Genomic DNA, 55,985 nt, shown 5'->3' with positions numbered 1-55,985 from the left:
GCGTGTTATGAAAATTCCAGGTGGCTTGATTCTTCGGTTGATCGATGATCGTCTGTTGACCGGCTAAAGTCATGAATTGCTCCAGGTAGCGCTTTGCCATCTCGAGCTTGCGCGAATGCGCATAACTTTGCGCGATCCCTACATGCGCCAGCAGGTAGTCGCGATCCAGTGTCAGGATTTTTTCATACAATTCGATCGATTCTGGGTATTGGCCGAGCTTGCGGAGAGTTCCGGCCAGATTATTCAAATAGCGCTGATTCCACGGCGAGCGTTCGACTGCTTTCTGATAGTGCACCAATGCTTGCGTCAAATTTGACTGGATTTCATGCCAATAACCCATGCCGAAATACGCCGCTGCCGGTTGGCGGCCGGATTGCATTGCCGCCTCGTAATGTTGCTTGGCTGCGGCAAAATCTTCCCGCTGCACCGCAAGGTCGCCGAACAGTATGTGCACGTACGGATTATCCGGCTGCTGCCGCTGCAGAAAATCGAGCTGCCGTTCAACCGCTTGCGGCCGGAAATCCTGCTTAATTTGACGCGCGGCTTCGACGATGAAGCGGCCGATTTGCGCGCCGACGTGCAATTTGTCGATCGCCAATGCTTTGCCGAATTCGTCACCGGCTTGATCGTAAAGCTGGTCGTCTAAAAACGCCTGCCCGATCGCCACATGATTGGCCACCACTTGCTGCTGGAATCGCCGCTGCTGCTCGGCGTAATCGAAGCCTTGCTGTTCGGCGACGATGCGTTTGAGCAGGTGCAGCGGTTGAATGTCGTGCAGCACCCATGCCGCCAACGCTATCACAATGGTAAAAATGACCCCGAGCGCCGGTAAGAGCTTGTTGAATTGCTCCAGCGATTGCTGCAATCGTTCAAACGTCATGGCCGGGGCGCTTATGGCTTACAACCCGGCTTGTCGAAACCGGCTTTGCACGCGATCGGGAACGAGTCGCCCTGGATCAGGCGCATCGGGATCTGCTCGAAGCCCCATTTCTGCTGCGTGATTCTCGGCACTTCCGCGCGCACGTAGTCGGCCAGTTCGTCGAGCGAAATGCTGCCGTCGTTCGAGCCTGCGCGGCTGGCATGACCTTTCAAGCCTTCGAGCAATGCCCAGGTAAACACGCCGTGCTGATCGTGCCCTTCCAGCGCGAAATCCTTTTCGGTGGTGGCGGCCAGCACATAACGACCGGTGGCGCGCATCAAGCGGTCGATCGCCGATTTGTCGCCGATATTACCGCGTGTCAGCATGGCAAACTGCTTGCCTTCGGCAAAGTCGGCAGCGAGTTGTCCGGCGGAGCAGGAATCGAGAATGATCAAGCTCTTCGACGTCGGGATGCGTTTTAGCAGCGCCGCCAGTTTTTCCTGCGATAGACTGGCTTTGACCAGCGTTTCGGTGTTCTCGTACAGCGCTTCCCACGGGATAAAATGGTAGTCGCCTTGCCACGCCATGCCGTGTCCCGCCATGAACAGCACGAACACGTCGTTCGGCTCGATGCGTTTGGCGATGCCGTCGAACGCTTGTTCGATTTTATCGGCCGTGGCGTCTTGGTCGAGCAGTACCACCGGCGTGTGCACGGTGCGGTATAAGCCCTGCGCTTGCTGTTGCAAGCGTGTGCTCAGCGCTTTGGCGTCGTTTCCGGCAAATTTGAGATGCAAGTCGCGGTCGCGGTAATTCGAAATGCCGACCGCCAGTATGTGCAAACTTGGTTGCCGGTTGCCGGTTGCGCGGGTCGTGCACGCTGCGCGTCAGCTTGATTTCGCGCGAGCAAATGGTGTTGTTTTTATTGCATGCGATCACCGTGACGGTGTTGTTGCCGTCCGGCAACGTCAGCGGTTTGGTGGTGTAATGCTCATCGTCCTTAATCACGCCGCTGCGGCGCATGCCCAGCGGCGCTTCGCCGCGCGCGGTAGCCGAGGCGATTTCCGCGCCGTTGACGAAATAACGAATGGTGCCGATACCGCCGCTCAACGGCTTGAGCGCGACTTCCAAGGTGAAGTTGCGCTGCTGGCTGGTTTCGCCGCTGGCGCTCAACAAACGCACTTCCGGCGGTAAGCCGTTGGCGATGAGCTGGTCGATCGAACCGATACGCGCCAGTTCGGCGGCGATTTCCCGTTCATGGCCGCCTTGCACGGTTTTCGCCACCAAATCGGGGCGGTAAAAATGCTGGCCGATCTGGTCGAGGCCGACATAATCCGCCGTTTGGCCGACACCGCGGTTGATATGGTAGCCGACGTAGGCGTCGCCCTTCGCCGACGCGGTATAAAATCCGTTCTCGGTCCATGCTACCCATTCACCGTCGTTGCCGTGGAAAATGGTCAACAGCAACTTACCCGATGCGATTTCCCACAATCTCACCGTTTGATCGGTGGAACCGGAAACCAGCAAACGGCCGTCGGGCGACGGCGCCACCGCCCAGACATCGCCGGTATGGCCGGTAAAATCATGAAATTTTTCCCCCGTTGCAGAATCATAACTGGCCATTACGCCATTCATGCCGCCACTGATTACCGTGCGGCCATCCGGCGTCAATGTGATGCTGCGGTGATCGTAACCGGTTGTGCTATCGCGAGTAATCGTGTGGAGGACTTGACCGTCTCTTTTGATCTGTAACGTGGGGTCGATGTGGCCGGATGCGGTACCCACCGAAATCGCACCCGCCGTATCGATTGCACGCAGGAAGCGGGCCGATGCGGGCGAACCGGATTGCGCGGTAGAATCGATAGGTTTGCCGAGCGTCAGACTGAAATTACCGGCGGTGTCCTGAAGCTGGAAGGAGTATTCCAATACTCCACGATTCAGCAAACTGCTTTGAGTCCATGTTTTACCCCACGCAATCGCTTTGCTGTCCTCGGAAAAACCGGCGCTCCAGATCCGTTCGCCTCGTCCAATCAGGCGTTGCTGGATCGTGCCGGTGCGGATATCCCACAGATAAATTTCTTGATTATTGCCGCCACCGGTTGCAGCGATTGTACCGTCCGGGGAAATCGCAGTGGCCAGCACGATGTTTTGATGACCGGAAAACGAGGCTAATCGCTCGCCGGACGGGATAGCGAAGACTTTGTTGATTTTCTGGCCATCACCGGCACCGGTCAACACCTTGGAACCATTCGGAGTTATGGAAAGATGATCGACCGTGGCATCCTGCCGTGCCAGCACTTTGATCGCCGTGCCGGTTTGGCCGTCCCACAAGCGGATGGTTCGATCGTCACTGCCGGACAACAGATAGCGGCCCTCCGGCGTAAACGCAACCGAGCGTACTTTGTCAGTGTGTCCGTGCAAATCGGGTAACGGTTTACCCGTCGCGCTATCCCACAATTTCAGGCTGTTATCGTCACTACCAGTCACCACCAAACGGCCGTTGGGCGAGAAAGCCACGGCGTAAATGGCGTCACGATGCCCACTCAGGGTTTGAAGGCTTGCACCGGTGGTGACGTCCCAAATCCTTGCGGTTTTGTCAAAACTGCCGGACACCAACCGGCGGCTATCCGCTGAAAAAGCCAGTGCACTAATGATACCCCGATGGCCTTTCAACAAACGCACGACTTGGCCGCTGAGAAGATCGATGAACCGGATACTATCGTCAGTAGAATAACCACCGATAGCCAGCCAGCGATTATCCGGCGACAGCGCTGCGGCAAAGATTTTGCCCTCGTGCCCCGGCCCGATCTGACCGCGCAAGATACGGAGCGTTTTACCGCTGGCGATATCCCACACGCGCACGGTTTTGTCGTCCGACGCTGAGATCAGCGTGTTGTCGTCGTGGGTGAAAAAGATATCCCGTATTACTGCCATGTGCCCGCCGCTGTCGATTTGCAGGATCGGCTGGCCGTCAGGCACCGCCTGGAAGGTGTCGGGAGATTGCGCCGGTTCGAGAGCAGGCGGCACGGTGCTGCATGCGCAGACGAGTCCTGCCAGCAGCAACCACACAAGAGATAACCGGTTTTTCATCGGTCGGTCCATATGCAGAATTAAGTGACTGAATCTTAAACCGGATAGCGCTGGTTTGCCAATAGCGGCGAATGCGAGTGTAACGGTCAGCCTCTGCGTTGGCCGCGCTCAATGCGCACGCCGAGTTTTTTGACGCCACGGATGATGCCGAGCTTGGCGACGCTGACCTTGACCCACGGCGCGTGAAATTCGCTCAGGATGGTCTGCGCGATGTGTTCGGCCAGCGCTTCGAGCAGCGAAAAGTGTTTGTTGGTGAGAATGTTGTTGATGCGGTCGACGATCAGCGCGTAATCGAGCGCGTCATGGATGTCGTCGGTTTGGCACGCGCGGCTGCTGGGCAGGGCGATTTCCAGGTCGAGCTGGATGGTTTGCGGCACGATGCGCTCCCACGGGTACACGCCGATCAGCGTTTTGGCTTTGAAGTCGTGCAGAAAAATAATATCCATTGATGATTAAGCGCTAAAATGTGCGGATTGTTCGGGTATGGCCGGAAGCTTTTGAGAGCGGGCGATACCGGATTCTAGTCTATTTTTTCCAGGTGATGCTAATCCGATGACGTTATTGTTGTTTGCCGTGCTGGCTTATTTGCTGGGCTCCGTGTCGTTTGCGCTGATTTCCAGTTGGATTTTTAAACTGCCCGATCCGCGCACTTACGGTTCGAGAAATCCCGGTGCGACCAATGTGTTGCGCAGCGGCAAGAAAGCTGCGGCGGTGCTGACCTTGCTCGGCGACGCCGGGAAAGGTTGGCTGGCGGTGTTTCTAGCGCAAACTTACGCGCCGCAGTGGGGTTTGGGCGAAGAGGCGGCCGCCGTGGCGGCGCTGGCGGTGTTTCTCGGGCATGTGTTCCCGGTATTTTTACGCTTCCAAGGCGGCAAAGGCGTGGCGACGGCGGTCGGCGTGTTGCTCGGTTTGAATGTGTGGCTGGGATTGCTGGCGATGGCGACCTGGTTGGCGGTTGCGTTCACTTGGCGTATTTCTTCGTTGTCGGCGTTGATTGCTGCAGTATTGGCGCCGCTGTATGGCATCGCTCTGCTTGGTTTTGAAGTCAGCACCTTGGCGGTTTCGGCGATGTCATTGCTGCTGATCTGGCGCCATCAATCGAACATCGTTAATCTGCTGGCGGGCAAGGAAGGGCGGATTGGCGAGAAAAAGGAACCCGGGGTTTAATCGGCTTCCGGCGTTTCCAGCATCTCCAAGTTCCAGCGTGCATTAACGGTAAAGCTGTGTGCCGGTTGCCGGGCGGCTTCCGGCATTGCTTGCAGCCGCAGGGCACCGGCAAACGCGATCATCGCGCCATTGTCAGTACAAAATTCCAGTTCCGGATAAAACACCGTGGCGCTTTTGGCTGCGGCTTTGCCGCTGAGATTGCGGCGCAGTTGTTCGTTTGCACCGACACCTCCGGCTACTACCAGTTGCTTCAGCCCGGTTTGCGCCAATGCGGCTAGCGATTTTTCCGTCAGCACATCCACTACGGCTTCCTGAAACGCCAGTGCGATATCGGCGCGGATTTGATCGGTGATTTCCTGTTTGTTGATCACTGTCAGCACCGCGGTTTTCAGTCCGCTGAAACTGAAATTCAGATCGCCGCTGTTAAGCATGGGGCGCGGCAGTTTGAATTTCCCGGGCCGTCCTTGCCGGGCGAGTTGCGATAACGCTGCGCCGCCGGGATAGCCTAATCCCAATAACTTGGCGGTTTTATCGAATGCTTCACCGGCGGCGTCGTCGACGGTTTCACCCAACAATTTGTAATGACCGACAGCGTCGACTTGCATCAACTGCGTATGCCCACCCGAGACCAGCAACGCGATGAATGGGAAGCGTGGCGCTGGGGTGGATAGCAACGGCGACAGCAGGTGGCCTTCCAAATGATGGATGCCGAGCGCCGGAATGTTCAACGCAAAACTCATCGCTGCGCCAATGCTGGCGCCGACCAATAGCGCACCGGCCAAACCGGGGCCTTGTGTGTAGGCGATGGCGTTGATATCGCGCAGTTCGCATCGAGCTGAATGCAATGCTTGCCGGATCAACGGGAGCACGCGCCGGATATGGTCTCGCGACGCCAGTTCCGGGACCACGCCGCCGTATTCGCTGTGCATCGCGATTTGCGAGTAGAGCGTATGACTCAGTAGGCCGCGCTCTGTGTCAAAGAGCGCGATTCCGGTTTCATCGCAGGAAGTTTCAATACCGAGAACAAGCATCAGGAAAAGTGAGGGTTGGTTTAATGTGGGATTGACCGTAGGCCGTTATTTTATCACGATGCACTGCGGCGGTTTGTTTGCGTGCGGACTGGAAGATAGATGCCGGGGCTGTATCGAAAATCAGGTCTGTGCTAAAGTTCGTTTTTTGTAATTTTTAGGGCACGAGGTAAGTCATGGATTATAACTACGAATCTGAACACACCAAATTTATGCGTGAATTTCTGGAAAAGAATCCGCAAGTGGAAGAAAAACGCTTGGCGGCGCGGAGCGTATGGTGGGATAAAAAACAGAACTTGGAAGAGCGTAAGCGTTTTAAGGAAGCCGCAGAACCGATGAAACCCTATGTTTATTTTGGCGGGTAAGATTTTGTAACCATTCAGCTGCTATCAATCGATAGCGAGCTGATCTCCGGAGGTGTTGCTATGCAGCGATGGATTGCCCTTTTAACCGCATTTGTCCTGGCGGCATGCGCGAATCTTAACGGGGCGGCCGATAAAGCACAACGCAACGAGGAGCAATTCGCCGGAGAACATGCCACGCTCGCGGCGTGCGTGGTGGCAAAATTACAATCCGACGGGCGGTCGTTCTTGCGGCCGCTGCAATTCAAAAACCGCCAATATCCGGATATGCATGCATCGGAGATTCATGCCTACGATACCCGGTATCTGCGTAACGCCATTGCGACTTACGCGCCTTCAAATCCCGATGCGATTTTAATTTATGGCAATCCGGCGCTGGAAATTCAGTCCGCCGCGCAACGCGATGACAATGATAAGCCGGTTTATGCTTTCGCTTTGCTGCTGCAGCAAGCGGATGATGCGAAAGTTACCGCATCTTTGCGCGGTGATCCATTCTTCGCCAATATTGCCTGGAAAATCTTGGAATCGTGTGCGGCTGCCACGGCCAAACCTTGATTCCTCAGGCTTGATTTCGCCTGCTAGTTGTTATTCCCGGATTTTGCCAATAAGAAATCCAGCGCGCGCGCGCTGAGAATGCGTTTGAGGATGCCGAACAGGTACGTGGGAACGGTCACATAGTAACGCGCTTGGGGTTTTTCCGCTTCCAGTGCGTGAATCACGCGCTTGAGTACTGCCTCGGGCGGCAGCGTGAAGGGAACGGCCGGTCCCGGTTTGTTCAGACGGCCTAGCACACCTTGGTACTTCTCCCGGTGAAAGCTGTTTTCGATGTCGATGTATTTTTGCAGTGCCTGGACGGCGTTCGTGCGAAACTGGCTGGCGATCGGCCCCGGTTCAATCAGACTGACATATACATTGCTGCCCTTGAGTTCCAGTCGTAGCGTGTCGCTCAGACCTTCGATGGCATATTTGGAAGCATTGTAAGCACCGCGGAAAGGCAGAGCGACGAAGCCGAGCACCGAACTATTCTGAATGATTCGTCCATATCCTTGGCGGCGCATGACCGGTATCACAAGATTGGTTAATTCCTGCCAGCCGAATACATTGGTTTCGAATTGCGCGCGCAGGGCGTCGCGGTTCAAGTCTTCGACCGCACCCGGCAAGCCGTAGGCGCCATTGTTGAATAGCGCATACAATTCACCGCCGGTGCGGCGCATGACTTCTTCAAAAGCAAAATGAATCGAATTGGAATCGTTTAAATCCAAACGGAAGCTCTCCAGTCCTTCGGCCAGCAGTTTTTCTACGCTAGAGCGTTTTCTGGCTGTGGCAAATACGCGGTAACCGCGTTCCTGCAATCCCTTGGCGGCGCAATAGCCGATTCCGCTGGAACATCCTGTGATTAATATGGTTTTTTTCATTTATTCAGATCAACTTGTAATGGGTATTTCTATTTTCTGAAGCTTGACACCGGATTCAGTGCAGCGATAGCATCAATTGCGGATGATAAGCTGTTTCACAACAGAAAATAACATAATCGAAGACTATTCATGGCAAAAATTATATTCAGGTTAAACGATGTTCCCGATGATGAAGCACACGATGTGCGTGAATTATTGGCCAGCCATGCGATTGACTTTTATGAAACTTCAGCGGGAAATTGGGGGGTATCGATGCCGGCGATATGGCTCAAGGACGATGGCCAGTTTGAACAGGCACGCGAGCTGCTGGATGCTTATCAAAAGGAGCGGACAATCAGAATGCGGGCGGAATATGCTCGCCTCAAGCAAGAGGGGAAAAATAAAACCTTCTTTGATGCGGTTAAAGAGAAGCCGGTTAGCTTTACGATCCATTTGGCGGTTGCGTGGCTGGTTATTTATTTGTCTATCCAATTGGTTCTGGATCTTGCTCAATAGAAGACATTTTTCATGCCAGCAATTTTCTTCGCGCAATACGGTATGATAGCGATCCAAACCTTGTTTTATCCAGGAATATTCTAAAAAGGAGAGAGAACATGAAATATACGTTGAAAGCAATGGCTGCTGTATTTGCGATAACCTCGGTGTATGCCTACGCTGGCGGAGATCCTGAGCACGTTAAGTTTCCTGAAGGCTATAGCAAAACTTTCACGCAATACGGCACCATGAATCGTGCGAATCAAACTCAGGTGGCCAAGTTGTATGCCAACGAGGCTGCGATTTCCGGCTATAAGCAAGGAAATAAAAGCGCTCCCGGCGGTGTTGTGGTAATGGAAATCTATACCCCTAAAAAAGGCGCGGATGGTAAGCCTGTTGCTGGTAGCGACGGACTCTTCGAGATCGATTCGCTGGCTGCGGTTGCGGTGATGGAAAACAGGAATAATTGGGATGCCTCCTTTCCAAAGGAAAATCGCACCGGAGATTGGGGGTTCGCTGTTTACAATCCTGATGGCACTGCCAAAAGCAACGACTTGAACTGTGCGCAATGCCATACACCGTTGCAAGCGCAGGATTATTTGTTTACCTATCAGAAGCTGGTTGATTTCGTGAAGAAATAAGCAACCGGATCAACTGAGCGGGTGATTCTGTTTTAACAGATAGTCTGCTCAGTGATTGCCTGACTGTGCATGAAGACTTCTGACTTCATGGTTGATTACAGTGCATTGATAAGCTTAATCTTCTCGCTACTACGGTAAATCATGCCGGAAGTACTGCGTAATTCAATAAGCGGTTTCATTTAGACAGCCCAAAGAATCGATGAGCGATCCAGTTCTCAATTTAGATAAACTCAATGCTTGGCGGCAAATGGATCCCGAGGGTGGAGCCGGGTTTATAAAAAAACTGATTACCATTTATTTGTCGTCTGCGCCTGCATTTCAGATACGGATTGAGCATGCTATTCAAGCTGCGGATAGCGATGCATTGGTCAGAGCGGCACATACTTTCAAGTCCAGCGCATCAAATATCGGCGCCGAATTACTTGCTGATATTTGCCGCCAATTGGAAGAATATGGTGATAAGAATCAGCTCAGTGAAGCTACTGAGTTGCTGGTGGAAATGCAAAATGAATCCCAGCGGGTGATAACCGCGTTAAAAGAGTTATTGGAGGAATGTTGATTTGCAATGCAATTTGCGGGGTTTGTTGCGCATCGGCTTCCCGTCACTATCCGCAGGGGAAAATCCATGCGTGAAGTTGTCATTTTAAGCGGCGTGCGTACGGCGATAGGCGATTACGGTGGCGCGCTCAAACAGGTTGCGCCTGTTGACCTGGCGGCTAAAGTGGTGCGTGAAGCAGTGTCGCGCGCCAGGATTGATCCTAATGAAGCCGGGCACCTGGTTTTTGGCAACGTCATACATGGCGAAACGCGCGATATGTATTTGGCGCGCGTGGCTGGCATCAACGGCGGTTTGCCGCACCATACTGCGGCGCTGACGGTAAACCGGCTGTGCGGAAGCGGCCTGCAGGCCATTATTTCAGCCAGTCAGAATATATTGCTTAATGATACCGATGTGGCCATTGCGGGCGGAGCCGAATCCATGAGCCGTGGCGGTTATTTATTGCCAGCACTGCGTTGGGGGCAACGCATGAACGATGGCGGTACTGTGGACATGATGGTGGGTGCGTTAACCGATCCCTTCGATACTGTGCATATGGGAATTACAGCGGAAAATATTGCTGCCAAGTGGCAGATTAGCCGGGAAGCGCAGGATGGATTTGCCGTGGAAAGTCATCGGCGTGCGCTTCGGGCGATAAAAAATGGTTATTTCAAAGAGCAGATATTGCCTGTGGAAGTGATTGAACATAAAAAAACCGTTATTTTCGATACCGATGAGCATCCGCGTGAGAATACCAGCATTGAAAGCTTGGCTAAATTACGTCCGGTTTTTCAGAAAAACGGCACAGTGACGGCTGGTAACGCTTCCGGCATTAATGATTGCGCAGCGGCATTGGTGTTGATGGAGAGTAAGGTGGCGCAGAAGCGTAACCTCACTCCGATGGCGCGTCTGGTTTCGTATGGTCATGCCGGTGTTGATCCTAAATTTATGGGCATTGGTCCAGTTCCCGCAGTTCAGAATGCGTTGCGGCGTGCCGGGCTGAAGATATCGGATATTGATGTCATTGAATCCAATGAGGCGTTTGCTGTGCAAGCTTGCGCAGTAGCAAAGGAATTGCAGTTTGATTCCGAGAAAACCAATTCAAATGGTGGTGCCGTGGCGTTGGGTCATCCCATCGGCGCAACGGGAAGTGTTTTGGTGATCAAAGCGATTTACGAGCTGCAACGTTGTGGCGGGCGATATGCGCTAGTTACAATGTGCATCGGCGGCGGACAAGGGATTGCTGCTGTTTTTGAAAGACTTTGAAAGATTCGAGAATGTTGGTTAACCGGAATTTCGCATTGACTGGGGTGGGTAATTAAGCTATAGTCACGGCTTTTTTAAGTACGGGTAAAGCTGTCTTTCCAAGGGCAGGTGGTGAACATGTCTTGGATTAAGAATAGGCCGCTCAAGATTGTTTTGCGCGTGCAGTTACTGATAACGCTGGTGGTAGCAGTTGCCGTAGGTGTTTTTCTTGGCATGCAAAGTGCGATTTCAGCGGCGTTGGGAGGGAGCGTAAGTGTGATTTCCTCGGCAGCGTATGCAATCATCGTTTCTCATCACAAAGGTTATACCGCTGGACAAACGGTTAGAACGGCACTAAGAGCAGAATCGGTAAAAATAATATTGACTGTAAGCTTGTTATGGGTAGTGTTTAAATTTTATGAAAATTTAAATGCGTCCGCGTTTATCGGAACATTTATCCTGGCAGTTTTAGCTTATAGCATGGCATTGTTGGTATCAGACGCTACAAAGTAAGATAAATTTTTAAAAGTAAAGTAGGCACGCATGGCATCGGGAACAGAACTTACTCCAACATCATATATTGATCATCATCTAACCTATTTAACAACGCAAGTCAGTGAAGGTTCTTTTTGGGTGTTGCATGTTGATACTTTGATCACATCCATAATCCTCGGTGTTATCAGTTTCGGTTTTATTTGGTTAATTGTGCGTAAAGCTACGCCCGGTGTGCCTTCTAAAAGCCAAGCATTCGTTGAGCTTGCGGTTGAGTTTATTGATAACGAAGTAAAAAATACATTTCATGGTAATCGGCATGTGCTGGTTGCGCCTTTGGCATTGACTGTATTCATATGGGTTCTGATGATGAATGCTATGGATATACTGCCAATCGATATTATGGCGTGGGTTACGGAAAATGTATTCGGATTGCATAATTGGAAGATCGTGCCTACAACGGATGTCAATACGACTTTTGCGATGGCTCTTTCAATATGGTTTTTAATGATTTTCTTTAATCTCAAGGTCAAGGGATTCGGCGGGTGGATGCATGAGCTGTTCTGTACGCCATTTGGTAAAAATCCGTTGCTCTGGATATTGAATTTGTTGTTTAATTTTATCGAGTATGTATCCAAGCCTTTGTCTCATTCGCTACGGCTTTTTGGGAATATTTATGCGGGCGAGATAATTTTTCTGCTGTTAGGTATGTGGGCAGCTACGGGTGTGTCGGGTACAATTTTCGGTTCGATTTTAGGGGCTGGTTGGGCAATATTTCATATATTGATCGTTACCTTGCAAGCATTTATTTTTATGATGCTGACAGTGGTTTATATATCAATGGCGCACGAGTCTCACTAAATTAAATTTTATAAGCTCATCTAGTAACATATTATTAATCTTAAAAAAGGAAATTAAAATGGAGAATTTGCAGTTTTTGGCAATGATTCAGGCGTATACCGGAATAGGTATTGGTTTGATGATCGGACTTGGTGCAGCAGGTGCATGTATTGGTGTGGGTGTTATGTGTAGCCGTTTTCTTGAGGGTGCGGCACGTCAACCGGAAATGATACCGACTCTGCAAGGTAAAGTGTTTCTTCTGCTTGGTTTAACTGACGCGTCTTTCATTATTGCTGTTGGTCTGGCTATGCTGTTTGCATTTGGAAACCCATTGTTGGCAGTGATTCAATAACAATGCTGTTGTTGTTTAGATCGGAAATTACAGGCTTGTCATGAATATTAACTTTACTTTAATTTCTCAGGCGATAGCCTTCTCGGTATTTATTTGGTTCACGGTCAAGTTTGTGTGGCCGCCACTGCTGCGTGCAATAGAAGAGCGTCAAAAAACGATAGCCGATGGTTTGGCTGCCGGAGAGCGTGGCCGTCATGAACTGGAGTTGGCCAGTCAACGCTCATCTGATGTGTTGAGAGAAGCGAAACAACGTGCTTCAGAAATTATTCTGCAAGCTGAAAAACGAGCTACCGAAATCGTCGAGGAAGCTAAGCGAACCGCAAAAGAAGAAGGCGATCGCATTATAACGGGTGCCAAAGCGGATATTTCGCATGAAGTATTCAGCGCAAAAGAGGCGTTGCGTCAGCATGCGGCTCAGTTGGCAATTGCTGGTGCAGAGAAAATATTACGCCGGGAAGTTGATGCTAAAGCGCATGCGGATATATTGATTGCAATTGAGGAAGATTTGAAATAATGGCTGAAGCGATTACAGTTGCGCGACCCTATGCAGAAGCAGTGTATAAGCATGCTGTTGCTAACGAGAGTTTGTCGCAGTGGTCAAAAATATTGCAGCTAGCGGGAATGATTGCTGAAGATAATGATATGAGATCACTGATCGGTAGTCCAATAATTTCAGCAAAACAACTTGGCGAAATATTTCTAGAGATCGGGAAGAGTAAATTTAATTCCGAAGCTCGTAATCTAGTGATGCTGCTGGCAGAGAATAAACGGATATCAATATTACCGCAGATTAGTCAGTTATTTGAGCGGTTGAAAGCGCAACATGAGGGTGTTCTGGAAGCAAAAATTGCCAGCGCTTTTGCGTTGGAAAGCAAGCAACTAAGAAAATTAGTTGAAGATCTGGAACAAAAATTCAAGCGCAAAATAGAGGCTCAAGTAAGTGTTGATCCAGAGTTAATTGGTGGTATTAAAGTTGAGATTGGTGATGAGATTCTAGATGCCTCGGTACGGGGTAAGCTTGAAGCTATGGCCATTGCCCTTAAAAGCTAGGAGTTAAATGAAATGCAGTTAAACCCATCCGAAATCAGTGAGCTGATTAAAAAAAGGATAGAAGGACTTGTTGATACGGCAGAGGTTCGTACGCAAGGAACGATTGTTTCTGTAACAGACGGTATTGTTCGTATACACGGTTTATCCGACGTGATGCAAGGTGAGATGTTGGAATTTCCTGGCAATACTTTCGGTTTGGCGTTGAATCTGGAGCGTGATTCCGTGGGCGCAGTTATTATGGGTTCGTATGAGCACATATGCGAAGGTGATACAGTCAAATGCACCGGCCGTATTTTAGAGGTACCCGTAGGTGAAGGCTTGCTGGGTCGCGTGGTGAATGCACTGGGGCAACCGATTGATGGTAAGGGCCCGATTACAGCGGTGAAATCTGAGCCAATTGAAAAAATTGCACCGGGTGTAATCTGGCGGCAATCGGTAGATCAGCCCGTGCAAACCGGACTGAAGTCTGTTGATTCGATGGTTCCAGTTGGGCGTGGGCAGCGTGAGTTGATTATCGGTGATCGTCAGACAGGTAAAACTGCGGTAGCGATTGATGCGATTCTCAATCAAAAAGGCCAGAACATGCTGTGTATTTATGTGGCAATCGGACAGAAAGCATCATCGATTGCTAACGTGGTGCGCAAGCTGGAAGAACATGGCGCCATGGAATATACCATTGTTGTGGCTGCAACTGCGTCAGAGTCAGCAGCAATGCAATTTATCGCACCTTATTCTGGATGTACGATGGGGGAATATTTCCGTGATAAAGGTCAGGACGCATTAATCGTATACGATGATTTAACTAAACAAGCTTGGGCTTATCGTCAAATATCTTTGCTGCTGCGTCGGCCACCAGGTCGCGAAGCTTATCCGGGTGATGTGTTTTATCTCCATTCGCGTTTGCTGGAAAGAGCAGCGAGGGTGAGCGCAGCCTATGTTGAAAAAGCAACAAATGGTGCGGTAAAAGGTAAAACAGGTTCTTTGACAGCGCTGCCGATTATCGAGACACAAGCTGGTGACGTGACAGCTTTTGTGCCAACGAACGTAATTTCAATTACCGACGGACAGATATTTCTTGAAACAGATTTGTTCAATGCCGGTATACGTCCTGCTATTAATGCAGGGGTATCGGTTTCTCGTGTGGGCGGTGCAGCTCAAACGAAGGTCATCAAAAAATTAGGCGGCGGTATACGGCTAGCATTGGCGCAATATCGTGAATTGGCAGCTTTCGCGCAATTTGCATCGGACTTGGATGAAGCGACTCGTAAACAGCTTGAGCGCGGCAAGATGGCTACAGAATTGATGAAGCAGCCTCAGTATGCAACACTCAGCGTATCGGAGATGGCGCTTACATTATTCGCAATCAATAATGGTTACTTTGATGATGTGGAAGTAAATAGAGCACTTGCATTTGAATCTGCGCTAAAAAACTATATACGCGGTCAGCATGCTGCAATTCTTGACAAAGTTGAGAAGAGTAAAGAACTCAATGCTGAAACAGAAAAAGAATTGACAGCTGCGATTCAAGAATTCAAGCAAAACGGAACCTATTAAGCAAATGGCCGGCAGCAGAGAAATCCGCAATAAGATAAAGAGTGTAAAAAATACACAGAAGATTACGCGCGCCATGGAGATGGTTGCGGCATCGAAAATGCGTAAAGCTCAGGATCGTATGAAGAAAGCCCGCCCTTATGGTGAGAAGATACGTAATGTAGCTGCTCATATGAGTCGAGCAAATACCGAATATCGGCATCCTTTTTTGATTGCACGCGATACCGTAAAACGAATTGGTATCGTTATCGTGACTTCGGATAAAGGTCTTTGCGGAGGGTTGAATACCAACGTCCTACGTAAAGCTCTGAATCAGATGAAGGCCTGGCAAGCAGAAGGAGAACAAATCGAAGTCTGCTGTATCGGTAATAAAGGCTTAGGTTTCATGAGCAGAGTTGGCGCAAGTGTTACTTCGCAAGTAGTAAGCCTGGGTGATACTCCTGATATATCAAGACTCATCGGTGCAGTAAAAGTGGTTCTTGATGGCTATACGCAAGACAAATTTGATCGCGTGTATATTTTCTATAATCGCTTTATCAATACCATGAAGCAAGAACCTGTTATGGAACAATTGCTTCCGTTGACTGATGATCGTATGCAAAGTAGCGAACAAGATAGCGTTAAATCTAAAGCGACTTGGGATTATATTTACGAGCCGGAAGCAAAGCCTGTCATTGACGATATTATGGTGCGCTATGTAGAAGCTTTGATATATCAGGCAGTAGCAGAAAACATGGCTTCGGAGCAATCTGCCAGGATGGTGGCGATGAAAGCTGCATCAGACAACGCGGGCAGTGTCATTGATGAATTGACATTAATTTATAACAAGTCTCGACAAGCGGCAATTACGAAAGAGCTATCCGAAATCGTCGGTGGTGCTGCAGCTGTTTAAAACATTTTTGAATATAGAGTCTAGGGAACAACGATGAGTCAAGGAAAAATTGTTCAGTGTATTGGTGCAGTGATTGATGTGGAGTTTTCGCGCGATTCTCTGCCAAAAGTATATGATGCATTAATTATGGAAGGTTCCGAGCTTACGCTGGAAGTTCAGCAGCAGCTTGGTGATGGCGTAGTGCGCACTATTGCATTGGGATCTTCTGACGGATTGCGCCGTGGCATGATCGTGCAAAATACCGGTAAACAGATTACCGTGCCTGTCGGAACCAAAACTCTGGGAAGAATTATGGATGTTTTGGGCCGCCCCATAGATGAAATGGGCGATATTGGTGCTGATCAACAAATGTCGATTCATCGTGAAGCACCTGCGTTTGATGAACTGTCGGCATCAACGGAATTACTGGAAACCGGTATTAAAGTGATTGACCTGATCTGCCCATTTGCAAAAGGCGGTAAGGTGGGATTATTCGGCGGTGCAGGTGTCGGTAAAACAGTTAACATGATGGAATTAATTCGCAATATTGCGATCGAGCATAGTGGATATTCCGTATTTGCTGGTGTGGGAGAGCGTACGCGCGAAGGAAATGACTTTTATCATGAGATGAAAGAATCGAAGGTTCTGGATAAAGTGGCATTGGTTTATGGACAAATGAATGAGCCGCCCGGAAACCGTCTTCGCGTTGCGCTAACCGGACTGACAATGGCAGAGTCATTCCGTGACGAGGGTAAGGATGTGCTGTTCTTCGTTGATAATATCTACCGTTATACATTGGCAGGAACCGAAGTTTCAGCTTTGCTAGGACGTATGCCATCCGCAGTGGGGTATCAACCGACCCTGGCAGAGGAAATGGGACGATTGCAAGAGCGTATTACATCGACTAAAACAGGTTCAATTACGTCTATTCAGGCGGTTTATGTACCAGCGGATGATTTGACCGATCCATCTCCGGCAACAACATTTGGACACTTGGATGCAACCGTTGTATTGTCGCGTGATATCGCATCATTGGGAATTTATCCGGCTGTGGATCCACTGGATTCCACATCGCGTCAGTTAGATCCGCAAGTTGTTGGTGAGGATCACTACAATACAGCTCGTGCTGTTCAGCAAACATTGCAACGCTATAAAGAGTTACGAGACATTATCGCGATTCTGGGAATGGATGAGCTATCCCCCGAAGATAAGCTTGCAGTTAGCCGGGCACGTAAGATTCAACGGTTCTTATCGCAGCCGTTTAACGTAGCTGAGGTATTTACCGGTTCACCAGGAAAATATGTTTCTCTTAAAGATACGATTAAAGGCTTTAAGGGAATTGTTGAAGGTGAATATGATGATTTGCCAGAACAAGCATTCTATATGGTAGGCAGTATCGAAGAAGCTGTTGAGAAAGCGAAAACACTTCAATAAACCAAGAGGAAATAGCCATGGGTACCATATTTCATCTTGATATCGTTAGTGCTGAAGAATCTATTTATTCCGGACCGGTCGAATTTTTGGTGGCACCGGCCCAAATGGGTGAGGTAGGTATTTATCCGCGCCATACACCGATGTTGACAAGAATCAAATCCGGAATGGTGCGAATCAAGGCACAACTTAAAGAAGAAGAGCTAATCTATGTATCGGGTGGAATGCTGGAAGTTCAACCTGATGTGGTGACGATATTAGCGGATACCGCAGTGCGGAGTCACGATCTTGATGAAGTTAAAGCGATCGAAGCGAAGCGAGCTGCTGAGGAAGCAATGAAAAATCGAGAATCCGAACTGGATTACGCTAAAGCGCAGGCCGAGTTGATAGAAGCCATGGCGCAATTAGCGGCGATTGATAAGCTGAGAAAACGCGGTCATTGATTGTGATTCATAAGTTCTAATGATGAAAAAGGCGACATAAGTCGCCTTTTTTGTATCTGTTTCTCTAGCATCGATCTGGTTACAATGACTGAGTTGTAAACGGTAAAAAATAATGCGCTGGATTACGTCAAATGGTCAAGGAAATTTGACTGCATTTGTTGTTCAATCATTGCGCATTTAGATAAGATTCATCGAAAACTTCATTTCAAAAGCAGATTATCGTGTCCAAGCTTAATGTAGTGATACTGGCAGCCGGTGCCGGAAAGCGTATGCAATCAACTCTTCCCAAGGTGCTGCATACTTTAGCGGGATGTTCATTGTTAATGCATGTCATTAACACAGCGCGCATGCTCTCGCCTGACAAAATCTGTGTTGTTGTGGGCTATGGTAGCGACCAAGTAAAACAATCAATCACCGGCGATGATTTGACCTGGGTTTTGCAAACGCAGCAATTAGGCACCGGGCACGCGCTCATGCAGGTTTTACCGCAATTGGATACCGATGGAATCACGCTGGTTTTGTATGGTGATGTGCCATTGGTGCGGATCCAAACCTTGCAACAATTAATCACAGCGGCTGAAGAAAAAAACTGTGCGCTGTTAACCGCAACAATCGACGATCCTTTGGGCTACGGCAGGATTTTGCGTGACCGGGAAAGCGGAGAGGTGGTTGCAATCGTTGAGCAAAAAGATGCCACTGCAGAACAACAGAGTATCCGTGAGATTAATACCGGAATAATGCTCATACCCAATCAGCATTTGCATCAATGGCTGCCAAAGCTTGAGAACAAAAACACACAGCGCGAATATTACTTGACCGACATCATTGCGATGGCGGTAAAAGATGATATACATGTTGCATCGACACAAGCGGATAGTTTCTGGGAAGTCATGGGTATTAATAACAAGCATCAGCTAGCGGAACTTGAGCGTGTTTACCGAAAAAACCGCGCTGAGATGCTGTTGGAAGAAGGGGTCAGCTTACTAGATCCCAATCGGATAGACATACGCGGTGAACTGAGTTGCGGCTCTGATGTTGAAATTGATGTTAACTGTATTTTTGAAGGAACCGTTAAGTTGGGCGATTCCGTCCGGGTAGGCGCCCATTGCATATTAAGAAATGTAGCGGTTGCGTCGGGGAGTATTATTCATCCCTTCAGCCTGCTCGAAGATGCCGAAATCGGAGCAGATAGTAAGATTGGTCCCTATGCGCGCATCCGGCCAGGGACGCAGCTGGCTCAGAAAGTGCATATCGGAAATTTTGTCGAAGTCAAAAATAGTCAAATTGCTGCAGGAAGTAAAGTGAATCACTTAAGTTACATTGGTGATTCTACAGTAGGAGAAAATGTCAATATTGGCGCTGGAACAATTACTTGTAATTATGATGGCGCAAACAAATATCGAACCGTCATTGAAGATGATGTGTTCATCGGATCCGATACACAGTTGATTGCGCCCGTTAAGATTTCGAAAGGATCGACTATTGGTGCCGGATCGACTATCACGAAAGAAACCCCGGAGAATCAGCTTACCTTGTCCAGATCAAAGCAAGTCAGTATTGCTGGATGGAAGCGTCCGCAAAAATCAAACGCATAGTAAAAGTCTATGCAGTATCGTCCTTTTAGCTAGAGTTGTGAGGAGAATGCGCTATGTGTGGAATAGTTGGTGCAGTAGCTAATAATAATGTTGTTCCGGTATTGCTGGATGGATTATTACACCTGGAGTACCGCGGGTATGATTCCGCCGGACTCGTCGTTACCTGCAACGGTCTGCAAAGACTGCGAACAACAGGCCGTGTAACCGAGTTGCAGAAACTCGCTCACGAAAAAAATACCCACGGCTTTGCCGGTATTGCCCACACCCGCTGGGCAACGCATGGCGCACCTTCCGAGCGCAATGCACACCCCCATTTTTCCGGAATGCCGGATTCATCGGTACGGATAGCGGTTGTGCATAATGGCATCATTGAGAATCATGAAGTCATGCGTAAGCGCTTGCAAGCTGAAGGATATGAATTTGTTTCTGACACCGATACGGAAGTCATTGCGCATCTCATCGCGTTTAATCTCAAGCATACTGACGATTTGTTAACCGCAGTCTGCACTTCTATTGACGAACTGCAAGGCGCATACGCGATCGCTGTGATGGAAGAAGCCCGGCCGGAAAGAATTGTGGTAGCGCGTAATGGCGCTCCATTGTTGCTGGGATTGGGCGAAAGCGGCAATTATGCTGCTTCCGATGCTTCTGCGTTGTTAAAAGCGACCCGGAATATGATTTACCTGGAAGAAGGTGATGTAGCCGAGCTGACTCGCGATGGGTATCGAATCGTGAATTGTCTGCAGGGTAACTCGGTCAGGGAAGTAAAACGGACAGTACACGAGAGCAATCTTTCCACCGAAGCGATTGAGCTCGGGCCTTATACCCATTACATGCAGAAAGAAATTTTCGAGCAACCGAGTGCAGTGGCTAACACCCTGGAAATGGTCTTCAATGCGCAATCTATTTCGCCCAATTTGTTTGGCAGCGAGGCCGAAAAAGTATTTTTCCAAACCAAGAGTATTCTCATTCTTGCATGCGGGACCAGTTATCATGCCGGACTGGTTGCGCGCTATTGGCTGGAAACCGTTGCAGGTCTTCCATGCAACGTTGAGATTGCCAGCGAGTACCGCTATCGCAATCCGATCGCGGATCCCCATACGTTAGTGGTTGGTATTTCGCAATCGGGTGAGACCGCAGATACGTTGGCAGCGCTCAATTACGCCAAGAAACTGGGTCATCGATATAGTTTGGCGATTTGCAATGTGCCGGAAAGCGCGTTGATACGCCAAACTGACTTGCGCTTTCTTACGCGTGCCGGGCCCGAGATCGGTGTGGCATCGACCAAGGCATTTACTACGCAATTAGCTTCACTGTTGCTGCTGACAGTAACGTTGGCAAAAATGCGCCATAAATTATCCGCGCAAGATGAGCAACAGATGATCATGACGCTGCGTCATTTACCGATGGCTTTGCAGCATGCGCTGCAAGTCGAGCCGCAAGTGCGCATTTGGGCGGAAAGTTTTGCGCAGAAGCGCCACGCATTATTTCTCGGCCGCGGCGTTCATTATCCGATTGCCATGGAAGGAGCTCTAAAACTCAAGGAAATTTCGTATATCCATGCGGAAGCCTACGCAGCTGGAGAACTGAAGCATGGGCCGCTGGCCTTGGTAGATGATGAAATGCCGGTTGTTGCGATAGCGCCAAACGATCAATTGTTAGGGAAACTCAAATCGAATTTGCAGGAAGTGCATGCCAGAGGTGGCGAGTTATATGTATTCGCAGATGCGGATTCACAGATTGCGCAGAGTGAAAATGAACATGTTATTCGTTTATCGGAACATGCCGGTTTGCTGAGTCCGATACTGCATACCATACCGCTGCAGTTGCTGGCGTATCATGTTGCCTTGGTGAAAGGCACCGATGTCGATAAGCCGCGAAATCTGGCAAAAGCAGTGACGGTTGAATAAAAATTGCTATTGCGTACGCTGGATCTTTTTCAATAAGGCTGTATATATACCACTGAGCTGCTCTTTCTTCTTTCATTGTTCATGAAGTTTGATACTTTATCCAAGGGATGCAGGGTGGTAATATAAAAATACTTAAACAAAAGGTATATACAAATGGCGGGTCATAGTAAGTGGGCTAATATCAAGCATAAAAAAGCTGCACAAGATGCCAAGCGGGGTAAAGTGTTTACGCGGCTAATCAAGGAGATAACCGTTGCTGCCCGCATGGGTGGCGGCGATCCGGACATCAATCCGCGCTTACGTCTGGCGGTGGACAAAGCATACGATCAGAATATGCCCAAGGATAATGTCGAACGTGCAATTAAGCGCGGCAGCGGCGCGCTGGATGGCGTCGATTATGAAGAAATCCGTTACGAGGGCTATGGGATCGCGGGTGCCGCCGTCATGGTGGATTGTATGACCGATAACCGTGTCCGCACCGTGGCCGATGTACGGCATGCATTTACCAAATATGGCGGAAATCTAGGTACGGATGGATCCGTCAGTTTCTTATTCAAACATTGCGGGCAGTTGATTTTCGCTCCGGAAACCGATGAAGATAAACTGATTGAAGCCGCAGTGGAAGCCGGTGCAGAAGATGTGATTAGCAATGAAGACGGCAGTATCGAAGTGATTACAGCGCCTTACGAATTTATCAATGTAAAGGTAGCACTGGAAAAAGCCGGATTTAAAGCTGAACTGGCGGAAGTCACTATGAAACCCGGTAATGAAGCTGTTTTAACGGGCGATGATGCAGTAAAAATGCAGAAACTACTGGACGCCTTGGAAAATCTTGATGATGTGCAAAATGTTTACACTACGGCCGTACTTGATGAATAGAAATTCCACCGATCAGCAGGTGATAAAATCCGCATTCTTGGCATAGATCCGGGTTTACGTATTACTGGTTTTGGCGTGATTGATAAAAGCGAGAGTAATCTAACCTACGTCAGTAGCGGCAGCGTCAAGACCTTGGCAGGTGAGTTACCTTCCCGTTTGAAATTAATTCTGAATAACTTGAGTGAAGTCATTGCTCAGTATCAACCCGAGCATGTCGCCATCGAACAAGTTTTCGTCAATATCAATCCTAAAACTACCTTATTACTTGGTCAGGCGCGTGGCGCAGCTATTTGTGCCGCCGTCATGAATGATTTAATGGTGTCAGAGTATACCGCGTTGCAAATAAAACAAGCCGTGGTCGGGAATGGGCATGCAAAAAAAAACCAAGTACAGGAGATGGTGGTGCGTTTGCTCAGATTGACCGGCAGCCCGAGTGCCGATGCCGCGGACGCCTTGGCTTGCGCGATCTGTCATGCGCATGGCGGGCTTGGTTTGGGGAGAATTGCAACAACAGGTTACCGCATGAAACGGGGGCGTTTGGTGTGATCGGGCGATTAACTGGTGTATTGCTGGAAAAACATCCGCCGCAGGTTTTACTGGATGTGCAAGGGGTCGGGTACGAGATCGACGTGCCGATGAGTACTTTTTATGAGCTTCCGGCGCTTGGTGCACAAGTAACGTTGTATACCCATCTGGTGATACGGGAAGATTTGCATCTATTATTCGGCTTTGCAACAGAATCGGAGCGACAAACTTTTCGTCAGCTGATAAAAATTTCGGGTGTAGGCGCAAGAACCGCATTAGCAATTTTATCGGGGCTGAGCGTGCCGGATTTGCACCGTGCCGTTGGTGCACAGGATAGTGCGCGGCTAATCAAAGTGCCAGGTATCGGAAAAAAAACGGCGGAACGTTTGTTGCTGGAATTGCGCGATAAACTGGATTCCGCCGCGATTAGTCCGGACCAAACCCACGCTGCACCCACGCAGGATAGTGACATACTCAATGCATTGTTATCTCTGGGTTATAATGATCGTGAGGCAGGCTGGGCGATCAAGCAGATCTCTTCAACAGCAACGGTATCGGAAGGCATACGCCATGCATTGCAGTTATTATCGAAGGAAAGGTAGCCGACTGAATGAGGAGTAGTGAATGATCGAAACGGATCGACTGGTTACCGCAATTACTTCATCATCGCAGGAAGAAATTCTGGAGCGCGCGTTACGCCCGAAGCAACTGGAGGAATATGTTGGTCAGGAAAAAATACGCGGGCAGTTGCTGATTTTCATTGAGGCAGCCAGGAAGCGGCGCGAGGCGCTTGATCATGTGTTGTTATTCGGTCCTCCGGGTTTAGGTAAAACCACTCTTGCACACATTATCGCCAGGGAAATGGGGGTTAATCTGCGGCAAACTTCCGGTCCGGTTCTGGAGCGGCCGGGTGATTTGGCCGCTTTGCTGACCAACCTGGAGCCCAATGATGTATTGTTTATCGACGAGATTCACCGCTTATCGCCTATGGTCGAGGAAATTCTGTATCCGGCGCTGGAAGACTATCAGTTGGATATAATGATCGGTGAAGGACCGGCGGCGCGGTCGGTTAAGTTGGATTTGCCGCCGTTCACCCTGGTAGGTGCTACGACGCGCGCCGGTATGCTGACTAATCCGTTACGTGATCGCTTTGGCATCGTTTCCAGGCTGGAGTTTTATACACCGGAAGAGCTGAGCAAGATTGTGAGCCGTTCCGCAGGCTTATTGAATGTAAAAATATCCCCGGATGGCGCGTTTGAAATTGCGCGCCGCGCGCGCGGTACGCCGCGAATAGTGAATCGATTGTTGCGCCGGGTGCGTGATTATGCTGAAGTCAAAGCCGATGGGCATGTCACACGTGTAGTGGCGGATGCGGCCTTAAGCATGCTGGATGTGGACGCCATAGGCCTGGATATCATGGATCGAAAATTATTGTTAGCGGTGCTGGAGAAATTCAGCGGTGGGCCGGTTGGCGTTGATAATCTCGCTGCAGCGATCAGTGAAGAAAGGGATACGATTGAAGATGTATTGGAACCTTATTTGATCCAACAGGGGTTCCTGAAACGGACGCCGAGAGGCCGGATGGCAACAGCGGCAGCGTATCGGCATTTTGGTATTACCTTGCCCAGAGACGGACTCAGTAATGATCTGTGGGAAGAAGATAATTTCTAGTTATTAGTTTTAGTATCTCAAAATTTATGCAAATCTATACATTGCGCATTATCGTCGCTCTTTTGCTGACATCGGTTGTCATGTTGTATTTTTATACCGATCGTGAAAAAAGCTACTACACTAAGGCTGCGGAACCGGCCGTTGCTCAGATTCTCACTGAAATTTCCAGTTGGGAAAAACAAAAATTGCTGCTTCACTTGGCACCGGAAGCCAAGCAAACAATCAATGACGAGCAATTGGATGAGTTGTTAAAACTGTATCGCGGTTTTGGCCGATTTCAATCCATTCAGGAACTTAATTTTTCGCGTACGGTGAGCGCATTCTCGCTGGTGGGTGAAAAACGGACCAATTATTCCGGTATAGCCAAATTTGATGCAGGTCTTGTCAATTTGAATATTACTTTGATTGAACGTGGCGGATTTTTTCTTGTTTATAACTTTACTTTAGCAAAGGCCAAGTAAGAATAATGTAATTAAAATATTGACATAATCCATGCTATGATAGTTTGAACTATATTTTGGATATAGTAGTCATAGCAGTCGCTAGAGGATAGTTTGGTATTAATTTCACAGGGGAGATTATTTAAATGAATCAAAATTACTCGACAGTTGCGCAAAGATCTACATCTGCGATTGCAACAAATAAAGTGCTGCGTAATACCTATTTGCTTTTATCCATGACATTGCTGTTCAGCGGATTCACCGCCGCGCTTTCAATGTTCATGAATACGCCACCGATGACCTATTTAATTTCTGTTATCGGCGGTATGGTAATCGCCATGTTTGTTTTACCCCGTTTTGCTAATTCACCAGCAGGTATCGGAATCGTTTTTTTGATAACTGGAATGCTAGGATTTGGGCTAGGTCCAGTGCTGAGCATGTATGCATCTTTGCCTAATGGCGGAAATATCATTACTTTGTCGCTAGGCGGTACGGGGGTTATATTTATGGGGTTGTCCGCGTATGCATTGACTACAAAAAAAGACTTCAGCTTTTTGGGCGGATTCCTGATGGTGGGCTTCCTGCTGGTATTGCTGGCAGCGCTGGCTAATATTTTTCTGCAGATACCGGCCATGTCATTAATGATTTCCGCTGTTGTCATCATGATAATGAGCGGTTTTATTCTGCACGATACCAGCCGCATTATTCATGGTGGCGAAACCAATTATGTGTTGGCAACGATTGGACTGTACATGACAATTTTTAATATCTTCATCAGTCTGCTGCAAATATTGGGAATTATGAGCAACGATGATTAATTCCTGAGCGTGCTGTTTGAGGCATTTGAAGCCCCGGTTTAGCCGGGGCTTTGTTTTGGAGTGAGCGTGTAATTAAATCGGGAGCAATTATGGAGTGGATGGAGATTATTTCTGCCTTAGCATTACTCGCATTCATTATTATTTTATTTCCAGCAGCCCGGGAAAGGATAAAACACAGTCCACAAGGAACATCATCCGATTGGATGGGTTTTGTCATTCCTGTCATAGTTATAGCATTATTTGTCACGTTTTTGGTAATGCTGGTGTAACTCTATTTTGTCTTCGATCAAAAGAATTTCAATTAAAGAAAATTTTAGATTGAATGCAGTGACGATGCATTTTAGCGTTGCATTTGTGTCAATAATTAAGATGAAATTTTCTGCTTTATGCAGCGTTTTTGGCAGTGTTCTTAGGGCAATACCATTTTATAAGCATGGGAATATTGCTATAAAAATCATGATTTTTCCTTGTTTGAGTGGCGGTGACATGCTAGAATTTCCATTCGATTAATTAGCATGTAGAAGATATCTATAACTAAGAAAATCTAAGTTGCAGATAATTAGGAAATTCGGCCAAGGAAATGTAATTAGCGTCAATCATGGTGTGGTTTTAACAAAGTAAGATTCTGGCGTATGACTTCCGTTAGCTGGCTGAACAAAAAAAGCGTACAGGTAGGTAGCGTTCTTAGTTGTACCTGAATCTGTAAAATTAGTAATCATGTGGGGGGGAAATATGAGAAGTAAATCAGTAGTAACGCTGTCGGGGATATCCGCTCTTGCTTTGTACTCAAGCATGGCGGTAGGATCTAAATATAATTTTCCAGAACCGCAGAGTGTCATAGCAAGAGAGATCTACGATCAGCATATTATGCTTATGTGGGTATGCTTGGCTATATTCATAGCTGTGTTTGGGGTTATGTTTTATTCGATACTCAAACATAGAAAGTCTTTGGGTTATAAGGCGGCGAATTTTCATCACAGTACAGCCGTTGAGTTTATTTGGACCATCATACCTTGTATTATTTTGATTGTGATGGCTTATCCAGCAACAAAAACAGTAATTGCAATGAAAGATACATCAAGTCCTGATATGACCATTAAAGCAACTGGTTATCAATGGATGTGGGGCTATGATTATCTCCAAGGTGAGGGTGAGGGTATTAGTTTCTATAGCAAGCTTTCGACACCGCCAGCTCAAGTTGAGAATAAAGCGCCTAAAGGCGAGAACTATCTGCTGGAAGTGGATAATCGTGTAGTGGTGCCAGTTGGAAAAAAAGTGCGCATTATACTGACAGCAAACGATGTGATTCATGCATGGTGGGTACCAGCATTGGGTATCAAGCAGGATGCTGTGCCGGGTTTTATTCGTGACACATGGTTCACGGCGGACAAACCAGGGGTTTATCGTGGTCAGTGTGCCGAATTGTGTGGTAAAGATCATGGATTTATGCCGATTGTGGTAGAAGTCATGGAAGCAGGTGAGTATTCGAAATGGGCTGCTGCTCAGTTGAATGCATCTGCAGTTAAAACATCAATGCATGTAGAAAATAAGTAAAAGGAGATAATTATGGCAGCAGTACATGGTGACGCACACGGTCACGGACATGATGATCATCATCCCAGTGGGATAATGCGTTGGGTTAGAACGACCAATCATAAAGATATTGGTACGATGTACCTATGGTTCAGTTTTACCATGTTTCTTGTGGGTGGTTTTTTGGCTATGGGTATTCGCGCAGAGTTATACCAGCCAGGGATTCAAATCTTAGAACCTGAATTATTTAATCAATTTACGACTCTCCATGGTTTAATTATGGTGTTTGGCGCCATTATGCCGGCTTTCGTGGGGTTTGCGAACTGGCAAGTGCCGCTAATGATTGGCGCGCCGGATATGGCATTTGCGCGCATGAATAACTGGAGTTTTTGGTTATTGCCTGTAGCGGGAACTTTGCTTGTTAGCTCGTTCTTTGTGCCAGGTGGGGCAGCAGCAGGTGGTTGGACTTTTTATCCGCCACTATCAGTACAAGGTGGCTTGGGTGTTGATCTGATGATTTTCTCAGTACATATCTTGGGAGCATCCTCAATCATGGGTTCGATCAATATCATAACGACCATTTTGAATATGCGCGCGCCTGGTATGACGTTGATGAAAATGCCGATGTTTGTATGGACTTGGTTGATTACCGCTTATTTGTTGGTATTAGTAATGCCAGTATTAGCAGGTGTGGTAACCATGTTATTGACCGATCGTCATTTTGGTACAAGCTTCTTCAATGCAGCTGGCGGTGGTGATCCAGTAATGTTCCAGCATATTTTCTGGTTTTTTGGTCATCCAGAAGTTTACATTATGATTTTGCCAGCGTTTGGGATCGTTTCTGAAATTATTCCAACGTTCTCACGCAAACCGTTATTTGGTTATTCATCAATGGTTTATGCTACTGCGTCGATTGCTATTTTGTCGTGTGTAGTTTGGGCACATCATATGTTTACAGCCGGTATGCCAACTGTTGGTCAGTTGTTCTTTATGTATGCAACGATGTTGATTGCAGTGCCAACAGGGGTGAAAGTATTTAACTGGACAGCAACAATGTGGCGCGGATCAATGTCTTTCGAGACACCGATGTTGTTTGCAATAGGTTTTATTTTCTTGTTTGTGATCGGTGGATTCAGTGGCGTTATTTGCGCAATCGTACCGATTGATATTCAAGTACAAGATACCTACTATGTAATTGCGCATTTCCATTATGTGCTGGTTTCAGGTGCATTATTCTCATTGTTCGCAGGTGTGTATTATTGGCTGCCAAAATGGACCGGTCATATGTACAGCGAAACATTGGGTAAAGCGCATTTCTGGTTGTCAATGTTCTTCTTCAATCTGACATTCTTTGTTCAGCATTTCTTAGGTTTAGCTGGAATGCCACGTAGAATTCCGGATTACAATATCCAATTTGCCGATTTCAATATGATTTCAAGTATCGGTGCGTTTGGATTTGGATTGACACAATTGCTTTTCTTGTACATTGTGATTAATTGCATTCGTGGTGGAGAAAAAGCACCACAAATGCCTTGGGATGGTGCAACGACTTTGGAATGGACGCACTTGCCTTCACCGGCTCCATATCATAGCTTTGAAACACCACCTGTTGTTAAGTAAATAGAGCAGCTAGGAAATCGTATGTCGCAAGAGACGGATTTGAAGCGTAAAAAAGTTAGAACAGCAATGTTTCTGTTAATGACAGTAATAGCGCTTTATATAACGGTAATCATAAAACAATGGGATTGATGAATAGCAATTCTAGAGCGAACGTTTTGATGTTTAAAAAACTAATGGTTTTCTCATTAGTGATGTTCGTATTTGGCTATGCATTGGTTCCATTTTATGAGAAGTTTTGTGAAGTAACTGGAATTAATAATCTGTTACAGCCAGATGTTCTAACTAAAGATAACTGGGTGGATGAAACACGTTGGGTCACAATTGAGTTTGATGCCAATATAAGAGGATTGCCTTGGCAATTCAAACCTCTTCAGTCTAGCGCTCGCATTCATCCAGGAGAGCCGATTACTGTGATGTACGAAATTACAAACAGCTCAAATCGTGAGATAGCAGGACAAGCAATACCTAGTTATAGTCCACGGTTTTTGGAAAAGCATTTAAAGAAATTTGAGTGCTTTTGCTTTACAAAACAAGTGTTAAAAGCAAATGAAACAAGGCAAATGCCGGTTCAGTTTGTAATTGAACCGGGATTGCCGACCGATGTAGATACTGTGACAATTTCATACACTTTTTTTGAATTGCCAGATGGCGGCAGTACAGCCAAAAAATAGGGGATAGAGAAGTTGAACAATGTTACTGATAAACAAACCAGCGGAACAATTTGGCAGGTTGCAAAAGCAGTGATGTTCGCCTTTATGGGGATACGAAAAAAGAGTGATCTTGAAAAAGATGCGGCAACGCTGAAGCCAGTTCAATTAATCATCGGCGGAATTATAGGTGGTGCACTTTTTGTAATAAGCGTAATGCTTTTAGTCAGATTAGTTGTTAGTTAGAATTTGAGAAAAACATAAAAGTAGGAGGAGAGAAGAATGAGTCAAGAATCAGGACATTATTACGTCCCAGCTCCATCGTCATATCCAATCATTGGATCAACGGCGATTTTGTTTATGGGATCAGGCGCAGCCCTGACTATGAATAAAATGGAGTTAGGCTACGGTCTGTTAGCGATAGGTTTTGCAATTTTAATTTATATGTTGTTCGGTTGGTTCGGAACAGTAGCCAGGGAAAGTGAAAGTGGGAAATATGGGGAGCAAGTAGATCGCTCTTTTCGTTGGGGGATGAGCTGGTTCATTTTCACTGAAGTTATGTTTTTCTGTGCGTTCTTTGGCGCATTGTGGTACATGCGCAATCTTTCGATACCATGGTTACAAGAAGAAAGTACGGTGTTAGGTAATTCTTTCTGGTCAGCCTATGACGGTACATGGCCAACAGCTGGTCCAGGTGTGCATGAGAAATTTACATCGATGGGTGCTTGGGGATTGCCAGCATTTAATACGCTGTTACTTTTAACATCAGGTGTTACAGTTACATTCGCGCATTGGAGATTGAAAGAAAACAGACGTGACGGACTGAAATTATGGTTGCTGGCAACTATATTTTTAGGTGCGTTGTTTATTGGATGTCAAGCATACGAATATATCCATGCATATAATGATCTGAATCTGAAGATGACGACAGGTGCATACGGTTCTACATTTTTCATGTTGACCGGATTCCATGGCTTCCATGTGACAATCGGTACGATCATGCTGATTGTGATTTATTTCCGGAGCGTAGCTGGTCACTTTACACCAGAACATCATTTTGGTTTTGAAGGTGTGGCATGGTACTGGCACTTTGTTGACGTGGTATGGCTTGGATTGTTTGTATTTGTATATCTGATGTAAGTTATTCAGTCATAGCAAGTTAAGATTCCAGCCTTTGCACCGAGAAAGTTGTGGATTTCAAGTTAAAGTGAAAGCGCAGCAATAAAGTGTGTAAACGGCTGGAATCTTTGTTTAAAAGATTAAATAACCAATTTGGATCGTATCTTTCAATAAAAAATCTCTGATTTAGGTAGTTCACTCGAAGCAATTCACAATTTTTATAGCAATATTCAAATAAAATGAATCTATTAGGGTATCGCTTTGAGCCAAGATTGTGGGCAATTGCAATCACGATTGTTTCTGTAATAATTTTTATTGAACTTGGTAAATGGCAATTATCGCGTGCAGAAGAAAAGAGCGCGCAATTTGAACAATTGGAGCAATACGCAAAGCAGCCTGCAGTTTTATTGCCGGGTACCTTGGTGAAGTTAAAAGATTTTCAATATCGCGATGTAGAAGTAAGTGGAGAATACTTACCGGAGCATACAATTTATTTGGATAACAAAACATACCATGGTCGAGCAGGCTACCACGTTATCACACCGCTTAAAATTTTGAACAGCGCGTTGCATGTGGCAGTAAATAGAGGTTGGGTTGCAACGGGATCGGACCGGTCAGTATTACCAGCCGTTGCAGAAGTAAGTGGTGAAGTAAAAATTACAGGAATTGCAGCTTCGCCTGAAATTAGAACACTCGAGCTTTCGGATAGAGCTATTGAAGGACAGGTTTGGGATAATTTCGACTTACAGCGTTATCAGGAAGTTACTGGTTTAACATTGCAGCCGCTAATGTTACTTCAGAAAAGTGAAGAAAAAGACGGATTAATAAGGGATTGGAGTAAACCTGATTCAGGTGCTTCTAAAAATATTGGTTATGCGGTTCAATGGTTTTCATTAGCTGCGACAGCAGTAATTATTTTCATAGTGTTGAATGTCAAACGAAAAAATTCAAAAAACGAACAGACGTAAGTTTTTATTATTATTAGCACTGATGTGTTCTCCGGTAGTAATTTCTTACGCGCTTTATTTCTTCGGATATAAACCTGAAAGTACACATTACGGTGATTTGTTACCGATTGTGAAGGTTGGGGGAAAAGGCACTAATCTGACGGATAATACAATTCTACGCATGAAGGATCTGCATGGTAAATGGGTATTAGTGACAGTAGATTCAGGTCATTGCGATGAAGCATGCAAGGAAAAACTATATTTCATGCGTCAAGTAAGGCTTGTGCAGGGAAAACAAAAGCATCGGATTGAACGGTTATGGCTTATTAATGACGATAGGGCACCTGATGCTGAGCTAATTAAAGAATATGAAGGTATGTTTTTTGTGAATGCGAAAGATAGTGAGATTTTAAGTTTTATAGAAAATGCAGAAACGCAAACAAAGCATATTTATCTTATCGATCCGATAGGCAATTTAATGATGCGATTCCCGGAAAAAGTTGATGGAACAAAAATGGGGCAGGATCTAAAAAGACTGCTACACGTATCACAGATAGAGCATTAAGAATGGCAGTTTTCTCTTCGTAGAAAACTATATGTATAAATAAAAAATATTCGATTTGCAAGGAGGTTAATAAGATGGCTATTAGTATGGCATTGCATGAGACAGCAACACGAATCAATCAGTTTTACCGGCTGACAAAACCGCGTGTTGTATCTCTCATCGTATTTACCGCGGTTATAGGAATGTTTATGGCTGTCCCTGGTGCTGTACCTTTAGATATTTTGCTATTGGGGACCATCGGTATTGCATTGGTCGCAGGGGCTGCGGCTGCATTGAATTGCTTGGTTGAACAAAAAATGGATGCTGTCATGGCTCGGACAAAAGGCCGTCCATTACCGCAAGGTAAAGTAAGTGTGCCTGAGACACTGTTCTTTTTGATGATTGTTGGCGGAGCAGGACTCTTCATATTATATGAATGGGTAAATGAATTGACCATGTGGCTAACATTAGGCACTTTTGTAGGTTATGCCATTATTTATACCGTAATTCTAAAACCACTGACACCGCAAAATATCGTAATTGGCGGTGCATCTGGAGCTATGCCTCCGGTGCTCGGATGGACAGCGGTGACTGGAGAGATCACAAGTGACGCGTTATTACTTTTTCTGATTATTTTTGCATGGACTCCACCGCATTTTTGGGCACTTGCGTTATATAGAAAGAATGAGTATGCCTCAATCGGCATGCCGATGCTGCCGGTGACGCATGGCGATCAATTCACAAAACTGCAGGTATTGTTGTATACCGTCATTCTGTGCGTGGTCACCTTTCTACCATACGTAACCCAAATGAGTGGGATGATCTATTTGGTGAGTTCAACGATATTAAATGGCATCTTTATGTACTATGCCATAGAGATTTATCGTAATTACAGCGATCAACTGGCTCGTGAAGCATTCCGCTACTCGATACTTTATTTAGCGCTGTTGTTTGTTGCGCTGCTTGTGGATCACTATTTCTTTTTTTAGATAAACAACTAAGCTGTGTCTGTGATATTTGATCATAAGCTGGTCATGATTAAATATCACAAGTGCAGTTTTGCGATTAAAACTTCAAGCTTATTCGACTACAGGAAATAACTTTCCCGGATTAAGAATGTTGTTGGGGTCAAACAGTTTTTTGATATCCCGCATTAAATCCAAAGTCACACAATCAATTTCTTTGCTTACAAAAGCTCTTTTCTCACTGCCTACGCCATGCTCTCCTGAAAGCGTGCCGCGAAGCTTGATCACTAAGTCGAATATTTCACCTAAGCAGCGCTCCGCTCGTATTACTTCATCTGCATCATCAGGATTAATCAGCAGGTTAACATGGATATTACCGTTACCAGCATGACCAAAATTAACATTTTGCAGACGATAGCGCGTACTTAATTGCGTTAATCCATGTAGAAATTGCGGCAGTGTGTTAACAGGAACGACCACATCTTCATTGATTTTCTTCGGGGCAATTTCACGCAACAGTGGTGAGAGTGCCTTGCGTGCTTGCCAAAGTGTGGCAGTATTTTCGACCGTGCTTGCATGAATTAAGCCGTCCGATTGGCATGCGGATAGAATGACCGAGATCGCATCGGCAATATCATTGTGAAAACCGTCAACTTCAATCATCAACATGGCATTTGTATCCACCGGAAGCATGTCAGGGTAGCGGCCACGTATCAGATTCAGTGAACCGGAATCCAAGAATTCAAGCGCACTTGGCAGTTGCGGCTGCGCCATAATTTTAACGATGGCAGCCGTGCAGCTTGTTAAGTCACGGAAATGCGCTGTGATACCGGCAACAGCACCAGGTAATGCAGTCAGTTTAAGCGTTGCTTCCGTAATCACAGCCAGTGTACCTTCTGACCCAATCAGCAGGCGCGTGAGATCATAGCCGACAACACCTTTGGTGGTATAGCAACCAGTGGTAATAAAATTACCCGCAGCAGTAACGGCTTTCAAACCTAAAACATGTTCCCGGGTTGTGCCGTACTTGACAGCGTGTGGCCCGCCCGCGCCAGTTGCGATATTTCCGCCGACCGTCGAAAACATAGCGCTTGAAGGATCCGGTGGCCAGAAAAAACCATGCGGTTTCGCTGCATCTTGCACGGCTTGATTCAATACGCCGGGTTCTACAACTATTACCCGATTGGCGGGATCAACCGAGATAATGTTCAACATGCGCTCCATCGACAAAGCTATGCCGCCTAATTCCGGCAAGCTGCCGCCCGCTGTTCCGGTGCCGCGTCCACGCGGAATGAGCGGCACTCGATAGCGATTGCAGAGGGTTACAATGTGCTTTACTTCTGCACTGGTGAGTGGAAACAGCACGGCATCGGGAGGAAAAATCTTGCGGCTGTTATCGTATGCATAAGCATAACAGTCTACCGGATCGGTATAGAAACGATCCGGCGGGAATACGGCATGTAATTCAACAACCAGATTTTCCGGCAGCATATCTGCTAATGACCTGGGATTGCTTAATTCAAATATTCAAATACTTTTACGACTTTCTTAACGCCCGAAGTTGAACTGGCGATTTGCGCGGCATTATCCGCTTCCTGCCGTGTCACAACACCGAGCAAATAAACGACTCCGTTTTCAGTCACAATCTTGACGTGATTGATTTGAAATTTCCGTTCAGCAAGAAAGCGTGCTTTCACTTTGGAGGTCAACAGCGTGTCATTGCTGCGGGAGGCTAGCGAAGTGTGTCCAGCAACCGCAATTTCATTAAAGATTCTGCGCACATTATCAACGCCCATAACAAGCTTTCCGATATCTGTTTTGATATCCTCTGAGGGCGCTTCACCGGTCAGCAGGACCATGCGATTATAGCTGGTGATATTGATGTGCACCTTATCGCCAAATTGCTGGTGAATGCGCCGGCCACTCTTCAGTTCAATACCCTCATCCTCGATGAACATACCGCTGGTTCTGCGATCTTCAGAGATGTATGCTCCAGTACCTGCTGCGGTGCCGATGGCAAACATAGGGACACACCCTGCCAAGAATGGCAGGAATATCAGAAGAGACAACCAACAGCGATCGTAATATTTCATTTTTCGACTCCGTAGAATTCAAATTTTAGTGACCGATAATACAGTAAAATAACCGGGCAACGAATAATCAATTGCCTTGTAGTGAGGCTGCAAAAGTTGTAATTTTACGCAGATGATGGACACAGAAGAAACTCTACAGTTACTGACAGCACAAATGCCAGGCATAGATAACAGTGAAACATCATTAGCAGTGCTGGGTGTTGCGGTGGGCGAGGATCGTTATCTGATACCGATGGCAGAAGTCAGTGAAGTGATCGCGATACCCAAGTTAGCGCATGTCCCGCTTACACAGCCATGGTTTCTCGGGTTAGCCAATGTGCGCGGGAATCTTTACGGTATTACGGATCTTGGTGTTTATCTGGGCGGCGATCCGGTGCCGTTCAATTTAAAGTCACGCATTCTACTGGTCATGCCGGGAAATAAGCTATATGGCGGTTTCATTGTCAATAGCATGTTGGGGATCCGGGACTTGTCCGAATTCACACCGGTAAAACTGGCAAAGAAAAAGTTGCCCAAGTGCATTACTGCGCAATATAAAGATGCGGAAGGTCGTCAATGGCGGGAATTGAGTTTATTTAAATTAATCGGTGATGAAAAATTTTTGCAAGTCGCCCGCGAATGAAAAATTTTTGCGCCATCTGTAGTTTATTCTTGGAATTATTTGAAAAGAGATTGAGAAAAATATGCTGACTTCCCCAATCGTTGCGAAAGACAAAGCTAAGATTCTGGCTGAAGCGCTGCCGTACATTCAACGTTTTCATGGCAAGACCATCGTCATTAAATATGGTGGTAATGCGATGGTTGAAGAAAATCTGAAACATGGTTTTGCACGTGATGTTGTGCTGCTGAAACTGGTAGGTATGAATCCGGTGGTTGTGCACGGCGGCGGTCCGCAGATCGACGAAATGCTTAAACGAGTCGGCAAACAAGGCGAATTTATCCAAGGCATGCGCGTAACCGATGCTGAAACCATGAATGTGGTTGAAATGGTGTTGGGTGGGTCGGTGAATAAAGATATCGTGAATCTGATCAATCGTCATGGCGGTAAAGCAGTCGGTTTGACGGGTAAGGATGGTGCGTTTATCCGCGCCAAAAAAATGCTCATGGCAGATCGGGAAACCGCTGGAAAATGGATTAATATCGGTCAAGTCGGCGAGATCGAATCGATTGATCCCGCACTGATCGCGTTGCTCGATACGCAGGATTTTATTCCAGTTATCGCACCAATCGGTGTGGGTGCTGACGGCGAGTCCTACAACATCAATGCGGATCTGGTGGCTGGTAAGCTGGCGGAAATCCTTAAAGCGGAAAAACTGATTTTGTTATCCAATATTCCGGGAGTTTTGGACAAAGAGGGTAACTTGCTCACTGGACTGACTGCGCAAAGAGTGGATGAGTTATTTGCCGATGGCACCATTTCCGGCGGTATGTTGCCCAAGATCGGCTCGGCACTCGATGCTGTCAAGAAAGGAGTTAAATCCTGCCATATCATTGATGGACGAGTAGAGCACGCATTGCTGCTGGAGATTTTGACCGATCAAGGGGTCGGTACATTGATCAAGGAAAATTAGCGGATAATCAGCTAAGAACCGCTACCAGCGCTTGCCCAGAGCTGTCAGAATACCACGTAAAATCTGTACTTCTTCTTTTTCCAAACGCGCGCGGGCAAACAAGCGGCGGATGCGCTGCATCAGCAACTTGGGTTTCTGCGGATCGAGAAAACCGCTGGCGATCATCAGCTGTTCAAGATGCGTATACAATAATTCCAGTTCGTTGAAGTTTGCCGTCACTCCACTGACGGCCGGACGTGTTGGATTTCCGGTGAGCGCCATGCGTAATTCATAAGCCATCACTTGCACGGCACTCGCCAGATTGAGCGACGGATACTGCGGATTTGCAGGGATATGAATAATGGCCTGGCATTTGTTCACTTCCGCAGTGGTCAGGCCGGAATGCTCGCGGCCAAACAGCAACGCCACCGGTTGCTGCCGTGCTTGCTGCACTAATTCCATTGCGCCCTGCCGTGCATCGAAAATGGTGTGCGATAGCTCGCGTGGTCGCGCGGTAACTGCGGCGGTTAGAACGGTATTTTCCAGTGCCTTGTCAATTTCTGCGCAAACCTTAGCTTGTTGCAGTATATCAATGGCATTGGCTGCCCGGGCATCGGCTTCCGCATCGGGAAAGCATTTCGGATTGATCAGATACAATGAATGCAGCCCCATTGTTTTCATGGCGCGCGCAACTGCGCCGATATTGCCGGGGTGACTCGTATGGCTTAGCACGATACGGATGTTATCTAGCGGACAAGGTGTATTCATGTAAATGAGTTGATCTCAAGCGGCGTGCGCGGTTAATGACTTTGCCAATTTATATCGATCCAATTTTAGCAAAACAAAACAGTCGGTAAAGCGTATCTGAAGGCGTATCAGGATTGGTTCAAAGAATAGCTCTATTCAATGGCATAAACTATGACACAACATCGCCACCATGGTTTGTATAATTCTGCTTACGGAAGAGTTGCTGTGGGGGATAATTAAGGTCTTTATTTGCAAATGAATTTAGAAAAATATTGACATAAAACCCCATAACAAGTTCTAATACGCGGTTCTATTGACCAAATAAATTAGAGAGAAAAATGAAACGTACTTATCAACCTTCAGTGACAAGAAGAAAACGTACACATGGATTTCTAGTGCGCATGAGAACGCGCGGTGGTGCAGCTGTGATTCGTGCTCGCCGGGCAAAAGGCCGTGCTCGATTAAGCGTTTAAATCTGATCGGATAATTTTTTATTTTTAGATTTGTTGAAACCTATTCTTTGCCGAAAAGCTACAGGTTACATAAGGCAACGGAATTCGCTGCTGTAATCAATTTACGATGTCAGACCAACGGTGATTTAATTCAAATTTATATGAAGCCGAATGAGTTTGAATATGCACGGCTGGGTCTAATTGTTTCAAAGAGAATTGAACGATCCGCAGTGAAGCGCAATAAGATTAAGCGCATTTTGCGGGAGACATTTCGCAAGAACCGGTTTTACGATCAAACAATAAAAATGGACTGGGTGATGCGATTGCGACGGCCTGTTCCGAGGAATAAACTGAAGAAACTGGCGGCTGAGACACAATTATTAATGCTTCAACTACAGCAATGTCACGGTTAATTATAGCTTTAATAAAATTCTACCAATATTGTATCAGCCCCCTGTTTGCGCCATCGTGTCGTTTTAGTCCAACTTGCTCGCAATATGCTCGTGAAGCATATGAAAAATATGGTTTATTCCATGGAACGCGGTTGAGTGTTTGGCGCATCCTGCGATGCAATCCTTGGAGTAAAGGTGGTTATGAACCTGTTCCTTGATGCCAGATCAATTCGACTGTAGCTACGCATATAATTTTTGCTGTATACGTACAAAATTTTCGACAAAATAGCGCTGCTATAAATGAAAATAAAATCCAATAACTGAATGATTTTGTCGAAAAATTAACTTGATTAGATAAATAATGGAAACAAAAAAACTCGTACTTATCATCATTTTCTCCACGTCACTATTATTTTTGTGGGATGCATGGCAAAAAGAATTATATCCGCCCGCTTCACAAGTCATGTCCGGAGCGGCTTCGGGTTCCGCAAATCAGCGCCATGATCCATCATTGCCGGTACCCAGCGACGAATTGACTGCTTCCGCAGCCGGAGGATCCGGGGCCATTCCGGAAATTGATGGTGTTAATTCATCCGTGACACCGAATCTATTTACAATTGGTGAGAAAGTCCATGTCAAAACAGACCTGGTTATTGCGGAAATCGATACTGCAGGCGGTGATATCCGGCAGCTTGGCTTGATTGCGCACCCATCCAGAGAGGATGTGAACAAACCCTACGAGTTGTTGTTGGATAAAGCTGCGCGGTTTCAAGTCGCTCAATCCGGATTGATTGGCGATGGATTGCCCAATCATAAAACAAAGTACACTGTAGATTCAAATAATTATGAACTTGAATCAGGGCAGAACAAGATTGTGGTGCGTCTTCTCGCGCCGGAAGTGGATGGTATTCAGGTCGCCAAGATTTATACTTTCCATCGCGGCAGTTATGTCATCGATGTTGAGTTTGAGATCGTCAATCATAGTGACGCTACGATCATTCCGTTCTCGTACTTTCAAATGTTGCGGGATGCTAACGATCCTACCGGTGCCAGCACCATGGTGCATTCGTATACTGGCGCTGCAATGTATACGGACGCAGAAAAGTTCCTGAAGATAAAATTCTCCGATCTCGATAAAAATAAAGCGGAATATCCGACCAATGCGGATAATGGCTGGATCGCCATGCTTGAACATTACTTCCTGACAGCGTGGTTGCCTCCGCAAAACACCCCACGTGAGTATTTTGCCAAGCGTTTGGCACCCAATCAATATACTGCGGGCGTTATTGCACCGGTTGGCGCTGTTGAGCCAGGGCAAGTGAAAAATATTACGATGCCGCTTTATGCAGGTCCGCAGGAGCAGAATAAGCTTGCTGAGCTGGCGCCCGGTCTCGAATTAACCGTGGATTATGGCTGGTTAACAGTCTTGGCTGTACCACTTTTCTGGTTGCTTTCCTTTTATCATTCATGGACCGATAACTGGGGCGCGGCGATCATTTTGCTGACATTGACGGTCAAGCTGCTGTTTTTTCCACTGTCGGCTGCGGGCTACCGGTCTATGGCAAAAATGCGGCTAGTAACGCCCAAATTGCAGCGGATACGTGAGCAATATGCCAGTGACCGTCAGCGTATGCACCAAGTGATGATGGAATTCTACAAGGAAGAGAAGATTAACCCGATGGGGGGGTGTTTGCCAATTCTGGTGCAAATTCCGGTATTCATTGCACTGTTCTGGACGTTGATGGCCGCCGTTGAGCTCCGTTATGCGCCGCTGGCGCTATGGATAACCGACATGTCGGTACCCGATCCCTATTATGTATTGCCATTGATTATGGGTGTGTCGATGTGGGTTCAATCGAAACTCAGTCCAACACCCACTGATCCCATTCAGGCAAAAGTCATGCAGATTATGCCGGTTGCTTTCAGCGTGTTCTTTTTCTTCTTTCCAGCTGGGCTTGTACTTTACTCACTCTGCAATAATATTCTTTCCATCGCGCAACAATGGCAAATAACACGCATGTTTGAGAATAAAGCGGAAGAAGAAGCCAACAAGGATAGAAACAGGAAGAAAAGCAAGAACAAACCTGAGTCAGCTAAGGAGAATTCTCAACCAGCCGTGTTGACTGACGAAGGAGAGGAAACAGCTAAAGCAGAAATTGTTGCCGCTGCTAACAGTCAAGAAGATGAAAAACAACAGCAACAACCCAGCCAAGGGGTTACTTCTTCCGCTAAAGGCAAAGCGCCGGTAAAAGCGAAGAGTGTTCCTGCTGGCAAGAAAGCGAAGAAAAAATAAAAAATCATGGTAGGTTATTGCACATCATCAATAACCCGCCATGATCAGCCACAGCAAAGCAGTCATGGAGATGATCTATAGCAGGCTCTGATATCATTGCAGCAATTGCAACCCCGCCCGGCCGGGGTGGAATTGGAGTCATCCGGATTTCCGGCAAGCATCTGACAGAACTAGCGGAAGCGATCCTTGGCAGACTCCCGAAACCGCGTTATGCGTGTCTTAGTCAGTTTTGGGATGCCGACGGACAAGTCATCGACCAAGGTATCGCGCTTTACTTTCCTGCTCCTCATTCCTACACGGGCGAGGATGTCCTGGAGTTACAAGGGCATGGCGGCCCAGCCGTCATGGATTTATTGCTTGATCGCTGTCTTGCAGCCGGTGCCCGTTTGGCGCAACCCGGTGAATTTACGTTACGCGCTTATCTCAATAATAAAATTGATTTGATTCAAGCGGAAAGCGTCGCTGCGATTATCGAAGCCAGTACCCATGAAGCCGCGCGCTGCGCAATCAACTCGTTGCAAGGACATTTCTCATCCCGGATTGAAGAACTTGTCAGCTTATTGATTAAGCTGCGCATGCTCATAGAAGCTACGCTGGATTTTCCCGAAGATGAAATCGATAACCTGCAAACATTGCACATCAACGAAAAGCTAGTGCAAATCTGTGCGCTGCTTGAACAGATATTCCTGGCCGCACGGCAAGGTAATTTGTTGCAGGAGGGTATTCGCATTGTTTTGACAGGGGCGCCCAATGTTGGTAAATCCAGCTTACTGAATCAATTGGTGCAAGAAGAGGCCGCGATCGTCACAGAAATTCCTGGAACCACGCGCGATACAATTCAACGCACTATTTCCCTTGCCGGGATGCCGATCCATATCATCGATACTGCCGGACTGAGAGAAACCCAGGATGTAGTCGAACAAAAAGGCATTGAGCGTACTTATGCTGCGATCAGGGATGCCAACATGGTGCTTCGGCTCATTGATAGCAGTCAACCTCAGCCCGATGAGCACAATCCGGTACAACATGCTATTCCGGCCGGTAAACCGCAAATCACGGTATTCAACAAAATTGATTTAGTCAGCGAGAATCCAAGAACCGAAGATCAGGAAGGAAACAGTGCCATTTATCTTTCGGCCAAAACCGGTGCGGGCATTGAACTACTGCGCAGCAAAATATTGCAGATTGCGGGCTGGCAATTCAATCAGGCCGGGGAAGGTGTGTTTATGGCCAGACAGCGTCACCTGGAAGCACTGAGCCAAGCCAAGAGGCATCTGGAGAATGCGCAGAGATTCACTGAAGGCAAATATCAATTGGAGCTGCTGGCGGAAGAGTTGAGGTTGGCGCAAAACGTTTTATCGTCGATTACAGGGCAATTTACCGCCGATGATTTGCTCGGGGAAATTTTTTCGCATTTCTGCATTGGCAAGTAATACCGTCAGCGCCTATTAATTTGCAGTTCAAAACTACAGAAAATGATCCAGCAATTTGCGGCTATGCCGGTCTAGTGCCGTGCGATCACGAAGCAGAAAATGAATTCCATGACTATCCGTTATCATTAACGACGATGCGGTTAAACGGCGGATATCCTCTTCTCCCTTCAGAATAAGTACCGCTGGACCACGATCCGTTTCGATATGCCAAGTGCTTGGCGTAATGAAACCGGAGACTTCCGTAATGCGTTTTATCTCCGGCATAAATTCACGGCCTGCCAGTTCTGATTCAACCAACACTCGATACGTTTCCGGTAGATCATCGAATCGCTCTATCCATGCCAGCTCATGGCCATGCGAATTGATCAGCGCGATACCTTGTCCCGGATCGGTAATCGGAAATGACCGGACAGGAATCACACCTTCATGCATTACACCGGATTGATCGGTCAAAACCAAACGGCCATAAGAGTTCCGGGTTAATTGATAAGTAACGGTAGCACTCATTTGTGTTCTCCCGCAATGCTGTGTTCCGCAGCGGAAATCAGTGCCCGTTCTTCTTCATCGACATTACGTGCTTGCGCCAAATACAGCCGATGATAGAAACCCTCGCGCGCCATTAACTCAGCGTGATTGCCAATTTCCACAATTTTGCCGCGATCCAGCACAATCAACCGGTTGGCCTCTCGTAAAGTCGATAAACGATGCGCAATTGCGATCGTGGTACGGCCGCGTACCAGATTGTCCAGTGCTTTTTGAATATCTTTTTCCGTGGTGGTATCCACTGAAGAAGTGGCTTCGTCCAGAATCAGGATGCGCGGATTAATCAATAGCGCGCGTGCGATCGAAATACGTTGACGTTCACCGCCCGACAACGCTTGTCCGCGTTCGCCAACCAGCGAATCATAACCGTGCGGCAGGCGCAGAATGAACTCATGCGCATGCGCCGCACGCGCTGCCGCTACAATTTCCGCCCGGGTTGCATCCGGTTTGCCGTAGGCGATATTCTCAGCGATAGTACCGAAAAACAAAAAAGGCTCTTGCAGCACCAGGCCAATATGTTTGCGATACTCAGCAAGCGGTAAGGTACGGATGTCATGCCCGTCGACCAGAATGGCTCCTTCGGTGACATCGTAGAAACGGCAGATCAAGTTGACCAGCGTGCTTTTTCCCGAACCGCTGTGCCCAACAAGGCCAATCATTTCACCGGGTTGAATAACCAGATTGATATCACGCGTTATACTACGGGTTCCGTAACGGAAGCCGACATGACGCAATTCAATTTGCCCTTGAATCGTTGGTAAGTGTACGGGATTGGCGGATTCCGGAACGCTGGAGACATGATCCAGAATATCAAAAATGCGTTTGGTGCCAGCCGCAGCTTTCTGGGTGATCGATACAATACGACTCATCGAATCGAGACGGATGTAGAAACGGCCAATATAAGCAAGAAATGCTGTCAACACCCCGACGGTAATTTCATCCTGCGATATTTGCCATATGCCGAATACCCATACAACCAGTAATCCGACTTCGGTCAGCAGGGTGACCGTCGGCGTGAACAGTGACCAGATTCTGTTGACCCGGTCATTGATCTGTAAATTGCGCTGGTTGGCAGCATGAAAACGCGCCGCTTCCCTTTTTTCCTGAGCAAAGGCTTTAACGACCCGGATACCTGGAATGGTATCCGCAAGCACATTGTTCACTTCGGCCCAGATGCGATCCACTTTTTCAAAACCAATCCGCAAGCGGTCGCGAACCAAATGAATCAGCCATGCGATAATCGGCAGCGGTAACAGCGTTACCAAAGCTAACCAAGGATTGATCGACACTAAAATGATAGCCGTCATGCAAATCATGATGACATCCGTGGCGAAGTCGAGTAAATGCAGTGAAATAAAAAGATTAATGCGGTCGGTTTCAGCACCGATACGCGCCATCAAGTCACCGGTCCGCTTACCGCCGAAATATTCCTGCGAAAGATTCAGCAAATGCTCGTAGGTGGTGGTGCGCAAATCAGCGCCGATACGCTCTGAAACTAGTGCCAGCATGTAGGTTCGAGCCCAGCCCAGCATCCAGGCAAGGATCGCCGCTCCCAGTAAGCCGGAGAGATAGAACTGTACTAAATCAGTATCGATCGGCTTGCCATTCTGATATGGAATCAATATATTATCCATGAGTGGCATGGTTAAGTAGGGCGGCACCAATGTTGCGGCAGTGCTGCATAAGGTCAGCAGAAAACCGATGAGTAGTCGTCCTTTGTAGGGCTTTGCAAAACGCCACAAGCGCAGTAAGACCCAGGTGGAAGGCGGTATATGATTTTGTTTCTCACAAACCGGACATTCGTCCTGCTCAGCGGATAGAAAAGCGCCGCAATGGGGACATTGAGCCGATGTCTGCGAGGATTCAGGCAGCTTGCCGCTGACATGGTAATCCAGTTGCTGCGAGAAGCATTCAATCAACCGGTTTGCCGCCATGACATTACTTAGACGGTAACGCCAGAAGGCAAGCCGTGCCTGCGGATCGAATAATTCCAAACAGCCAACACCGGCATGATCACGCTGTGTCAGCTGCAATCCTTGCTGATAAGTCCACGTTTGCCAAGTTCCATCGTCAGCCATTTTTGCCAGTACACGCTTATCCGTTGCGATGACGATGCCTGTGGCAAAATGCAGCTGATGATCGAGATCGATTTCAAGCCAAGCGAGAATGCTTTCTTCGTTGATCAATTGTGAAGAAAGCGCATTGAGCCATGCTGATGGTAAGTTGCTTAATGATGAATGAGGGAGTTGTTGCATGAATTAAACTGCAAAAAAGATAAAATGAGATTTTCTTTAGAAAGTGAAGTAAGACACGCAATCAACCCCTTAATGGATTGATTATAGAATTTTCCAGCATGTGTTTTTTATAGCTTCAGCATCCGGTCGGACAACGTGATTTCTTCTGGTTTATGTTCGCCAGTTGCAAGCTGCTGGAATTTTTTCCTAGCCTTGTCGATTATTGCAGCTTTAGTTCTTTTCTTAAAGAATTGGTGGATTCAGGCAAGGCATTAAAGAAAGAAGTAGATCCGTTAGGGATCTAATTTTTCATCTAGTTCACTATCAGCGCGGGCTTCCGTGGGTAAATCCTCGATCAATTCTGGTTCACTCTCAATTTGAACATTTGCCGGAGAGTCATCAATTTCCTCGGGGATAGGTTCATTAGCGATAAGAACCTCTGCGGATATGTCCTCAACCAATTGGAGCACATTGTCAATATAGGTATCGATCGATAACTCATCAATCAGTTTCGGTTCATTATCACTAAGACCGTCTGCTGATAAGCCATCAACCAGTATCGTAGTGTCTGTGGTTAGCCTGTTTCTTTCCAGAAATTGCCAATAAGTTGCCGACACCAAAGCAAAAGTGACCAACACGGCTACTAATAACAACAACTTTCCAGCATTGAAATGTTCGTTGTGTCCACCGAAAACGGATGTGCCATTACCTGAATTCATCATTTCCAATGTGGGCTGGCAATTTTCCAGAGCAGCACGGCGCGCCGCTTGCAGCCGATACAGGGTACTCTGCTTAATAGTTTCATTAGCACCGGCGTCTAATAATCTGGCAATTTCTTTTCCCAGTTCCTGCTCGTTCATAATTTCACTCCTTTTTCTCTGAGAATTGTAGCTAATGTATGAACTGCCCGTGAGCAATGCGTTTTTACACTCCCTTCCGAGCATTTCATAATAGCGGCTGTTTCCGCCAAACTCATTTCTTCCCAGTAACGCAGTATGAAGGCTTCGCGTTGACGTGATGGCAGAATTTTTATTGCTTCTTCTATTAAATTAATGAGTTGTAATCTTTCAAGCTGAGCATGGGGATCATTGGATTCCTGCTTTACCTGTAAAGTTTCGAGTATATCGAAGTCTTCTTGATTCTTATCTTGATCATTGGGGGTGAATGCTGAAAATAGTGTCGTCCATAGTGAACGGATCTTCTGCCGCCGGTAATAATCGCGAATGGTATTTTGCAGGATGCGCTGAAACAATAACGGTAGCTCTTCAGCCGGTTTTGAAGCATAGCTCGCCGTCAGTTTCATCATGGAATCCTGAACGATATCCAATGCCATATGCTCGTCATGAAACGCGAACAAGGCTTGTTTATAGGCGCGCTTCTCGGTTTCAATCAGAAAATCTGAAAGTTCTTGTCGCGTGGCCAGGATTTGTAACCTTAAAGTAAGTGACTAAAAATAATTTAGAAAGTTAAAACTAACGGGTGCGAAATTTTTGTAGAATACTAAAATCTCGCAGGTAGCTGGAATAGTGTTAAATTTCATCAGAGATAAGAAATAAGGATTTTATTTTTTATGATCAGTTTAAAACTAAAACAAATAATTCCCTGCTAGATTCATGCGTAATGATTTTATTACTATTCTACTTATTTTTCGGTAATACAAAACTCTTATCTTAAAACAATCTAACAATGATCTGCTTTTATGCAACAGCGCACAGTCAATTGCCCGCAATGCGGTAAAGAATTAATCTGGGAACCGGCCAGCCGTTTTCGTCCGTTTTGTTCCGAACGGTGTAAAACGAACGATCTGTCGCAATGGGCTCAAGAATCTTATCGTATTTCTGAAGCAGAAAAAGATCCGGAGAATACTATAACCACTGAGCCGATATAATGGATGAATCGATCTACGAGAAGAACCGCGAGTTACAGCGTAAGCTCGATCATCTGCTCAAGCAAGCCAGAGCCAATGAGAAAAAGCAGGAGTTATATGAGACCTTTGGCTTTGAAATTATTGGCGCCAGCACACCCAAACAGCTGCGGGATCTGCTGTTATCGCAAACCGTTGAGCGTTTTCAGTTGCTCGATGTTGTTTTGTGCCTGGTTGACTACCATAAGGACACCGAGCGTCTATTTTTTGAACGCGATGAAGAAGCGCAGTTGAGCTACGAGAACAAACTTTTGATTCTCGATACCTTAAAAGATGCGGAAATTATCCATTCACTGGCCGGTCATCCGGTGCTGGGTGTGGAGGCGTTGAAGAATTACCGCTGGATGATCGCCAATTTGAAAAACCGCAATCAGGTCAAAAGCGCTGCATTCCTGCCGCTGCTGCGCGGTGAGCAGATAATCGGCGCGCTATTGTTGCTCAGCCAAGATCCGCATCGGTATCAGGTGGGCATTGGGACGCTTTTCTTGCAAAAAATATCTGCGATGGCTGCCGTTGCGATCGAAAACTGCCTGAATCAGCAACGGCTCAAGGAAATCAGCTACCAGGACGTGCTAACGCAGGCGTATAACCGCCGTTATTTCGATCTGCGTTTCAAGGATGAGATTGCCCGCTGTATGCGCTGGGATGATGACCTGATCTGCATGTTTCTCGACGTGGATCATTTCAAGAAGATCAATGACACCCACGGCCATCAAACCGGTGATCTGGTGCTCCGCTACATGGTCGGCGTAATCAAGGAGCAAGTCCGGTCGTGCGATATTGTGGCGCGTTACGGTGGGGAAGAATTCGTCGTCGCTTTACCGTCGACGACATTGCAAGCAGCGCATGAAATCGCCGAACGGCTGCGTCAAGCGGTTTGCTCCACTGCGCTGAATTTTCATGACAAACAGTTCACAGTATCGATTTCGATCGGTATCGCCAGCTTGCGAAGTCTGTTGACCGCGCAGCAACACGACGCGGATTTCATTTGCAACACCTTACTCGATCGAGCCGACCAGGCTTTATACGCCGCTAAATCAGGCGGCCGCAATCAGGTTGCGGTATACGCTGACGCCGATCTTGTTGCGCATTGAAAACGAGGCGGTGCTTTCCGCTTGCATTCATTCGATTCCGCGTATCATCGCAATGCCATGAGCGCCCATTTCTTGGGCGATAGGCAAATCTTCCCGGTGTAACCCGCCCAATGCATAAACCGGCAGCGGATAATCGCGAATCAGCGCAGCAAATCTTCTCCAGCCCAGTGGTGATAAATCCGGATGACTCAATGTCGGTTGCACCGGACCCAGCACGGCAAAATCAAGCCCCAGCTGCTCGGCGGCAAAAAGCTCTTCGGCATTATGGCAGGATGCGCCGCATAATCCGTGACCCGGATCGGGGCGGGATGACAGAGTCATCAACTGCGCCGACGTCAAATGCACGCCATCCGCGCCAATCTTACGTGCCAATTCAAGATCGCCGTTGATCAGCACTTTTGCTTGATAGGGCCGGGCAAGTTCCAGAATTTTCTCGGCAAAGTTATGTAACACATCCGGCGGCATGTGCTTTTCGCGAATCTGCAGCAAGCGTAGACCGCTTCGTAATGCCCGTTCGATCTGCTGCAATGCCGCTTCGACGCCTATTTCAGCGGCGTGGGTAATAGCGTAAACCGGTGGCAGCAATAACGATTGCAAAATGGGCCCGTTGGCGGGCAGAACCGGGGCTACTGCAACTTGATGCGGCCATTGCCAGGACAATCCCTGTTCCTCACGCGGCAAAACTTCGCCTTCCCATTCCACCACACGAAAGAAATGCAGCCGCACAGTGGCGTGCGTATAGGTAAAAATGCGTGTGATCCAAGGCTGGACATGGACGACGTGAATACCTAGCTCTTCCCATAATTCCCGTTCCAGCGCGCGCAGCAGCGATTCGTCCGGTTCAACCTTGCCGCCGGGAAATTCCCAGTAACCGGCATAGACTTTGCCGCTGGGTCGTTGTGTCAGCAAAAACTGGCCATCCGGCCGTAATATCACTGCCGCGACGACTTCAACGATAGGGATTGATGCAGCGCTGGGAGCTGCTACGTCACTCATTGATCGGGTTTGCCGTTAACCGGCGGTTGCCGCCCGGCCAGATCGCGTGCGAATTGCCACGCCACCCGGCCGCTGCGCGAGCCGCGCTCGATTGCCCATTGCAATGCTTCGGTACGCGCCAGCGCGGTCATTTCCGGAATACCGAAATAAGCTAGCCAATAGCGCACGATGTCCAGATATTCATCTTGATTGAACGGATAAAACGACACCCACAGCCCAAAACGCTCCGACAGCGAGATTTTCTCCTCAATGGCCTCACTCGGATGCACTTCGTCGCCGATGTGCTTGGTGTCGAGATTGTCGCGCATAAATTCCGGCACCATATGGCGCCGGTTCGACGTGGCGTAAATCAATACATTGTCGGAAACCGTGGCAATCGAACCATCCAGCACCACTTTGAGCGCTTTGTAGCCTGGCTCGTCGGTTTCAAACGACAAATCGTCGCAGAACAGAATGAAACGCTCCGGGCGCTGATAAATCTTTTCCACGATGTCGTGCAGATCGACCAGATGATGCTTTTCCACCTCGATCAGGCGCAACCCATCCTGCGCATACTTGTTCAGCAGCGCTTTGATTAAGGAAGATTTACCGGTGCCGCGCGCGCCGGTCAGCAGCACATTGTTGGCGGAAAATCCCTGTACAAATTGCCGTGTGTTCTGATCGATGCGTTGTTTCTGTTCATCGATGCCGCACAATGCATCAAGTGTAATGCGGTGCGGTTGCGATACCGGCTGGATAAATCCGCTATTTCCCTGCCTGCGCCAGCGGAAAGCAATCGCCGTTTGCCAATCCGGTTCCGGTTCCGGTTGCGTGGCCGGTAGTATCTTTTCCAGATGATCGAGCAGCTTGTCCGCTCGTTTATAGAATTTGTCCCAATCGCTCACGTTGTGTTTGCCTTTCGATTAACTGCGGTAACTGGCATTGATCTTGACGTAATCGTAGGAGAAATCGCAGGTCCATACCGTGGTTGAGGCTGAACCGCGATTCAGCACCACGCGGATGGTGATTTCAGCTTGATTCATCACGCGCTGCCCGTCCGCTTCGCGATAATCGGCAGCCCGCCCGCCTTTTTCCGCCACCAACACGTCGTCGAGATATAGTTGAATGCCGTCGACGTTCAGATCATCGATTCCGGCGTAGCCGATGGCCGCGAGAATCCGGCCCAGATTCGGGTCGGACGCGAAGAAAGCCGTCTTGATCAGCGGCGAATGCGCAATCGCGTAAGCCACTTTAGCGCATTCACCGGCATCCTTGCCCGCTTCAATTTGCACCGTGATGAATTTGGTCGCACCTTCGCCGTCGCGCACGATCATTTTCGCCAGCTCGGCGGCAACGGCGGTCACGGTTTGCTGCAATTGCGCGAATTCACTGCTGTCTTGCCGCGTGATTTCAGCATGCCCGGCTTTTCCCGTCGCCAGCACGATGAACGCGTCGTTGGTCGAGGTATCGCCGTCCACTGTGATGCGGTTGAACGAATGATCCGCCGCGTAGCGCGCCATCTCCTGCAGCAAAGGCTGGCTAATAACCGCATCGGTTGCGACATACCCCAGCATCGTCGCCATGTTCGGGCGGATCATGCCGGAACCCTTGGCGATGCCGGTCACCGTGACCGTTTTGCCGCCAATCTGTACCTGCTTTGAGGCCGCTTTCGGCACAATGTCCGTGGTCATGATCGCGTGCGCGGCGTTGAACCAGTTATCCGCCTTGCAATTCGCCACCGCAGCGGGCAATCCTTGGACGATCTTATCGACCGGCAACGGCTCCATGATCACGCCGGTCGAGAACGGCAGCACCTGCTGCGTGGCGCAACCCAACAATCGGCCCGCTTCGGCGCACGTTGCCAGCGCATGCTGAATGCCCGCCTCGCCGGTTCCGGCGTTGGCGTTGCCGGTGTTGACCACCAAGGCGCAGATGGCGGCGTGCGCCAAATGCTGCTTTGCCACGGTCACCGGCGCGGCGCAAAAACGGTTCTGCGTAAACACCCCGGCCGCTTGCGTGCCTTCGTCCAGCACCATCACCAGCAAATCCTTGCGGTTGGCCTTTTTGATCCCGGCCTCGGCGATACCGAGCGCAACACCCGCAATGGGCAGTAATTGTTCAGGCGTTAACGGCGGAATATTGACAGGCATGGCCATTCCTCACGAAGATTGAAAAGCCGCTATGCTACCGTATCTGCCGTGACGTTTGCCACAAATTGCAGCATCATTCCCCCGTAACGTGCTGGAATTTCGCTATGATGCGTACAACCACTTAACCATAACTTGCACTATGAGCAAAAATTTTGCTGGATAAAACCTAAATGGCCGCAGTTTTCGCGGGCAGGATTGTCGAGCGTTGCCGAGCTGTACGCAATACGGTTAGTTGATGCTGATGCTGATGGTGACGGCCTGATTTTAGGCCGATGCTGGAAGCGTAGTGAAGTCGAAGTAAAGATAAAGATTTGCGATTTTGTTCACAAACGAGGGAGGTAAGCATGGACTCAACCATCAGCTACAAAAAGCGCCGCCAATATAAATACACGCTGTTTTGCGATTACCAGCACTGTACGAGTATTTACCCGTCTTACCCCATTTCAACCCGATTTATTGATCTCTGGATATGAGCGGTGTGCTGACGATCAAGAAGAATTACGCCTGGGATGGCGCCAGCGGGCCGGTTCTCGATACCCAAAGAATAATGCGTGGTTCGCTGGTGCATGATGCTTTGTATCAATTGATGCGCGAGGAACACCTGCCACAAAAAGCGCGTGAGAATGCTGACTGGTTGCTTCGAGAGATTTGCATTGAGGATGGCATGTCCAAGTTCAATGCAGATTTGGTTTATCTGGCAGTGACTTGTTTGGTAAAAATTATACTAAACCGGACTTGCTGTGCGCGCCGTAACGTAATGATCTGAAAGGAAGAAATAATTGTTGGATTTTGCCCATAAAAAACCCCGGTAGACCGGGGTTTTTTGTTTAAGCTTTACGCTCGACTTACTGCGGCACGATGTTCGATGCTTGCTTGCCTTTAGGGCCTGTCGTTACATCGAAGGTAACGCGTTGTGCTTCACGCAGTGATTTGAAACCGTTGCTGTTGATTGCAGAGAAGTGTGCAAATAAATCTTCTCCACCGTTATCTGGGGTAATAAAGCCAAAACCTTTAGCGTCATTGAACCATTTAACTACACCTGTTGCCATGTTTATTTCCTTAATAATTAATGAATTTACTTCTTCTACAGTGATCCGTAGTGGCCATCGAATATCAAGGAAAAAGCTCAACCATAAGCATCACATTTCACAACTTGAATCCAAAAGACTCTCCTAAGATACACGTTTCCTGACAAAGTTCAAGCATTTATTGATAATTCTGGAGTGATGACTCAAGAATTAAAAACTAAACGTGGCTCTAGCGGATTGATTCGATAGTTTAAAAAGAAGCAGTAACTCAGATTGAAAATATTCCAGTTGATATACTGTGGACTGCAATCATTTCGTTTTTTGCTCGAATCTTGCACTCGTAAACATGCAGCTGGAAAATTTTTATTGTGTTTGTAGCTTATCCGTTCTCATCGCATCACTGCTTGTCTGTTCATGCTCAGAAGGAGAATGCCATGACTGATGAGAGGAAATTGAACGTGGCGCAGCCGGTACCGGGCGTGATATCCGCAGCGTACCCAGACAGTTCGGCAACTTTTGTAATTGAGTGCATTTTGCCCTTCATACTTGATTCAAGAAATACCTTGAATACCCGATTACCATTCCAGCCGGTTGCTGCGTATGGAAGGATGTGCGCTACCTGGGTTGAAAGAAACCGGATATCCAATAAATCAATCTTGTATAAATTCATCAGTCTATGCGTTTAGGAATACTTGAAGACGAGCCCACTCAGGTAGCTATCTATGAGCTACTGCTTTCGCCCGATCGCTACCAATGTGAATTTTTTGGAACCATAGCATCCTTTCTCGAGGCACTCCGGGATAAAAGATTTGATCTGCTTGTGATCGATTGGATATTGCCGGATGGTACCGCCGGGGAGGCGCTTAAATGGATCCGGGGAAATATGGACTGGCATATTCCGATCATTTGCGTGACTTCGCGTAACAGTGAATCGGATGTCGTTAATGTTTTACATATGGGCGCGGATGATTATTTCGTGAAATCTTCCCGGCATTTTGAGTTACTCGCCAGAATAGAGACGCTGGCGCGCCGCAGCCGCGAAAAGCCGCCCGCAATGCTGCAATTCGGCCCCTACAAAATTGATTCAGAAAATCAAGCAATCTGTGTCGACGGCAAAAATGCCGGACTTACTCAGAAAGAATTCGTGCTGGCCTGCTATCTGTTTCAGAATATGAATAAACTACTGTCGAGAATTCACCTGTTGGAAAAAATATGGGGATTGTCGGCGGAAATCGATACCCGTACCGTGGACACGCACATCAGCCGGATCCGGAATAAGCTCAATCTCGCCACGCGAAGTGAGTGGGATATTCTGACAATCTACGGTTATGGTTACCGTTTGCAACATGCCAAAACTGTTGAACCTGTTAGGTAGCCGGCTGATTTATCCATACCAATGAAAACGGGAGCCTCGGCTCCCATTTTCAATCCAAAATGAAGCGGAATTAAACAGCCGCTGCTTTTCTACGGCGAATGGCAAAACCAACTAAACCTAAACCGGCCAGTAACATCGCATAAGTTTCGGGTTCCGGGACCGGTGTGACATTAAACTCGACTTCGCTCAGGAAAACCCATGCATGACTTCTATGGATTGTCACGGCGAGATCGTTACCCGTGAACGATAAGCCATTTGCCACAAAAGCGAATGGCGCAGAACCGGCAGGATCCGAAATGAGGAAATTGATCCCGTTTACATCCACGCTTGCTGGCGCACTGACGCCACCGGAGCCATTTGAGTCATCAAAATGAAAAGTGACGGAACTGACATTGACAGGCGCATTCCAGTGAAACGTAATGGTCGGATCCAGAGTCCAGCCGACATAGGGGCCATTGCCGGCAGGTGCTTCAGTGACAAACCAGTTGTCGGTCGCAATGATTCCATCGGTCAGATCGCCACGGCCGCCAGATAGTGCAGCGTTATCACATGTCACACAACCTGCACCGCTGTAGGTTTCATCCCAGTAGTTATAACTGCCGGTATTGCCGTTCAGCATGTTGTAACTGTCCGGAGTGAGAGCGGCATATGCGCTGCTTGCAGCACCTAGAATCACCAGTGTGGTGATATTAGCCAATATTTTCTTGTTCATTTCACAATCTCCATCGTGTATAAAAAATTGTATCGTTTTGTTTTATTGATTCGTTCGGTTTTTACTTCTGCAATTTAAAACAGCAAGCCCTCTGAGTACATAGGTGTCACCTCCTCTTTTTCTAGTACATCTATACTAGAAATAAAGAGATGTTACGCTGATATTCTTATCCGCTGTTTTTGCTATCATGTGAGTAAGCACAGTATCCGTAGGAGCTTTTTTATGATTGATGCAATTGCGGTTTCAAATAATAGAAAACAGGATCGCCGTCAGGATATGCCGTTTTTCTGCGCTTACCATGTGGGGATCAAAATGGGCAGGCGGATCGGAGAGCGCAGAGTGTCTGAGAAAGGGAAATCGGTGTACGTCGATCGTTACACGGGAAATGTGCTGTTTTGTGTCATTGCTATTTTATTACTGAGCGCGTTGGACGCCTACCTGACGCTCAACATCCTTAACCAGGGCGGTGAAGAGATCAACTGGTTGATGGCGGTGCTGATCGAGGAAAGTACAGAAAAGTTTGTGGCTGTAAAACTGGCGCTTACCGCGATGGCGCTTATTCTACTGGTTATTCATCATAACGTCCGGTTGATTGAGTGCTTGCGTGTCAGGCATCTCAAGTACGCAATCCTCGCTGGGTATAGCACATTGATCGGATACGAATGCTATCTGCTGGAATTGGCGGCTGCGTTTTAAGTCGAGAGCGGAGCAAGCGGAAAAGAATGTCGTGATCTCATTACCAGGCAGTGCGATCACAGAAGAAGCCTTTCTAACGCAAGCTGGTTTTGAAATAGCTGGCTATATTTCTTAAATCATCCAGTACCAGTGTGCCTGCTGCTAACTGCAAGCGCAGATAGGCCAGCAGATAATCAAATCGTGCCCGTGAAAGATCGCGTTGTGCGGTATACAGTTGTTGTTGCGCGTCCAAAAGATTTAAATTGATGCGGATACCGCCACGGATGCTTTTTTCTGTTGCATCGACGAGCAGTTCAGCCGATTTGACTGCCAGTTCCAATGATTCAATCTTTTTGATGCCACTTTTTAACAGATTGTATTGTTTTTTCAATTCGACCAGTACTTTGTCGGTTACCGCGTCGAGATCGGCTTCCGCGCGTGCGTGATTCGCTTTAGCCTGAGCCGTGAGGGCGTTTACACGGCCACCGGCATATAGAGGGAAATTAACTTCAACACCGATTGTGCCAAGCTCGGCATCTTGATTGCGTGTGATAAATGATCCTCTATTGTTCTTGGATAAACTGGCGACTAAATCGACGCGCGGGGTATGTCCGGCAAAACTCTTTCTGATTTCCTCTTTACCGGATGTTACCGCATGGCGTTGTGTCACCAGCTCGGCATTGCGTTCCAGCGCCAAAGCATACCAATTGTCATAATCTTGCAACTGAATGGCGCGCGTATTAAACGCATCGGACAATCGATCTAACTGGTTTATTTTTTGTCCTATGATAGCTTCAAGTTTAAGTTGAGCTCCTTCCAGCTCATCATTGGCTTCAATAACACGTGCTTGTGCAATGGCGTGTTTCGATTGCGTTTCCAAAACATCGGTCGTTGTTCCCTCACCTTTGATTAACATGCGCTCATTGACGCGCTTGAGTTCCTCAAGGGAAACCAGCTGTGCTTCTACGAGCTTGACATGATCTTGTGCCAGCAATGTTTCCACATAAGCTTCTACTAACCTTACAATGAGCTGCTGACTGCGCCCGGTAAATTTTGCCCGGCTGGAATCGGCTTGTGCTTTTCCGATGCGATAACTCGCTACCGCTTCCAAATTGATCAAAGGTTGACGCAAAGTCAACGAGCTTATCTGACTATCAAAAGTAACAACGTCTGAAACACTCTGGCCGGTTTGTGTTTTACCCGTAATGGTTCCTGAGCTTTTGTTTTGTGTATGCGTGATTGAAAGGTTGGGCAGC

The 55,985-nt window shown here is 47.5% G+C and carries 63 protein-coding genes and 1 pseudogene (2 of these 64 cut by a window edge); 44 read left to right on the top strand and 20 right to left on the bottom strand.

The genetic code is table 11. The features are described from left to right. The 4 genes and pseudogenes from BLU57_RS06035 to BLU57_RS06020 form a co-directional block, all read right to left on the bottom strand. Positions 1-880 carry the 5' portion of a tetratricopeptide repeat protein gene (locus BLU57_RS06035; protein WP_090317805.1) on the bottom strand. The gene continues 236 nt to the left of window position 1, outside the view, so only the first 880 of its 1,116 coding nucleotides appear in the window; its start codon is at positions 878-880; the stop codon falls past the left edge of the window. Between the two features lie 11 nt (positions 881-891). Beyond that, positions 892-1,653, bottom strand: a complete 762-nt coding sequence (locus BLU57_RS06030; RefSeq protein ID WP_256206163.1) for a caspase family protein — start codon at positions 1,651-1,653, stop codon at positions 892-894. Between the two features lie 700 nt (positions 1,654-2,353). Continuing rightward, a pseudogene (locus BLU57_RS16480) lies at positions 2,354-3,790 on the bottom strand (WD40 repeat domain-containing protein); the annotation flags it as partial. Positions 3,791-4,032: 242 nt separating this feature from the next. Further along, on the bottom strand, positions 4,033-4,392 hold the full coding sequence (locus BLU57_RS06020) for a dihydroneopterin aldolase (RefSeq protein WP_090317800.1): 360 nt from the start codon (positions 4,390-4,392) through the stop codon (positions 4,033-4,035). Positions 4,393-4,498: 106 nt separating this feature from the next. Here BLU57_RS06020 and plsY point away from each other — a divergent pair, with 106 nt between their 5' ends. Continuing rightward, a complete protein-coding gene (gene plsY / locus BLU57_RS06015; RefSeq protein ID WP_090317798.1) occupies positions 4,499-5,113 on the top strand; it encodes a glycerol-3-phosphate 1-O-acyltransferase PlsY in 615 nt (204 codons plus the stop codon). Here the strand turns inward: plsY and tsaD are convergent. Further along, entirely contained in the window at positions 5,110-6,144 is a 1,035-nt protein-coding gene (tsaD, locus tag BLU57_RS06010) for a tRNA (adenosine(37)-N6)-threonylcarbamoyltransferase complex transferase subunit TsaD (protein WP_090317795.1), read from the bottom strand. The two genes, plsY and tsaD, sit on opposite strands and share 4 nt — an antisense overlap. 173 nt (positions 6,145-6,317) lie before the next feature. Here tsaD and BLU57_RS06005 point away from each other — a divergent pair, with 173 nt between their 5' ends. After that, positions 6,318-6,506, top strand: coding sequence for a DUF3460 family protein (locus BLU57_RS06005; RefSeq protein ID WP_090317792.1), 189 nt, complete (start codon positions 6,318-6,320; stop codon positions 6,504-6,506). Positions 6,507-6,566: 60 nt separating this feature from the next. Then, entirely contained in the window at positions 6,567-7,058 is a 492-nt protein-coding gene (locus tag BLU57_RS06000) for a hypothetical protein (protein ID WP_090317789.1), read from the top strand. Positions 7,059-7,081: 23 nt separating this feature from the next. Here BLU57_RS06000 and BLU57_RS05995 read toward each other — a convergent pair whose 3' ends face one another. Continuing rightward, positions 7,082-7,918: an SDR family oxidoreductase gene (locus tag BLU57_RS05995; RefSeq protein WP_090317786.1), complete on the bottom strand. Its 837-nt coding sequence runs from the start codon at positions 7,916-7,918 to the stop codon at positions 7,082-7,084. Between the two features lie 129 nt (positions 7,919-8,047). Here BLU57_RS05995 and BLU57_RS05990 point away from each other — a divergent pair, with 129 nt between their 5' ends. From BLU57_RS05990 to cyoE, 29 genes are all read left to right on the top strand, one after another. Continuing rightward, positions 8,048-8,413, top strand: a complete 366-nt coding sequence (locus BLU57_RS05990) for a DUF6164 family protein (protein ID WP_090317784.1) — start codon at positions 8,048-8,050, stop codon at positions 8,411-8,413. Between the two features lie 98 nt (positions 8,414-8,511). Next, the gene (locus BLU57_RS05985) at positions 8,512-9,033 is read left to right on the top strand and encodes a cytochrome P460 family protein (RefSeq protein ID WP_090317781.1); all 522 of its coding nucleotides are present in this window, start codon (positions 8,512-8,514) and stop codon (positions 9,031-9,033) included. Between the two features lie 199 nt (positions 9,034-9,232). Continuing rightward, entirely contained in the window at positions 9,233-9,592 is a 360-nt protein-coding gene (locus BLU57_RS05980; RefSeq protein WP_090317778.1) for an Hpt domain-containing protein, read from the top strand. A 66-nt stretch (positions 9,593-9,658) separates the two neighbouring features. After that, positions 9,659-10,837, top strand: coding sequence for an acetyl-CoA C-acyltransferase family protein (locus tag BLU57_RS05975; RefSeq protein ID WP_090317776.1), 1,179 nt, complete (start codon positions 9,659-9,661; stop codon positions 10,835-10,837). 117 nt (positions 10,838-10,954) lie between these two features. Further along, on the top strand, positions 10,955-11,329 hold the full coding sequence (locus tag BLU57_RS05970; protein ID WP_090317770.1) for an ATP synthase subunit I: 375 nt from the start codon (positions 10,955-10,957) through the stop codon (positions 11,327-11,329). Between the two features lie 30 nt (positions 11,330-11,359). After that, positions 11,360-12,169 (top strand): F0F1 ATP synthase subunit A, encoded by an 810-nt coding sequence (gene atpB, locus BLU57_RS05965; protein WP_090317768.1) that lies wholly within the window; start codon positions 11,360-11,362, stop codon positions 12,167-12,169. A gap of 58 nt (positions 12,170-12,227) precedes the next feature. Beyond that, a complete protein-coding gene (gene atpE / locus BLU57_RS05960; protein WP_046848906.1) occupies positions 12,228-12,500 on the top strand; it encodes a F0F1 ATP synthase subunit C in 273 nt (90 codons plus the stop codon). 40 nt (positions 12,501-12,540) lie between these two features. Further along, the gene (locus tag BLU57_RS05955) at positions 12,541-13,014 is read left to right on the top strand and encodes a F0F1 ATP synthase subunit B (RefSeq protein WP_090317766.1); all 474 of its coding nucleotides are present in this window, start codon (positions 12,541-12,543) and stop codon (positions 13,012-13,014) included. Next, positions 13,014-13,550, top strand: a complete 537-nt coding sequence (locus BLU57_RS05950; RefSeq protein ID WP_090317763.1) for a F0F1 ATP synthase subunit delta — start codon at positions 13,014-13,016, stop codon at positions 13,548-13,550. Before BLU57_RS05955 ends, BLU57_RS05950 begins: the two co-directional genes overlap by 1 nt. Before the next feature lie 12 nt (positions 13,551-13,562). After that, positions 13,563-15,104, top strand: a complete 1,542-nt coding sequence (gene atpA / locus BLU57_RS05945) for a F0F1 ATP synthase subunit alpha (RefSeq protein ID WP_090317761.1) — start codon at positions 13,563-13,565, stop codon at positions 15,102-15,104. Positions 15,105-15,108: 4 nt separating this feature from the next. Then, positions 15,109-15,993, top strand: coding sequence for a F0F1 ATP synthase subunit gamma (atpG, locus tag BLU57_RS05940; RefSeq protein WP_090317758.1), 885 nt, complete (start codon positions 15,109-15,111; stop codon positions 15,991-15,993). 33 nt (positions 15,994-16,026) lie between these two features. Next, positions 16,027-17,406 (top strand): F0F1 ATP synthase subunit beta, encoded by a 1,380-nt coding sequence (atpD, locus tag BLU57_RS05935; protein ID WP_090317756.1) that lies wholly within the window; start codon positions 16,027-16,029, stop codon positions 17,404-17,406. Between the two features lie 17 nt (positions 17,407-17,423). Further along, complete coding sequence (locus BLU57_RS05930; protein ID WP_090317753.1) at positions 17,424-17,846, top strand: F0F1 ATP synthase subunit epsilon; 423 nt, start codon at positions 17,424-17,426, stop codon at positions 17,844-17,846. A 221-nt stretch (positions 17,847-18,067) separates the two neighbouring features. Continuing rightward, complete coding sequence (gene glmU / locus BLU57_RS05925; RefSeq protein ID WP_090317750.1) at positions 18,068-19,441, top strand: bifunctional UDP-N-acetylglucosamine diphosphorylase/glucosamine-1-phosphate N-acetyltransferase GlmU; 1,374 nt, start codon at positions 18,068-18,070, stop codon at positions 19,439-19,441. A gap of 53 nt (positions 19,442-19,494) precedes the next feature. Further along, positions 19,495-21,351 carry a glutamine--fructose-6-phosphate transaminase (isomerizing) gene (gene glmS, locus BLU57_RS05920; protein ID WP_090317747.1) on the top strand — a complete coding sequence of 619 codons (1,857 nt, stop codon included), beginning with the start codon at positions 19,495-19,497 and terminating at the stop codon, positions 21,349-21,351. Positions 21,352-21,504: 153 nt separating this feature from the next. Beyond that, positions 21,505-22,230: a YebC/PmpR family DNA-binding transcriptional regulator gene (locus tag BLU57_RS05915; RefSeq protein WP_090317745.1), complete on the top strand. Its 726-nt coding sequence runs from the start codon at positions 21,505-21,507 to the stop codon at positions 22,228-22,230. 27 nt (positions 22,231-22,257) lie between these two features. Then, on the top strand, positions 22,258-22,776 hold the full coding sequence (gene ruvC / locus BLU57_RS05910; RefSeq protein ID WP_090317742.1) for a crossover junction endodeoxyribonuclease RuvC: 519 nt from the start codon (positions 22,258-22,260) through the stop codon (positions 22,774-22,776). Next, on the top strand, positions 22,773-23,357 hold the full coding sequence (ruvA, locus tag BLU57_RS05905) for a Holliday junction branch migration protein RuvA (protein WP_090317739.1): 585 nt from the start codon (positions 22,773-22,775) through the stop codon (positions 23,355-23,357). The genes ruvC and ruvA overlap by 4 nt, the downstream gene beginning before the upstream one ends. 22 nt (positions 23,358-23,379) lie before the next feature. Then, positions 23,380-24,426, top strand: a complete 1,047-nt coding sequence (gene ruvB / locus BLU57_RS05900; RefSeq protein ID WP_090317736.1) for a Holliday junction branch migration DNA helicase RuvB — start codon at positions 23,380-23,382, stop codon at positions 24,424-24,426. Positions 24,427-24,452: 26 nt separating this feature from the next. Further along, the gene (locus BLU57_RS05895; RefSeq protein WP_090317733.1) at positions 24,453-24,887 is read left to right on the top strand and encodes a hypothetical protein; all 435 of its coding nucleotides are present in this window, start codon (positions 24,453-24,455) and stop codon (positions 24,885-24,887) included. A gap of 125 nt (positions 24,888-25,012) precedes the next feature. Further along, the gene (locus BLU57_RS05890; RefSeq protein ID WP_090317729.1) at positions 25,013-25,684 is read left to right on the top strand and encodes a Bax inhibitor-1/YccA family protein; all 672 of its coding nucleotides are present in this window, start codon (positions 25,013-25,015) and stop codon (positions 25,682-25,684) included. Between the two features lie 732 nt (positions 25,685-26,416). Then, complete coding sequence (gene coxB, locus BLU57_RS05880) at positions 26,417-27,238, top strand: cytochrome c oxidase subunit II (RefSeq protein WP_090317722.1); 822 nt, start codon at positions 26,417-26,419, stop codon at positions 27,236-27,238. Between the two features lie 12 nt (positions 27,239-27,250). Continuing rightward, a complete protein-coding gene (ctaD, locus tag BLU57_RS05875; RefSeq protein ID WP_090317719.1) occupies positions 27,251-28,837 on the top strand; it encodes a cytochrome c oxidase subunit I in 1,587 nt (528 codons plus the stop codon). 128 nt (positions 28,838-28,965) lie between these two features. After that, positions 28,966-29,508 (top strand): cytochrome c oxidase assembly protein, encoded by a 543-nt coding sequence (locus BLU57_RS05870; RefSeq protein WP_371113144.1) that lies wholly within the window; start codon positions 28,966-28,968, stop codon positions 29,506-29,508. Between the two features lie 12 nt (positions 29,509-29,520). After that, complete coding sequence (locus BLU57_RS05865; protein WP_090317714.1) at positions 29,521-29,730, top strand: DUF2970 domain-containing protein; 210 nt, start codon at positions 29,521-29,523, stop codon at positions 29,728-29,730. Positions 29,731-29,766: 36 nt separating this feature from the next. Further along, on the top strand, positions 29,767-30,624 hold the full coding sequence (locus BLU57_RS05860) for a cytochrome c oxidase subunit 3 (RefSeq protein WP_090317712.1): 858 nt from the start codon (positions 29,767-29,769) through the stop codon (positions 30,622-30,624). A gap of 218 nt (positions 30,625-30,842) precedes the next feature. After that, positions 30,843-31,571: an SURF1 family protein gene (locus BLU57_RS05855; protein WP_090317709.1), complete on the top strand. Its 729-nt coding sequence runs from the start codon at positions 30,843-30,845 to the stop codon at positions 31,569-31,571. Further along, positions 31,534-32,115, top strand: a complete 582-nt coding sequence (locus BLU57_RS05850; RefSeq protein WP_090317705.1) for an SCO family protein — start codon at positions 31,534-31,536, stop codon at positions 32,113-32,115. Before BLU57_RS05855 ends, BLU57_RS05850 begins: the two co-directional genes overlap by 38 nt. 74 nt (positions 32,116-32,189) lie before the next feature. Beyond that, entirely contained in the window at positions 32,190-33,083 is an 894-nt protein-coding gene (gene cyoE / locus BLU57_RS05845) for a heme o synthase (RefSeq protein WP_090317702.1), read from the top strand. 90 nt (positions 33,084-33,173) lie between these two features. On the opposite strand, the gene BLU57_RS05840 is transcribed toward cyoE, so the two are convergent. Continuing rightward, the gene (locus tag BLU57_RS05840) at positions 33,174-34,550 is read right to left on the bottom strand and encodes an FAD-binding oxidoreductase (protein WP_090317699.1); all 1,377 of its coding nucleotides are present in this window, start codon (positions 34,548-34,550) and stop codon (positions 33,174-33,176) included. Between the two features lie 23 nt (positions 34,551-34,573). Next, positions 34,574-35,152 carry a BON domain-containing protein gene (locus BLU57_RS05835; protein WP_090317697.1) on the bottom strand — a complete coding sequence of 193 codons (579 nt, stop codon included), beginning with the start codon at positions 35,150-35,152 and terminating at the stop codon, positions 34,574-34,576. 112 nt (positions 35,153-35,264) lie between these two features. On the opposite strand from BLU57_RS05835, the gene BLU57_RS05830 reads away from it, so the two are divergent. Further along, a complete protein-coding gene (locus BLU57_RS05830; RefSeq protein ID WP_256206164.1) occupies positions 35,265-35,774 on the top strand; it encodes a chemotaxis protein CheW in 510 nt (169 codons plus the stop codon). A 61-nt stretch (positions 35,775-35,835) separates the two neighbouring features. Further along, complete coding sequence (gene argB, locus BLU57_RS05825; RefSeq protein WP_090317692.1) at positions 35,836-36,723, top strand: acetylglutamate kinase; 888 nt, start codon at positions 35,836-35,838, stop codon at positions 36,721-36,723. Positions 36,724-36,744: 21 nt separating this feature from the next. On the opposite strand, the gene BLU57_RS05820 is transcribed toward argB, so the two are convergent. Beyond that, on the bottom strand, positions 36,745-37,470 hold the full coding sequence (locus tag BLU57_RS05820; RefSeq protein WP_090317689.1) for an RNA methyltransferase: 726 nt from the start codon (positions 37,468-37,470) through the stop codon (positions 36,745-36,747). A gap of 317 nt (positions 37,471-37,787) precedes the next feature. Between BLU57_RS05820 and rpmH the strand changes: the two genes are divergently transcribed. The 5 genes from rpmH to mnmE all read left to right on the top strand — a co-directional run bounded on the left by rpmH (position 37,788) and on the right by mnmE (position 42,019). Beyond that, positions 37,788-37,922 carry a 50S ribosomal protein L34 gene (gene rpmH, locus BLU57_RS05815; protein ID WP_090317686.1) on the top strand — a complete coding sequence of 45 codons (135 nt, stop codon included), beginning with the start codon at positions 37,788-37,790 and terminating at the stop codon, positions 37,920-37,922. A gap of 47 nt (positions 37,923-37,969) precedes the next feature. Further along, positions 37,970-38,314 carry a ribonuclease P protein component gene (rnpA, locus tag BLU57_RS05810; RefSeq protein WP_256206165.1) on the top strand — a complete coding sequence of 115 codons (345 nt, stop codon included), beginning with the start codon at positions 37,970-37,972 and terminating at the stop codon, positions 38,312-38,314. Beyond that, positions 38,302-38,511 (top strand): membrane protein insertion efficiency factor YidD, encoded by a 210-nt coding sequence (gene yidD / locus BLU57_RS05805; protein ID WP_090317679.1) that lies wholly within the window; start codon positions 38,302-38,304, stop codon positions 38,509-38,511. Before rnpA ends, yidD begins: the two co-directional genes overlap by 13 nt. Positions 38,512-38,654: 143 nt before the next feature. Beyond that, positions 38,655-40,586 (top strand): membrane protein insertase YidC, encoded by a 1,932-nt coding sequence (yidC, locus tag BLU57_RS05800; protein ID WP_090317676.1) that lies wholly within the window; start codon positions 38,655-38,657, stop codon positions 40,584-40,586. Between the two features lie 77 nt (positions 40,587-40,663). Then, a complete protein-coding gene (gene mnmE / locus BLU57_RS05795; protein WP_090317673.1) occupies positions 40,664-42,019 on the top strand; it encodes a tRNA uridine-5-carboxymethylaminomethyl(34) synthesis GTPase MnmE in 1,356 nt (451 codons plus the stop codon). A gap of 33 nt (positions 42,020-42,052) precedes the next feature. On the opposite strand, the gene BLU57_RS05790 is transcribed toward mnmE, so the two are convergent. The 4 genes from BLU57_RS05790 to BLU57_RS05775 form a co-directional block, all read right to left on the bottom strand. Continuing rightward, positions 42,053-42,526 (bottom strand): cyanophycin metabolism-associated DUF1854 family protein, encoded by a 474-nt coding sequence (locus BLU57_RS05790; RefSeq protein WP_090317670.1) that lies wholly within the window; start codon positions 42,524-42,526, stop codon positions 42,053-42,055. Then, positions 42,523-44,817 (bottom strand): cyanophycin metabolism-associated ABC transporter, encoded by a 2,295-nt coding sequence (locus BLU57_RS05785; RefSeq protein ID WP_090317668.1) that lies wholly within the window; start codon positions 44,815-44,817, stop codon positions 42,523-42,525. The genes BLU57_RS05790 and BLU57_RS05785 overlap by 4 nt, the downstream gene beginning before the upstream one ends. Positions 44,818-45,089: 272 nt before the next feature. Then, a complete protein-coding gene (locus BLU57_RS05780) occupies positions 45,090-45,656 on the bottom strand; it encodes a DUF3619 family protein (RefSeq protein WP_176776375.1) in 567 nt (188 codons plus the stop codon). After that, positions 45,653-46,219 (bottom strand): RNA polymerase sigma factor, encoded by a 567-nt coding sequence (locus BLU57_RS05775; RefSeq protein ID WP_090317662.1) that lies wholly within the window; start codon positions 46,217-46,219, stop codon positions 45,653-45,655. The genes BLU57_RS05780 and BLU57_RS05775 overlap by 4 nt, the downstream gene beginning before the upstream one ends. 276 nt (positions 46,220-46,495) lie before the next feature. Between BLU57_RS05775 and BLU57_RS05770 the strand changes: the two genes are divergently transcribed. After that, positions 46,496-46,684 (top strand): DNA gyrase inhibitor YacG, encoded by a 189-nt coding sequence (locus BLU57_RS05770; protein ID WP_090317659.1) that lies wholly within the window; start codon positions 46,496-46,498, stop codon positions 46,682-46,684. Then, on the top strand, positions 46,684-47,814 hold the full coding sequence (locus BLU57_RS05765; RefSeq protein WP_090317656.1) for a GGDEF domain-containing protein: 1,131 nt from the start codon (positions 46,684-46,686) through the stop codon (positions 47,812-47,814). Before BLU57_RS05770 ends, BLU57_RS05765 begins: the two co-directional genes overlap by 1 nt. Positions 47,815-47,841: 27 nt before the next feature. Here the strand turns inward: BLU57_RS05765 and BLU57_RS05760 are convergent, their stop codons facing one another. The 3 genes from BLU57_RS05760 to argJ are packed head-to-tail and all read right to left on the bottom strand — an operon-like array spanning position 47,842 to position 50,939. Further along, the gene (locus BLU57_RS05760) at positions 47,842-48,810 is read right to left on the bottom strand and encodes a Nudix family hydrolase (protein WP_090317653.1); all 969 of its coding nucleotides are present in this window, start codon (positions 48,808-48,810) and stop codon (positions 47,842-47,844) included. Next, positions 48,807-49,694, bottom strand: a complete 888-nt coding sequence (locus BLU57_RS05755) for an ATP-binding protein (protein ID WP_090317649.1) — start codon at positions 49,692-49,694, stop codon at positions 48,807-48,809. Before BLU57_RS05755 ends, BLU57_RS05760 begins: the two co-directional genes overlap by 4 nt. Before the next feature lie 18 nt (positions 49,695-49,712). Continuing rightward, a complete protein-coding gene (gene argJ, locus BLU57_RS05750) occupies positions 49,713-50,939 on the bottom strand; it encodes a bifunctional glutamate N-acetyltransferase/amino-acid acetyltransferase ArgJ (RefSeq protein ID WP_090317647.1) in 1,227 nt (408 codons plus the stop codon). A 469-nt stretch (positions 50,940-51,408) separates the two neighbouring features. Between argJ and BLU57_RS05740 the strand changes: the two genes are divergently transcribed. Next, on the top strand, positions 51,409-51,705 hold the full coding sequence (locus BLU57_RS05740) for a DUF1353 domain-containing protein (protein ID WP_143026940.1): 297 nt from the start codon (positions 51,409-51,411) through the stop codon (positions 51,703-51,705). Between the two features lie 79 nt (positions 51,706-51,784). Here the strand turns inward: BLU57_RS05740 and BLU57_RS05735 are convergent, their stop codons facing one another. Both BLU57_RS05735 and BLU57_RS05730 read right to left on the bottom strand, forming a co-directional pair. Beyond that, entirely contained in the window at positions 51,785-51,988 is a 204-nt protein-coding gene (locus BLU57_RS05735) for a cold-shock protein (protein ID WP_090317641.1), read from the bottom strand. 397 nt (positions 51,989-52,385) lie between these two features. Beyond that, on the bottom strand, positions 52,386-52,637 hold the full coding sequence (locus BLU57_RS05730) for a hypothetical protein (RefSeq protein WP_090317637.1): 252 nt from the start codon (positions 52,635-52,637) through the stop codon (positions 52,386-52,388). Positions 52,638-52,643: 6 nt separating this feature from the next. Between BLU57_RS05730 and BLU57_RS05725 the strand changes: the two genes are divergently transcribed. Continuing rightward, a complete protein-coding gene (locus BLU57_RS05725) occupies positions 52,644-53,342 on the top strand; it encodes a response regulator transcription factor (protein ID WP_090317634.1) in 699 nt (232 codons plus the stop codon). A gap of 70 nt (positions 53,343-53,412) precedes the next feature. Here BLU57_RS05725 and BLU57_RS16475 read toward each other — a convergent pair whose 3' ends face one another. Next, on the bottom strand, positions 53,413-54,054 hold the full coding sequence (locus BLU57_RS16475; protein ID WP_090317631.1) for an FxDxF family PEP-CTERM protein: 642 nt from the start codon (positions 54,052-54,054) through the stop codon (positions 53,413-53,415). A 222-nt stretch (positions 54,055-54,276) separates the two neighbouring features. On the opposite strand from BLU57_RS16475, the gene BLU57_RS05715 reads away from it, so the two are divergent. After that, a complete protein-coding gene (locus BLU57_RS05715; protein ID WP_090317628.1) occupies positions 54,277-54,750 on the top strand; it encodes a DUF5658 family protein in 474 nt (157 codons plus the stop codon). Between the two features lie 73 nt (positions 54,751-54,823). On the opposite strand, the gene BLU57_RS05710 is transcribed toward BLU57_RS05715, so the two are convergent. Continuing rightward, positions 54,824-55,985, bottom strand: the 3' portion of a protein-coding gene (locus tag BLU57_RS05710) for a TolC family outer membrane protein (protein WP_256206166.1). 113 nt of this gene lie beyond the right edge of the window; only the last 1,162 of its 1,275 coding nucleotides appear in the window; its start codon lies off the right edge, out of view; it ends in the stop codon at positions 54,824-54,826.

It is taken from the genome of Nitrosomonas oligotropha, from assembly GCF_900106555.1.
GTDB lineage: Bacteria > Pseudomonadota > Gammaproteobacteria > Burkholderiales > Nitrosomonadaceae > Nitrosomonas > Nitrosomonas oligotropha_A.
Note: the sequence above shows the minus strand (reverse complement) of the source record. Positions and strands in the feature narration are given on the sequence as shown.

What these genes read in the sequence shown, in the direction of transcription:
- BLU57_RS06020 (WP_090317800.1), bottom strand. Translation starts at nt 4,392, where the DNA reads ATGGATATTATTTTTCTGCACGACTTCAAAGCCAAAACGCTGATCGGC.
- plsY (WP_090317798.1), top strand. Translation starts at nt 4,499, where the DNA reads ATGACGTTATTGTTGTTTGCCGTGCTGGCTTATTTGCTGGGCTCCGTG.
- tsaD (WP_090317795.1), bottom strand. Translation starts at nt 6,144, where the DNA reads ATGCTTGTTCTCGGTATTGAAACTTCCTGCGATGAAACCGGAATCGCG.
- BLU57_RS06005 (WP_090317792.1), top strand. Translation starts at nt 6,318, where the DNA reads ATGGATTATAACTACGAATCTGAACACACCAAATTTATGCGTGAATTT.
- BLU57_RS06000 (WP_090317789.1), top strand. Translation starts at nt 6,567, where the DNA reads ATGCAGCGATGGATTGCCCTTTTAACCGCATTTGTCCTGGCGGCATGC.
- BLU57_RS05995 (WP_090317786.1), bottom strand. Translation starts at nt 7,918, where the DNA reads ATGAAAAAAACCATATTAATCACAGGATGTTCCAGCGGAATCGGCTAT.
- BLU57_RS05990 (WP_090317784.1), top strand. Translation starts at nt 8,048, where the DNA reads ATGGCAAAAATTATATTCAGGTTAAACGATGTTCCCGATGATGAAGCA.
- BLU57_RS05985 (WP_090317781.1), top strand. Translation starts at nt 8,512, where the DNA reads ATGAAATATACGTTGAAAGCAATGGCTGCTGTATTTGCGATAACCTCG.
- BLU57_RS05980 (WP_090317778.1), top strand. Translation starts at nt 9,233, where the DNA reads ATGAGCGATCCAGTTCTCAATTTAGATAAACTCAATGCTTGGCGGCAA.
- BLU57_RS05975 (WP_090317776.1), top strand. Translation starts at nt 9,659, where the DNA reads ATGCGTGAAGTTGTCATTTTAAGCGGCGTGCGTACGGCGATAGGCGAT.
- BLU57_RS05970 (WP_090317770.1), top strand. Translation starts at nt 10,955, where the DNA reads ATGTCTTGGATTAAGAATAGGCCGCTCAAGATTGTTTTGCGCGTGCAG.
- atpB (WP_090317768.1), top strand. Translation starts at nt 11,360, where the DNA reads ATGGCATCGGGAACAGAACTTACTCCAACATCATATATTGATCATCAT.
- atpE (WP_046848906.1), top strand. Translation starts at nt 12,228, where the DNA reads ATGGAGAATTTGCAGTTTTTGGCAATGATTCAGGCGTATACCGGAATA.
- BLU57_RS05955 (WP_090317766.1), top strand. Translation starts at nt 12,541, where the DNA reads ATGAATATTAACTTTACTTTAATTTCTCAGGCGATAGCCTTCTCGGTA.
- BLU57_RS05950 (WP_090317763.1), top strand. Translation starts at nt 13,014, where the DNA reads ATGGCTGAAGCGATTACAGTTGCGCGACCCTATGCAGAAGCAGTGTAT.
- atpA (WP_090317761.1), top strand. Translation starts at nt 13,563, where the DNA reads ATGCAGTTAAACCCATCCGAAATCAGTGAGCTGATTAAAAAAAGGATA.
- atpG (WP_090317758.1), top strand. Translation starts at nt 15,109, where the DNA reads ATGGCCGGCAGCAGAGAAATCCGCAATAAGATAAAGAGTGTAAAAAAT.
- atpD (WP_090317756.1), top strand. Translation starts at nt 16,027, where the DNA reads ATGAGTCAAGGAAAAATTGTTCAGTGTATTGGTGCAGTGATTGATGTG.
- BLU57_RS05930 (WP_090317753.1), top strand. Translation starts at nt 17,424, where the DNA reads ATGGGTACCATATTTCATCTTGATATCGTTAGTGCTGAAGAATCTATT.
- glmS (WP_090317747.1), top strand. Translation starts at nt 19,495, where the DNA reads ATGTGTGGAATAGTTGGTGCAGTAGCTAATAATAATGTTGTTCCGGTA.
- BLU57_RS05915 (WP_090317745.1), top strand. Translation starts at nt 21,505, where the DNA reads ATGGCGGGTCATAGTAAGTGGGCTAATATCAAGCATAAAAAAGCTGCA.
- ruvB (WP_090317736.1), top strand. Translation starts at nt 23,380, where the DNA reads ATGATCGAAACGGATCGACTGGTTACCGCAATTACTTCATCATCGCAG.
- BLU57_RS05895 (WP_090317733.1), top strand. Translation starts at nt 24,453, where the DNA reads ATGCAAATCTATACATTGCGCATTATCGTCGCTCTTTTGCTGACATCG.
- BLU57_RS05890 (WP_090317729.1), top strand. Translation starts at nt 25,013, where the DNA reads ATGAATCAAAATTACTCGACAGTTGCGCAAAGATCTACATCTGCGATT.
- coxB (WP_090317722.1), top strand. Translation starts at nt 26,417, where the DNA reads ATGAGAAGTAAATCAGTAGTAACGCTGTCGGGGATATCCGCTCTTGCT.
- ctaD (WP_090317719.1), top strand. Translation starts at nt 27,251, where the DNA reads ATGGCAGCAGTACATGGTGACGCACACGGTCACGGACATGATGATCAT.
- BLU57_RS05870 (WP_371113144.1), top strand. Translation starts at nt 28,966, where the DNA reads ATGAATAGCAATTCTAGAGCGAACGTTTTGATGTTTAAAAAACTAATG.
- BLU57_RS05860 (WP_090317712.1), top strand. Translation starts at nt 29,767, where the DNA reads ATGAGTCAAGAATCAGGACATTATTACGTCCCAGCTCCATCGTCATAT.
- BLU57_RS05855 (WP_090317709.1), top strand. Translation starts at nt 30,843, where the DNA reads ATGAATCTATTAGGGTATCGCTTTGAGCCAAGATTGTGGGCAATTGCA.
- BLU57_RS05850 (WP_090317705.1), top strand. Translation starts at nt 31,534, where the DNA reads ATGTCAAACGAAAAAATTCAAAAAACGAACAGACGTAAGTTTTTATTA.
- cyoE (WP_090317702.1), top strand. Translation starts at nt 32,190, where the DNA reads ATGGCTATTAGTATGGCATTGCATGAGACAGCAACACGAATCAATCAG.
- BLU57_RS05840 (WP_090317699.1), bottom strand. Translation starts at nt 34,550, where the DNA reads ATGCTGCCGGAAAATCTGGTTGTTGAATTACATGCCGTATTCCCGCCG.
- BLU57_RS05835 (WP_090317697.1), bottom strand. Translation starts at nt 35,152, where the DNA reads ATGAAATATTACGATCGCTGTTGGTTGTCTCTTCTGATATTCCTGCCA.
- BLU57_RS05830 (WP_256206164.1), top strand. Translation starts at nt 35,265, where the DNA reads ATGATGGACACAGAAGAAACTCTACAGTTACTGACAGCACAAATGCCA.
- argB (WP_090317692.1), top strand. Translation starts at nt 35,836, where the DNA reads ATGCTGACTTCCCCAATCGTTGCGAAAGACAAAGCTAAGATTCTGGCT.
- BLU57_RS05820 (WP_090317689.1), bottom strand. Translation starts at nt 37,470, where the DNA reads ATGAATACACCTTGTCCGCTAGATAACATCCGTATCGTGCTAAGCCAT.
- rpmH (WP_090317686.1), top strand. Translation starts at nt 37,788, where the DNA reads ATGAAACGTACTTATCAACCTTCAGTGACAAGAAGAAAACGTACACAT.
- yidD (WP_090317679.1), top strand. Translation starts at nt 38,302, where the DNA reads ATGTCACGGTTAATTATAGCTTTAATAAAATTCTACCAATATTGTATC.
- yidC (WP_090317676.1), top strand. Translation starts at nt 38,655, where the DNA reads ATGGAAACAAAAAAACTCGTACTTATCATCATTTTCTCCACGTCACTA.
- BLU57_RS05790 (WP_090317670.1), bottom strand. Translation starts at nt 42,526, where the DNA reads ATGAGTGCTACCGTTACTTATCAATTAACCCGGAACTCTTATGGCCGT.
- BLU57_RS05785 (WP_090317668.1), bottom strand. Translation starts at nt 44,817, where the DNA reads ATGCAACAACTCCCTCATTCATCATTAAGCAACTTACCATCAGCATGG.
- BLU57_RS05780 (WP_176776375.1), bottom strand. Translation starts at nt 45,656, where the DNA reads ATGAACGAGCAGGAACTGGGAAAAGAAATTGCCAGATTATTAGACGCC.
- BLU57_RS05770 (WP_090317659.1), top strand. Translation starts at nt 46,496, where the DNA reads ATGCAACAGCGCACAGTCAATTGCCCGCAATGCGGTAAAGAATTAATC.
- BLU57_RS05765 (WP_090317656.1), top strand. Translation starts at nt 46,684, where the DNA reads ATGGATGAATCGATCTACGAGAAGAACCGCGAGTTACAGCGTAAGCTC.
- BLU57_RS05760 (WP_090317653.1), bottom strand. Translation starts at nt 48,810, where the DNA reads ATGAGTGACGTAGCAGCTCCCAGCGCTGCATCAATCCCTATCGTTGAA.
- argJ (WP_090317647.1), bottom strand. Translation starts at nt 50,939, where the DNA reads ATGCCTGTCAATATTCCGCCGTTAACGCCTGAACAATTACTGCCCATT.
- BLU57_RS05740 (WP_143026940.1), top strand. Translation starts at nt 51,409, where the DNA reads ATGAGCGGTGTGCTGACGATCAAGAAGAATTACGCCTGGGATGGCGCC.
- BLU57_RS05735 (WP_090317641.1), bottom strand. Translation starts at nt 51,988, where the DNA reads ATGGCAACAGGTGTAGTTAAATGGTTCAATGACGCTAAAGGTTTTGGC.
- BLU57_RS05730 (WP_090317637.1), bottom strand. Translation starts at nt 52,637, where the DNA reads ATGAATTTATACAAGATTGATTTATTGGATATCCGGTTTCTTTCAACC.
- BLU57_RS05725 (WP_090317634.1), top strand. Translation starts at nt 52,644, where the DNA reads ATGCGTTTAGGAATACTTGAAGACGAGCCCACTCAGGTAGCTATCTAT.
- BLU57_RS16475 (WP_090317631.1), bottom strand. Translation starts at nt 54,054, where the DNA reads ATGAACAAGAAAATATTGGCTAATATCACCACACTGGTGATTCTAGGT.
- BLU57_RS05715 (WP_090317628.1), top strand. Translation starts at nt 54,277, where the DNA reads ATGATTGATGCAATTGCGGTTTCAAATAATAGAAAACAGGATCGCCGT.